Origin of the sequence: Sphingobium sp. DEHP117 (assembly GCF_030867385.1) — a bacterium.
Lineage (GTDB): Bacteria > Pseudomonadota > Alphaproteobacteria > Sphingomonadales > Sphingomonadaceae > Sphingobium.
The window spans coordinates 899,765-956,059 of record NZ_JAPFBJ010000001.1; the positions used below are offsets into that span (position 1 = coordinate 899,765).

General features: G+C 63.4%; 55 protein-coding genes (2 of these 55 only partly in view). 28 read left to right on the forward strand and 27 right to left on the reverse strand.

The genetic code is table 11. From position 1 onward, the window contains the following. The 4 genes from bioB to alr form a co-directional block, all read left to right on the forward strand. Nucleotides 1-261 carry the 3' end of a biotin synthase BioB gene (gene bioB / locus OOT33_RS04470; RefSeq protein ID WP_307749297.1) on the forward strand. 684 nt of this gene lie to the left of the window's left edge, so 261 of the gene's 945 nt are visible here — the last part of the coding sequence; its start codon lies off the left edge, out of view; it ends in the stop codon at nt 259-261. A 465-nt stretch (nt 262-726) separates the two neighbouring features. Next, nucleotides 727-2,712: an acetyl-CoA carboxylase biotin carboxylase subunit gene (locus tag OOT33_RS04475; RefSeq protein WP_307748807.1), complete on the forward strand. Its 1,986-nt coding sequence runs from the start codon at nt 727-729 to the stop codon at nt 2,710-2,712. Between the two features lie 79 nt (nt 2,713-2,791). Then, entirely contained in the window at nt 2,792-4,387 is a 1,596-nt protein-coding gene (locus tag OOT33_RS04480) for an MFS transporter (RefSeq protein WP_307748808.1), read from the forward strand. A gap of 22 nt (nt 4,388-4,409) precedes the next feature. Continuing rightward, on the forward strand, nt 4,410-5,459 hold the full coding sequence (gene alr, locus OOT33_RS04485; RefSeq protein ID WP_307748809.1) for an alanine racemase: 1,050 nt from the start codon (nt 4,410-4,412) through the stop codon (nt 5,457-5,459). A gap of 55 nt (nt 5,460-5,514) precedes the next feature. Here alr and OOT33_RS04490 read toward each other — a convergent pair whose 3' ends face one another. Continuing rightward, the gene (locus OOT33_RS04490; protein WP_307748810.1) at nt 5,515-6,687 is read right to left on the reverse strand and encodes an acetyl-CoA C-acyltransferase; all 1,173 of its coding nucleotides are present in this window, start codon (nt 6,685-6,687) and stop codon (nt 5,515-5,517) included. A gap of 44 nt (nt 6,688-6,731) precedes the next feature. Then, a complete protein-coding gene (locus tag OOT33_RS04495; RefSeq protein WP_307748811.1) occupies nt 6,732-7,700 on the reverse strand; it encodes an alpha/beta fold hydrolase in 969 nt (322 codons plus the stop codon). 127 nt (nt 7,701-7,827) lie between these two features. Here OOT33_RS04495 and phaR point away from each other — a divergent pair, with 127 nt between their 5' ends. From phaR to rnr, 4 genes are all read left to right on the forward strand, one after another. Next, nucleotides 7,828-8,382, forward strand: coding sequence for a polyhydroxyalkanoate synthesis repressor PhaR (gene phaR, locus OOT33_RS04500; RefSeq protein ID WP_307748812.1), 555 nt, complete (start codon nt 7,828-7,830; stop codon nt 8,380-8,382). A gap of 94 nt (nt 8,383-8,476) precedes the next feature. Next, entirely contained in the window at nt 8,477-10,003 is a 1,527-nt protein-coding gene (gene proS, locus OOT33_RS04505; protein WP_307748813.1) for a proline--tRNA ligase, read from the forward strand. 203 nt (nt 10,004-10,206) lie between these two features. Further along, nucleotides 10,207-10,737: a hypothetical protein gene (locus OOT33_RS04510; protein WP_307748814.1), complete on the forward strand. Its 531-nt coding sequence runs from the start codon at nt 10,207-10,209 to the stop codon at nt 10,735-10,737. 212 nt (nt 10,738-10,949) lie between these two features. Next, complete coding sequence (rnr, locus tag OOT33_RS04515; RefSeq protein ID WP_307748815.1) at nt 10,950-13,280, forward strand: ribonuclease R; 2,331 nt, start codon at nt 10,950-10,952, stop codon at nt 13,278-13,280. Between the two features lie 15 nt (nt 13,281-13,295). On the opposite strand, the gene OOT33_RS04520 is transcribed toward rnr, so the two are convergent. Further along, nucleotides 13,296-14,264, reverse strand: coding sequence for a calcium:proton antiporter (locus OOT33_RS04520; protein WP_373690493.1), 969 nt, complete (start codon nt 14,262-14,264; stop codon nt 13,296-13,298). An 80-nt stretch (nt 14,265-14,344) separates the two neighbouring features. Between OOT33_RS04520 and OOT33_RS04525 the strand changes: the two genes are divergently transcribed. Next, complete coding sequence (locus OOT33_RS04525; protein ID WP_307749325.1) at nt 14,345-14,485, forward strand: hypothetical protein; 141 nt, start codon at nt 14,345-14,347, stop codon at nt 14,483-14,485. Nucleotides 14,486-14,723: 238 nt separating this feature from the next. On the opposite strand, the gene OOT33_RS04530 is transcribed toward OOT33_RS04525, so the two are convergent. Then, a complete protein-coding gene (locus tag OOT33_RS04530) occupies nt 14,724-15,179 on the reverse strand; it encodes a universal stress protein (protein ID WP_307748816.1) in 456 nt (151 codons plus the stop codon). Nucleotides 15,180-15,316: 137 nt separating this feature from the next. Here OOT33_RS04530 and OOT33_RS04535 point away from each other — a divergent pair, with 137 nt between their 5' ends. The 5 genes from OOT33_RS04535 to OOT33_RS04555 all read left to right on the forward strand — a co-directional run bounded on the left by OOT33_RS04535 (nt 15,317) and on the right by OOT33_RS04555 (nt 20,045). Beyond that, entirely contained in the window at nt 15,317-16,654 is a 1,338-nt protein-coding gene (locus OOT33_RS04535) for a pyruvate dehydrogenase complex dihydrolipoamide acetyltransferase (protein ID WP_307748817.1), read from the forward strand. Nucleotides 16,655-16,677: 23 nt separating this feature from the next. Further along, nucleotides 16,678-17,028 (forward strand): hotdog domain-containing protein, encoded by a 351-nt coding sequence (locus OOT33_RS04540; protein ID WP_307748818.1) that lies wholly within the window; start codon nt 16,678-16,680, stop codon nt 17,026-17,028. Between the two features lie 34 nt (nt 17,029-17,062). Further along, complete coding sequence (gene lpdA / locus OOT33_RS04545; protein WP_307748819.1) at nt 17,063-18,478, forward strand: dihydrolipoyl dehydrogenase; 1,416 nt, start codon at nt 17,063-17,065, stop codon at nt 18,476-18,478. 27 nt (nt 18,479-18,505) lie between these two features. Then, nucleotides 18,506-19,345: a PhzF family phenazine biosynthesis isomerase gene (locus OOT33_RS04550; protein WP_307748820.1), complete on the forward strand. Its 840-nt coding sequence runs from the start codon at nt 18,506-18,508 to the stop codon at nt 19,343-19,345. A gap of 97 nt (nt 19,346-19,442) precedes the next feature. Continuing rightward, nucleotides 19,443-20,045 (forward strand): phosphatase PAP2 family protein, encoded by a 603-nt coding sequence (locus tag OOT33_RS04555; protein ID WP_307748821.1) that lies wholly within the window; start codon nt 19,443-19,445, stop codon nt 20,043-20,045. Between the two features lie 57 nt (nt 20,046-20,102). Here OOT33_RS04555 and OOT33_RS04560 read toward each other — a convergent pair whose 3' ends face one another. Further along, nucleotides 20,103-20,309 (reverse strand): hypothetical protein, encoded by a 207-nt coding sequence (locus OOT33_RS04560; protein ID WP_307748822.1) that lies wholly within the window; start codon nt 20,307-20,309, stop codon nt 20,103-20,105. A 276-nt stretch (nt 20,310-20,585) separates the two neighbouring features. Between OOT33_RS04560 and ettA the strand changes: the two genes are divergently transcribed. After that, on the forward strand, nt 20,586-22,268 hold the full coding sequence (gene ettA, locus OOT33_RS04565; RefSeq protein WP_307748823.1) for an energy-dependent translational throttle protein EttA: 1,683 nt from the start codon (nt 20,586-20,588) through the stop codon (nt 22,266-22,268). A 25-nt stretch (nt 22,269-22,293) separates the two neighbouring features. Here the strand turns inward: ettA and OOT33_RS04570 are convergent, their stop codons facing one another. After that, a complete protein-coding gene (locus tag OOT33_RS04570; RefSeq protein WP_307748824.1) occupies nt 22,294-24,108 on the reverse strand; it encodes an ABC transporter transmembrane domain-containing protein in 1,815 nt (604 codons plus the stop codon). 173 nt (nt 24,109-24,281) lie between these two features. Between OOT33_RS04570 and OOT33_RS04575 the strand changes: the two genes are divergently transcribed. Both OOT33_RS04575 and OOT33_RS04580 read left to right on the forward strand, forming a co-directional pair. Continuing rightward, the gene (locus OOT33_RS04575) at nt 24,282-25,505 is read left to right on the forward strand and encodes a polyhydroxyalkanoate depolymerase (RefSeq protein ID WP_307748825.1); all 1,224 of its coding nucleotides are present in this window, start codon (nt 24,282-24,284) and stop codon (nt 25,503-25,505) included. A gap of 30 nt (nt 25,506-25,535) precedes the next feature. Beyond that, the gene (locus tag OOT33_RS04580; RefSeq protein WP_307749299.1) at nt 25,536-26,528 is read left to right on the forward strand and encodes an enolase C-terminal domain-like protein; all 993 of its coding nucleotides are present in this window, start codon (nt 25,536-25,538) and stop codon (nt 26,526-26,528) included. Here OOT33_RS04580 and OOT33_RS04585 read toward each other — a convergent pair whose 3' ends face one another. The 9 genes from OOT33_RS04585 to OOT33_RS04625 all read right to left on the reverse strand — a co-directional run bounded on the left by OOT33_RS04585 (nt 26,529) and on the right by OOT33_RS04625 (nt 34,199). After that, nucleotides 26,529-27,623: a mechanosensitive ion channel domain-containing protein gene (locus OOT33_RS04585; RefSeq protein ID WP_307748826.1), complete on the reverse strand. Its 1,095-nt coding sequence runs from the start codon at nt 27,621-27,623 to the stop codon at nt 26,529-26,531. A 122-nt stretch (nt 27,624-27,745) separates the two neighbouring features. Beyond that, complete coding sequence (locus tag OOT33_RS04590; protein WP_307748827.1) at nt 27,746-28,999, reverse strand: MFS transporter; 1,254 nt, start codon at nt 28,997-28,999, stop codon at nt 27,746-27,748. 4 nt (nt 29,000-29,003) lie between these two features. Further along, entirely contained in the window at nt 29,004-29,810 is an 807-nt protein-coding gene (locus tag OOT33_RS04595) for a TrmH family RNA methyltransferase (protein WP_307748828.1), read from the reverse strand. A gap of 6 nt (nt 29,811-29,816) precedes the next feature. Continuing rightward, the gene (locus tag OOT33_RS04600) at nt 29,817-30,092 is read right to left on the reverse strand and encodes an HPr family phosphocarrier protein (RefSeq protein ID WP_307748829.1); all 276 of its coding nucleotides are present in this window, start codon (nt 30,090-30,092) and stop codon (nt 29,817-29,819) included. Next, complete coding sequence (locus tag OOT33_RS04605) at nt 30,089-30,496, reverse strand: PTS sugar transporter subunit IIA (RefSeq protein ID WP_307748830.1); 408 nt, start codon at nt 30,494-30,496, stop codon at nt 30,089-30,091. The genes OOT33_RS04600 and OOT33_RS04605 overlap by 4 nt, the downstream gene beginning before the upstream one ends. Further along, complete coding sequence (gene rapZ, locus OOT33_RS04610; protein WP_307748831.1) at nt 30,493-31,443, reverse strand: RNase adapter RapZ; 951 nt, start codon at nt 31,441-31,443, stop codon at nt 30,493-30,495. The genes OOT33_RS04605 and rapZ overlap by 4 nt, the downstream gene beginning before the upstream one ends. Continuing rightward, entirely contained in the window at nt 31,440-31,910 is a 471-nt protein-coding gene (locus OOT33_RS04615) for an HPr kinase/phosphatase C-terminal domain-containing protein (protein WP_307748832.1), read from the reverse strand. Before OOT33_RS04615 ends, rapZ begins: the two co-directional genes overlap by 4 nt. Next, nucleotides 31,907-33,505, reverse strand: a complete 1,599-nt coding sequence (locus OOT33_RS04620; RefSeq protein ID WP_373690494.1) for an ATP-binding protein — start codon at nt 33,503-33,505, stop codon at nt 31,907-31,909. Before OOT33_RS04620 ends, OOT33_RS04615 begins: the two co-directional genes overlap by 4 nt. Beyond that, complete coding sequence (locus OOT33_RS04625) at nt 33,474-34,199, reverse strand: response regulator (protein WP_307749300.1); 726 nt, start codon at nt 34,197-34,199, stop codon at nt 33,474-33,476. Before OOT33_RS04625 ends, OOT33_RS04620 begins: the two co-directional genes overlap by 32 nt. Before the next feature lie 273 nt (nt 34,200-34,472). Between OOT33_RS04625 and OOT33_RS04630 the strand changes: the two genes are divergently transcribed. Continuing rightward, nucleotides 34,473-36,086: a phosphoenolpyruvate carboxykinase gene (locus OOT33_RS04630; RefSeq protein ID WP_307748834.1), complete on the forward strand. Its 1,614-nt coding sequence runs from the start codon at nt 34,473-34,475 to the stop codon at nt 36,084-36,086. A gap of 132 nt (nt 36,087-36,218) precedes the next feature. Beyond that, nucleotides 36,219-36,533 carry a hypothetical protein gene (locus tag OOT33_RS04635; RefSeq protein ID WP_307748835.1) on the forward strand — a complete coding sequence of 105 codons (315 nt, stop codon included), beginning with the start codon at nt 36,219-36,221 and terminating at the stop codon, nt 36,531-36,533. A 2-nt stretch (nt 36,534-36,535) separates the two neighbouring features. Here OOT33_RS04635 and OOT33_RS04640 read toward each other — a convergent pair whose 3' ends face one another. Genes OOT33_RS04640 through OOT33_RS04650 form a run of 3 tightly spaced genes read right to left on the reverse strand, consistent with a single transcriptional unit; the run spans nt 36,536 to nt 38,505 of the window. Next, on the reverse strand, nt 36,536-37,030 hold the full coding sequence (locus OOT33_RS04640; RefSeq protein WP_307748836.1) for an asparaginase domain-containing protein: 495 nt from the start codon (nt 37,028-37,030) through the stop codon (nt 36,536-36,538). Between the two features lie 20 nt (nt 37,031-37,050). Beyond that, a complete protein-coding gene (locus tag OOT33_RS04645; RefSeq protein ID WP_307748837.1) occupies nt 37,051-37,506 on the reverse strand; it encodes an NfeD family protein in 456 nt (151 codons plus the stop codon). Nucleotides 37,507-37,509: 3 nt separating this feature from the next. Then, nucleotides 37,510-38,505 (reverse strand): SPFH domain-containing protein, encoded by a 996-nt coding sequence (locus OOT33_RS04650; RefSeq protein ID WP_373690495.1) that lies wholly within the window; start codon nt 38,503-38,505, stop codon nt 37,510-37,512. Nucleotides 38,506-38,593: 88 nt separating this feature from the next. Here OOT33_RS04650 and OOT33_RS04655 point away from each other — a divergent pair, with 88 nt between their 5' ends. The 4 genes from OOT33_RS04655 to OOT33_RS04670 all read left to right on the forward strand — a co-directional run bounded on the left by OOT33_RS04655 (nt 38,594) and on the right by OOT33_RS04670 (nt 42,769). Next, complete coding sequence (locus tag OOT33_RS04655; protein ID WP_307748839.1) at nt 38,594-39,403, forward strand: aldolase/citrate lyase family protein; 810 nt, start codon at nt 38,594-38,596, stop codon at nt 39,401-39,403. Between the two features lie 91 nt (nt 39,404-39,494). Further along, a complete protein-coding gene (gene guaB / locus OOT33_RS04660) occupies nt 39,495-40,952 on the forward strand; it encodes an IMP dehydrogenase (protein WP_307748840.1) in 1,458 nt (485 codons plus the stop codon). 9 nt (nt 40,953-40,961) lie between these two features. Further along, nucleotides 40,962-42,146 (forward strand): SAM-dependent methyltransferase, encoded by a 1,185-nt coding sequence (locus tag OOT33_RS04665; protein WP_307748841.1) that lies wholly within the window; start codon nt 40,962-40,964, stop codon nt 42,144-42,146. A 71-nt stretch (nt 42,147-42,217) separates the two neighbouring features. Beyond that, on the forward strand, nt 42,218-42,769 hold the full coding sequence (locus tag OOT33_RS04670; protein ID WP_307748842.1) for a hypothetical protein: 552 nt from the start codon (nt 42,218-42,220) through the stop codon (nt 42,767-42,769). Here OOT33_RS04670 and rsmA read toward each other — a convergent pair. The 4 genes from rsmA to OOT33_RS04690 form a co-directional block, all read right to left on the reverse strand. Continuing rightward, entirely contained in the window at nt 42,758-43,573 is an 816-nt protein-coding gene (rsmA, locus tag OOT33_RS04675; protein ID WP_307748843.1) for a 16S rRNA (adenine(1518)-N(6)/adenine(1519)-N(6))-dimethyltransferase RsmA, read from the reverse strand. The two genes, OOT33_RS04670 and rsmA, sit on opposite strands and share 12 nt — an antisense overlap. After that, nucleotides 43,566-44,597: a 4-hydroxythreonine-4-phosphate dehydrogenase PdxA gene (pdxA, locus tag OOT33_RS04680; RefSeq protein WP_307748844.1), complete on the reverse strand. Its 1,032-nt coding sequence runs from the start codon at nt 44,595-44,597 to the stop codon at nt 43,566-43,568. The genes rsmA and pdxA overlap by 8 nt, the downstream gene beginning before the upstream one ends. Before the next feature lie 3 nt (nt 44,598-44,600). Continuing rightward, the gene (locus OOT33_RS04685) at nt 44,601-45,959 is read right to left on the reverse strand and encodes a peptidylprolyl isomerase (protein WP_307748845.1); all 1,359 of its coding nucleotides are present in this window, start codon (nt 45,957-45,959) and stop codon (nt 44,601-44,603) included. A gap of 98 nt (nt 45,960-46,057) precedes the next feature. After that, nucleotides 46,058-48,319: an LPS assembly protein LptD gene (locus OOT33_RS04690; protein WP_307748846.1), complete on the reverse strand. Its 2,262-nt coding sequence runs from the start codon at nt 48,317-48,319 to the stop codon at nt 46,058-46,060. Between the two features lie 157 nt (nt 48,320-48,476). Here OOT33_RS04690 and OOT33_RS04695 point away from each other — a divergent pair, with 157 nt between their 5' ends. The 3 genes from OOT33_RS04695 to ndk all read left to right on the forward strand — a co-directional run bounded on the left by OOT33_RS04695 (nt 48,477) and on the right by ndk (nt 50,882). Further along, complete coding sequence (locus OOT33_RS04695) at nt 48,477-49,931, forward strand: leucyl aminopeptidase (protein ID WP_307748847.1); 1,455 nt, start codon at nt 48,477-48,479, stop codon at nt 49,929-49,931. Then, nucleotides 49,932-50,375: a DNA polymerase III subunit chi gene (locus tag OOT33_RS04700; RefSeq protein ID WP_307748848.1), complete on the forward strand. Its 444-nt coding sequence runs from the start codon at nt 49,932-49,934 to the stop codon at nt 50,373-50,375. A gap of 84 nt (nt 50,376-50,459) precedes the next feature. After that, nucleotides 50,460-50,882, forward strand: coding sequence for a nucleoside-diphosphate kinase (ndk, locus tag OOT33_RS04705; protein ID WP_129404913.1), 423 nt, complete (start codon nt 50,460-50,462; stop codon nt 50,880-50,882). Between the two features lie 30 nt (nt 50,883-50,912). On the opposite strand, the gene OOT33_RS04710 is transcribed toward ndk, so the two are convergent. The 3 genes from OOT33_RS04710 to OOT33_RS04720 form a co-directional block, all read right to left on the reverse strand. Then, a complete protein-coding gene (locus OOT33_RS04710) occupies nt 50,913-51,854 on the reverse strand; it encodes an IS110 family transposase (RefSeq protein ID WP_307748849.1) in 942 nt (313 codons plus the stop codon). A 352-nt stretch (nt 51,855-52,206) separates the two neighbouring features. Then, complete coding sequence (locus tag OOT33_RS04715) at nt 52,207-53,091, reverse strand: alpha/beta fold hydrolase (protein ID WP_307748850.1); 885 nt, start codon at nt 53,089-53,091, stop codon at nt 52,207-52,209. A 48-nt stretch (nt 53,092-53,139) separates the two neighbouring features. Then, nucleotides 53,140-53,787, reverse strand: a complete 648-nt coding sequence (locus tag OOT33_RS04720; protein WP_373690496.1) for a carbonic anhydrase — start codon at nt 53,785-53,787, stop codon at nt 53,140-53,142. Nucleotides 53,788-53,846: 59 nt separating this feature from the next. On the opposite strand from OOT33_RS04720, the gene lipA reads away from it, so the two are divergent. Both lipA and OOT33_RS04730 read left to right on the forward strand, forming a co-directional pair. Beyond that, complete coding sequence (gene lipA / locus OOT33_RS04725; RefSeq protein WP_307748851.1) at nt 53,847-54,782, forward strand: lipoyl synthase; 936 nt, start codon at nt 53,847-53,849, stop codon at nt 54,780-54,782. A 4-nt stretch (nt 54,783-54,786) separates the two neighbouring features. Further along, a complete protein-coding gene (locus OOT33_RS04730) occupies nt 54,787-55,254 on the forward strand; it encodes an SRPBCC family protein (RefSeq protein WP_307748852.1) in 468 nt (155 codons plus the stop codon). On the opposite strand, the gene OOT33_RS04735 is transcribed toward OOT33_RS04730, so the two are convergent. Together OOT33_RS04735 and OOT33_RS04740 are read right to left on the reverse strand one after the other, a co-directional pair. Next, nucleotides 55,209-55,718, reverse strand: a complete 510-nt coding sequence (locus tag OOT33_RS04735; protein ID WP_307748853.1) for a nicotinamide-nucleotide amidohydrolase family protein — start codon at nt 55,716-55,718, stop codon at nt 55,209-55,211. The two genes, OOT33_RS04730 and OOT33_RS04735, sit on opposite strands and share 46 nt — an antisense overlap. 7 nt (nt 55,719-55,725) lie before the next feature. Next, on the reverse strand, nt 55,726-56,295 hold the 3' end of the coding sequence (locus OOT33_RS04740) for a bifunctional 2-C-methyl-D-erythritol 4-phosphate cytidylyltransferase/2-C-methyl-D-erythritol 2,4-cyclodiphosphate synthase (protein ID WP_307748854.1). Its footprint extends 603 nt past the window's final position; 570 of the gene's 1,173 nt are visible here — the last part of the coding sequence; the start codon falls outside the window, past its right edge; its stop codon occupies nt 55,726-55,728.

A 56,295-nucleotide genomic window follows, 5' to 3' on the forward strand; every position in this document is an offset into this window, starting at 1 on the left:
ATCGAGTTCGTGCGCACGGTCGCGGTGGCGCGGATCACCATGCCCGCATCCATGGTACGCCTATCTGCGGGGCGCGAGAGCATGTCCGAGAGCTGTCAGGCGCTGTGCTTCATGGCGGGCGCGAACAGTATCTTCACCGGTGACAAACTCCTCACCGCACCCAACAGCGGCGACGACAAGGATGCCGCGATGCTCGGCAAACTCGGCATCCGCGCGATGCCGGCCGCCCCGCATGGGCATCTGGAAGAGGCGGCGGAGTGATCCACGCGCTCCCTTCCGTCACCCCGGACTTGATCCGGGGTCCAGCTTTCTTGCGCGGTGAGAAAGCAGCGGGATGCCGGGTCAAGCCCGGCATGACGAGATTGGACGGAGCTCGTCATGCTGAACTCGTTTCAGCATCCATCCCGCCTACGGGAGCGATGGCGTGTTGGGAGGAATGGACCCTGAAACAAGTTCAGGGTGACGACGTTGCTTTGGAGGCGGCGGAGTGATCCGGAAAGGTACTATATCTGTCGCGCTTATAACCGCTTGGCTCGCCTATGGCTCGGTAATGCTGAGCTTAGCGGATCAGGAAGCTATGCATTGCCATCAATTTGGTGAGCGGGCTGCAAGTTGTGCCCGCCCTTTTATTTATTTTTTCAGTGCGGTTTCAATTGCGTTTTTAGCTTCAACAGTCGTGCTGGCCGTCATGGCATGGCGCGCATCTTCAAGGTCGGATAACACCTAATGCCAATATCCAAAATCCTGATCGCCAATCGTGGCGAAATCGCCTGCCGGGTCATGCGCACGGCGAAGAAGATGGGCATCGCCACGGTGGCGGTCTATTCCGATGCCGATGCGCGCGCGCCGCATGTGTTGATGGCGGATGAGGCGGTGCATATCGGCCCGCCGCCCGCCGCGCAGTCCTATCTGATTGCGGACAAGATCATCGCTGCCTGCAAGCAGACTGGCGCGGATGCGGTGCACCCTGGCTATGGCTTCCTCTCGGAGCGCGAGAGCTTCCGCAAGGCGCTCGATGAGGCTGGCATCATCTTCGTCGGCCCGCCCGCCAACGCCATCGCGGCGATGGGTGACAAGATCGAGTCGAAAAAGCTCGCCAAGGAGGCTGGCGTCAATGTCGTCCCCGGCTATGTCGGCGTGATCGAGGACACCGAGCATGCCGTGAAGATCTCGAACGAGATCGGCTATCCGGTGATGATGAAGGCATCGGCCGGCGGCGGCGGCAAGGGCATGCGCCTTGCCTATTCCGAGCAGGACGTGCGCGAGGGCTTCGAGGCGACCAAGCGCGAGGGGCTTGCCTCTTTCGGCGATGACCGCGTCTTCATCGAGAAGTTTATCGAAAGCCCGCGCCACATCGAAATTCAGGTTCTGGGCGATCAGCACGGCAATATCGTCTATCTGAACGAGCGCGAATGCTCGATCCAGCGCCGCCACCAGAAGGTGGTGGAAGAAGCGCCGTCGCCGTTCGTAAGCCCTGAAATGCGCAAGAAAATGGGCGAGCAGTGCGTCGCCCTCGCGCGCGCGGTGGGCTATTTCAGCGCGGGCACGGTCGAGCTGATCGTGTCGGGCGCGGACAAGACCGGCGACGGCTTCTACTTCCTGGAGATGAACACCCGCCTTCAGGTGGAGCATCCTGTTACCGAGCAGATCACTGGCGTTGACCTCGTCGAGCAGATGATCCGCGTCGCCAATGGCGAAAAGCTTTCCTTCACGCAGGATGACGTCAAGATCAACGGCTGGTCGATCGAGAACCGCGTCTATGCGGAAGATCCCTATCGCGGTTTCCTGCCCTCGACCGGCCGCCTTATCCGCTACAACCCGCCGGAAGTGGGAGACGGCGTGCGTGTGGATGATGGCGTGGCCGAGGGTGGCGAGGTCAGCATGTTCTATGACCCGATGATCGCCAAGCTCATCACCTACGCCCCTACGCGCCTTGAAGCGATCGACAAGCAGATCGCGGCGCTCGACAGCTTCGAGATCGAGGGGCTGGGCCACAATATCGATTTCGTTTCCGCGATCATGCAGCATGAGCGGTTCCGCTCGGGCAACATCACCACCGGTTTCATCGCCGAGGAATATCCCGATGGCTTCCACGGCGCGCCCGCGTCCGAAGAGCTGCTGCGCCGCCTTGCTGCCATCTCTGCGTTTGCGGCCATGGCGCAGTCAGACCGCGCGCGCCGGATCGACGGACAACTGGGCAAGCGCCTGCGTCCGCCGTCCGACTGGGCGGTGCGCATCGGCGGCGCGGATCATATCGTCTCGATCAACGGCGACGATGTGCTGGTGGACAATGCTCCGCTCGACATGAGCCTTGAATATACGCCAGGCGACCGCATCATCGACGCCGAGTTCGGCGAAGAGGCACTGTCCGTCCGTATCGCGCCTACGCGCACCGGCTTCAAACTGACGACTCGCGGCGCGAGCCATGTCGCGCGCGTGCTGCCCGCCCATGTCGCGCCCTACGCCGCGCATATGATCGAGAAGCTGCCGCCCGATCTCTCCAAATATCTCATTTGCCCGATGCCGGGCCTGCTCGTCTCGCTCAATGTGGGCGAAGGAGACAAGGTCGAGGCGGGGCAACCGCTCGCGGTGATCGAGGCGATGAAGATGGAGAATATCCTGCGGGCCGAGAAGGCCGGCGTCGTCAAGGCGGTCAACGCCAGGGCGGGAGAGAGCCTGGCGGTAGACAGCATCATCCTTGAGCTTGAATAAATCCCCTATGTACAGTTGCGCGGATCATTATTCGCGCTAATGCTCCTCACCTATAATCAAGTGGGTGAGGGGCAGGGGCGTGGCAGGCAAGGAAGTCAGCAAGTCCGATATAAGGCTGGTCATCGGCGCATCTTCGGCCGGAACCGTGTTCGAGTGGTATGACTTCTTCATCTATGCGACCCTGGCCTCGTTCATCGGCAAGGCCTTTTTCCCGTCGGGCAGCGAGACGCTCGAAACCCTGCTTGTCTGGGCGGGCTTTGCGGTAGGCTTCGGCTTCCGCCCGCTCGGCGCGATCCTGTTCGGCTATCTGGGCGACAGGCTGGGGCGGAAATACACGTTCCTGGTTACAGTCACGCTGATGGGCATCGCCACGGCAGGCGTGGGCCTTATCCCTTCGGCAGACAATATCGGCTATGCTGCCCCCGTTCTCGTGCTGCTGCTCCGCATCTGCCAGGGGCTGGCGCTGGGCGGCGAATATGGTGGGGCAGCCGTCTATGTGTCGGAACACGCGCCACCTGACAAACGTGGCTTCTACACCAGCTTCATCCAGGCGAGCGTCGTAGGTGGCTTCGTCCTGAGTCTCGTCGTCGTGCTGGCATGCAAGGCAGTTATCCCGGCCGACGCATGGGCGACCTGGGGCTGGCGCGTGCCGTTCCTCCTCTCGCTGCTGTTGCTGGCGCTGTCACTCTGGATGCGGCTCAAGCTCTCGGAAAGCCCGGTGTTCAAGGCGATGAAGGAGGAGGGCGAACTGGCCGGAAACCCCTTTGTCGAAAGCTTCACCTATCCCGGCAACAAGAAGCGCATCTTCGTCGCGCTGTTCGGCATCGCGGCGGGGCTCACGGTGATCTGGTACACCGCCTTTTTCTCGGGCTTGACCCTCCTCAAGGGCTCCATGCAGGTCGAAGAGACCTGGGCCGAAATCACGGTTGGCATCGCTGCAGCACTCGGGATGGGGTTCTTCATCCTGTTCGGGCATATTTCGGACAAGGTGGGCCGGAAAAACCCGATCATCGTCGGTTATGTGCTCACGCTGCTTTTGCTCTTTCCGTTGATGACGTTCATGGGGCACACCGCCAATCCCGGCCGCGCTGCTGCAGAGGAGGCCGCGCCCGTTGTGGTGGTGGCGAACGAGTGCGAGTTCGATCCGTTCAGCGCCAAACAAACGACGCCATGCGGTCAGGCGCTGGCAGAGCTGACACGGCTTGGCGTGCAGTATCAGCGAGAGCGGATCGGTGGCTATGGCGATACATATCTGCCCGCCTCGCTTCGGATTGGAGTGCGGGAAACAGCCATCGGCGATCCCGCGGCCATCAAGCCTGCGCTGGAAGCAGCTGGCTACGACTTTTCCAAACAGCGTCCGCCACTCTCCTCAGCGCTTGTGATCATCGCATGCCTGCTCGGCCTGTCCGCGCTTTCGGGTATGACTTACGGGCCTGTGGCAGCGCTGCTGGCGGAGATGTTTCCGCCAAAAGTGCGCTATAGCTCCATGTCGATCCCCTATCACATCGGGACCGGCTATTTTGGGGGATTTCTCCCGCTGGTCAGTGTGTATATTGCAGCGCGGTCAGGCAATGTTTATGCGGGGTTATGGTATACGTTCGCGGTCGTGCTGATGGCCCTGCTGGTATGCCTATGGGGGTTGAAGGAAACCAAGGGGGGCGTGTGGGCAAACTAGGGGTTGTGGGGCTTTTGTCGCGATGAGCATGGACTATCAGTCGCCACTGCGACTTCGGCTGGACCAGCAAGCGCTGCTTTCCAATTATCGCTGGCTCAAGGAGCGCAGCGGGAGCGCGGCCTGCGGCGCGGCCATCAAGGCCAATGGCTACGGCCTCGGCGCCGAAGGGGTGCTGAAGCATCTCTCCGATGAAGGCTGCCGCGATTTCTTCGTCGCGACGTGGGAAGAAGCCCAGCATGTCGAACCGCTGATGGGCGAAGGCCTGTCGCTGAGCGTGTTTCACGGTGTGCGGCCCGAGGATATGGAGATCGCACTCTCCTCGCGCGCGCGGCCCGTGCTCAACAGCCCCGTGCAGATCGCGCGCTGGAAGGAGGCGAACGGCGGCCCCTGCGATGTGATGATCGACACCGGCATGAACCGCCTGGGCCTTTCGCTCGACGGGCTGGACATGAGCCTGTTCGATGGGCTTGAGATCGACACTCTGATGAGCCATCTGGTGAGCGCCGAGGACGATCATCATCTGAATGACATCCAGCTGATGCTGTTCCGTGACATCGCCGGCAAGGTGAAAGCCCGGCGATACAGCCTGGCCAACAGCGCGGGCATCTGCCGTGGCGAAGATTTCGCGTTTGACCTCACCCGCCCAGGCATCGCGCTCTACGGTGGCACTCCCACGCTGGACGCGGAGTTGAATATCCAGCCGGTCGTGACTCCTCAGGCCGAAATCCTCCAGCGCCGCACCGTTCGCGGTGGCGAGTCGGTGGGCTATGGCGCGGAGTTCATCGCCGACCGCACAATGGAGACAGCCACGATCAACATCGGCTATGCCGATGGTTTCGCGCGCATCTTCTCAGGCTCCGGCGCGGCGCTGAAGGATGGCGCGCGCCTCCCGGTGATCGGGCGCGTGTCGATGGACCTCGTGACGATCGACGTCAACGAGTGCCCCCAGCTTCAGGAGGGGGACTGGGTCGATATTGATTATGACCTTGGCTACACCGCGCTGGTATCGGGCCTGTCGCAGTACGAGCTGCTGACGCGGCTGGGGCATCGCTTCGAGCGCTACTGGGTGTAACGAAAAGGGCCGCCGGTTTTACCCGACGGCCCGCTTCTCTTTTAAGCTGGCTCGTTTAACGCTCGATGCACATGGCGATGCCCATGCCACCGCCGATGCAGAGCGTGGCTAGGCCCTTCTTCGCGTCACGGCGCGCCATTTCATAGAGCAACGTCGTCAGCACGCGCGCGCCCGAGGCGCCGATCGGGTGGCCGATGGCGATGGCCCCGCCGTTGACGTTGACCTTGCCTGCGTCCCAGCCCAGTTCCTTGCCCACCGCCAGCGCCTGCGCCGCAAAAGCCTCGTTCGCCTCGATCAGATCGAGGTCGGCGATATTCCAGCCCGCCTTTTCCATCGCCTTGCGGCTGGCCGGTGCCGGGCCGATGCCCATGATTGACGGGTCCACGCCGCAGGTCGCCCAGCTTGCGATGCGGCCCAACACTGTCGCGTTGCGCTTGGCCGCTTCCTCCTCGGTCATCAGGATCAGCGCCGCCGCGCCGTCGTTGATCCCGCTGGCGTTGCCGGCGGTGACGGTGCCGTCTTTCTTGAACGCGGGCTTCAAGCCCTGCATCGCCTCCAGCGTCGCGCCAGCGCGGATATATTCGTCCTGATCGACGACGACATCGCCCTTGCGACCCTTGATCGTCACCGGCGTGATCTCGTCGGCAAAGCGGCCGGCGGCCCGGGCGGCCTCTGCCTTGTTCTGGCTGGCGACCGCGAACGCATCCTGTTCGTCACGCGTGATCTGGTATTGCTCGGCCAGGTTCTCCGCCGTGATGCCCATGTGATAGCCGTTGAACGCGTCGGTCAGGCCGTCAAAAACCATCGTGTCGACCAGCGAGGCGTTGCCCATCTTGAACCCACCGCGCAGATTTTGCGCATGGGTAGACATCGACATGTTTTCCTGCCCGCCTGCCAGCATGATGCGCGCGTCGCCAGTCTGGATCGCCTGCGCCGCCAGCGCGACTGACCGCAGGCCCGAGCCGCAGACCTGATTGATGGTAAAGGCGGTGCGATCCTTCGGGATACCGGCATTGACCGCCGCCTGACGCGTCGGATTCTGGCCCTGCCCGGCGGTCAGTACCTGGCCGAAGATTACCTCATCAATCTCTTCTGCGGAAAGGCCAGCCTGCGCGAGCGCCGCCTCGATGGCGATGCGGCCCAGCTCATGGGCGGGTGTGTTGGAATAGGCGCCGAGGAAACTTCCCACGGCGGTGCGCTTTGCAGCGGTGATGACGATGTTGCTCATGGTTGCTCCGTGCAGGATCATTTATGGTGCGTGGCGGCATTAGCTCATCCCCCGTTTTCGTACAACCAATCCGAAAGTCTTACCCAGATTTTTTGCGGTGCGCCACGGCTGACGATCATGCCGACATGACCGAGCGCGGAGTCATGCTGTTCGCGCAGCCTCGGCGCGGCGGCGGCGGGGACGATCCGGTCGGTCGTAGAGCGGATCGAAAGGCTGGGGCAGGGGAGCGATCCGGGGTCGACCGTGAGTCCACCCACGGTCCAGCCGCCAGCGCCTGTCCGGTCCGCCGCATACAAATCCTCGAACAGCTCGCGTGCGGCAGCATAAGTGAGCGGCGGTCCGTCATTCGCCCAGTCCTCGACCGCCAGAAAGGCGGTATGCGCATCGCTCCCCGGCTCCATGTCGGCAAAGGCCGCATATTTTCGCACGGTGCGGCCTGGGTCGAGCGCCCAAAAGCCCGATTGCAGCACCTCCATGGGTACATAGCCCAGCCGGTCGCACAGGGGTTTGGCTTCCGCCCACAAGCGGGCGATCAAGGCACTGTGCTCGTCCGGGTAGGCCGAAAAGACCCAGGGCGACGCAATGGTTGCGACAGCCCGCGCCTCTCTGTGCGCTGCCGCTGCCAGCGCCATCGTGCCTCCCAGGCAATAGCCCACCAGGATCACCGGCCGGTCTATATGCTCAAGCAGCGGAAGCAACCGGTCCGTTATGTGGCCGCCAAGGTCAAGATCGCGGTCGTCAGGAGCGGGCGCTCCCCAGTCCACCAGCCAGGGATCGTGGCCGCGTTCCGCCAGATAGCGCATGAGCGACGTTTGCTCACCGAGGTTCAGCACGTCGGCAGGATTGATCAGCGACGGAATGAGCACCGTGGCTGCCTGCGCCTTTTTTTGTGCGCAATATGGGTGCAACAGGCGCGCCGCGTTGCACTGCGCAGAAGCGACCTGTGCAGTGGCGCCATCCGGCCGAGCCGCATGCTGGTAAGCACGAAGGCCCTCCAGCGCTTTTCGTCTCAAAACGGGATCATTTTCGGTTTCGCGCCACAAATGAGCCAGAAAAAGCGGTAAAGGGCGCGGGCCATGTTGCGGCGCAAGAAAATATGGTGCATCTTGGGTTGGGGGAAGCAAAGGAGCGGGTCTCGTCATGGCACAGAAAAAGGGCGTGGATGCATCTTCACCGATCATCATCAAGAAATACGCGAACAGACGACTCTATAATACCGAAACCTCGAGTTATATCACGCTGGAATTGCTCTCGCAGATGACGCGCGAGGGGCGTGAATTCGTGGTGGTAGACGCCAAGACCGATGAAGACATCACCCACAACGTGCTCACCCAGATCATTATGGAAGAGGAAAGCCGCGGCAAGAACATGCTGCCGGTCAACTTCCTGCGCCAGCTGATCTCGATGTACGGCGATTCGATGCAGTCGCTGGTGCCGCAATATCTCGAATCCTCGATGGAAGCGTTCCGCAAGAACCAGGAGCAGTTCCAGCAGGCGATGCAGGGCGCGTTTTCGTCCGGCCCGTTTGCCGAGATCGCCAAGCGCAACATGGAGATGTTCGAGGCCGCAGCACAGGCCTTCACCCCGCAAGCCGGGGCAGCGCCCGGCAAGAAGGATGACGGCGACAAGGACGACGAGATCGCGCAACTCAAGGCGCAGCTCGCGGCGCTGAACGCCAAGATCGACAAGCTATAGGGCGGCGGCTGCACGGCAGCCTCTCGACAGTGCTGGCAGCCTCGCCTAATGGCGGGGCTGTATTCGTTTTCGCTCCATTCAGCAGGATCATTTCGTGAAGCACGCACTCCCCGTCACCCGCGAACAGGATTTCGCAGCCTGGTATCAGGCGGTCATTTCCGAGGCCGATCTGGCCGAGGAGTCGGGGGTGCGCGGCTGCATGGTCATCCGCCCCTGGGGCTATGGCATCTGGGAGCGCATCCAGAAGCTGATGGATGCGCGCATCAAGGCGGCGGGCGTAGAGAATTGCTATTTCCCGCTTTTCATCCCGCTGTCCTTCTTCGAGAAGGAGGCCGATCATGTCGATGGCTTCGCCAAGGAAATGGCGGTCGTCACCCATCACCGCCTGATCGGCGACGGCAAGGGCAAGCTGATCCCCGATCCGGATTCGAAGCTTGAGGAGCCGCTGGTCGTGCGGCCCACCTCCGAAACCGTGATCGGCCAGGCCATGAGCCGCTGGGTGCAGAGCTGGCGTGACCTGCCCTTGATGGTCAACCAGTGGGCCAATGTGGTGCGCTGGGAGATGCGCACGCGCATGTTCTTGCGCACCTCGGAATTCCTGTGGCAGGAGGGGCACACCGCCCACGCCACGCGCGACGACGCGATGCGCGAGACTATGCGCGCGCTCGAAATGTATCGCGATTTTGCCGAAACCGCGCTCGCTATGCCTGTGGTTGCTGGCGAAAAGCCGGAGAATGAGCGCTTCCCCGGCGCAGTCGCGACTTACAGCATCGAGGCGATGATGCAGGATGGCAAGGCGCTTCAGGCGGGGACCTCGCACTATCTCGGCACCGGCTTTGCCGAGGCGGCGGGCATCAAATATCAGGATCAGGAGGGCGGCCAGCAGCTTGCCCACACCACCAGCTGGGGCGTCTCCACCCGCATGATCGGCGGCGTCATCATGGTGCACGGCGATGATGATGGCCTGCGCTGCCCGCCGCAGATCGCGCCGCACCAGGTCGTGATCGTGCCGATGCTGCGCGACAATGACGAGGATGGCGCGATTATCTCCTATTGCGAGGAGCTGGCGCAGGCCTTGGCCGCAATCGACGTATTCCGTGAGCCGCTGCGCGTGCTGTTCGATAAAAAGCCCGCCAAGGCCGCCAACAAGCGCTGGGGCTGGGTCAAGAAAGGCGCACCGATCATCATCGAGGTCGGCGGGCGAGATGTCGCGGGCGGCAATGTCTCCGTGCTCCGCCGCGATCGGCTGTATAACGACGCGGGCAAGCTAGACAGCGTGATTGGATCGCGCGACGCGTTCGTCAGCGGTGCTGCCGCGATGTTGCAGGATATCCAGGCTAGCCTGCATGCCGAGGCCAAGGCGCGGCTCGAAGCCAATATCCGCCGCGATGTGACGGACAGGGATGCGCTCGCTGCCGCATTCACCGGCGACAAGCCCGGCTGGGTCGAAATCCAATGGGCCAAGCCGACCGGCGAATCGCTGGACAAGGTGGTCGAATGGCTCAAGGGCCACAAGCTGACGTTGCGCAACGCGCCTATAGACGCCGCTCCGGCATCAGGAACCTGTCTTTTCACAGACTTACCGGCGGTAGAGCGCGTTCTCGTCGGCCGTAGCTATTAATAGCCGCCCAGCATGGCATGATCCCGCATTCTGGATCGTCGGCTACGACTCGGGCTTCGATGCAGCGAACGGCTAGGTAAAATTAGCGTTACTTTATAACCGGTTGCGGGGAAAAACGGCTCAAAATCGCGGCTTTTATCGGTTTTTTAGCTAAATTCCTCGTATTTTGCCCCCCACAAAAAAATTCAGTGGGGTGCTTGAACATGGACGCGGATGACGATGGGAATGCAAAAATGCTCGCTTCACTCAAGCAACGATGGGAGCAGGGGCTGATCAGCGGCGAAGAATATTTCATAGAGAAGACACGGTTGGTGGCGGTCGCCGCGCCCGTCGCAGGAGTTGTCGGGGCCGATCTGGCTGCTCAGACTTCGGTCATATCGGTCGGTGTCAAATTCGCTGCGCTGTCGCTGGTCGGCAGCGCAGCCATCGGGGTGTCTGCCCTTGGGTGGTATGTTCTTCGCGCCAAGCAACCAGCCCAGTCGGCTGTAAGCACAGAAGTCTCGTCGTCACGAGAAATCGATGCTGCTGGTTCAGACGAGCAGCAGCAGAACGTGCCACCGCCCATCCCGCTGGGGCATATCGTGACGCAGGGCGAAGCCGCCGGTGCACTTCCGCCGAGCACAGCAATAGACCCCCCCTGCAATCAGGCGGAGACCGGCACCTCGGTGGTACACCGGCCTGACGCGGGATCTCAAGTCGTCGGCAACAAGGGCAATCATACTCAAAAGTGCTGAGTCAACTAGGGGCTGTGGGGATTCAGTCCACATAGGCCTGTCCTGAGCTTGTCGAACGGTGGGAAGCCGTTTTTGGCAACAACGATGCGACACCAAAAGATAAAGCGCGCACCTTGCGTCAGATTAACGCAGCGCGGTCTTACGCTCACGCCGTGGGGTGATAAGCAGCGGGTTTCGCTGGCTTCCTAGGTCTCGCCGGGCTAGCGAGTGTCATGGCCAAACCACATCGTCCCGCAGGGATGCCCACGCGGCAACAGATCCTCGAATATATCGAAGCTAGCGGGCAACCGGCGGGCAAGCGCGAGATTGCCAAGGCATTCGGCCTGCATGGGCAGGACAAGATCCTGCTAAAGGCGCTGCTCAAAGACATGGCGGACGAGGGCCTGATCGACATCGGGCCGGGCAGGGCGTTTCACAAGATGGGCGGGGTACCGCGCGTCACCGTCTTGCGCGTCGTCGAGGTGGACAGCAATCAGGCAATTGCGATCCCGGAGCGTTGGGAGGCGGAAGGCATCCCCCCGCCCAAATTGCGCGTTATCGAGCGCGGGCGCAAATCCGGCGCGCTTGGGGTCGGAGACCGCTTCCTCGCGCGCACGGAGGATGCCGGCAAGGGCCTTGTCGCCCACCCGATGAAGAAGCTCAGCAAGGCCGAGGAGCAGCTGTTGGGCGTGGTCGAGCGCGGCGAGAACGACCGCTTCTGGCTCAAGCCTGTCGACAAGCGCATCCGCCACGCGACGCTCATTTCCGACCTGGGCGGTGCGGCGCCGGGCGACCTTGTGCTGTGCGAGGCAAGCGGGCGACCACCAAAGGTCACGGCGCGGGTGGCGATGGTTTTGGGCGATCCGTTTGCCCCCAAGAGCTTCAGCCTGATCGCCATCCACAAGTTTGGCATCCCGCATGTCTTTTCTGAAGGCGTTGAGCAGGAGGCCAACACCGTCTCGGCGCTGCCGCTCCATGCCGACAAGCGGGAAGACCTGCGTCACCTGCCGATCGTGGCCATCGACCCTGTCGACGCGCGGGATTTCGACGACGCCGTATGGGCCGCGCCGGATGAAGACCCCGCCAATGCGGGCGGCTTCCGCGTCATCGTCGCGATTGCCGATGTGAGCTTTTATGTCCGCCCGGCAAGCGCGCTCGACCGCGAGGCAAGAAAGCGCGGCAACAGCGTCTATTTCCCCGATCTCGTCGTGCCGATGCTCCCCCACGCGCTCTCGTCCGACATGTGCTCACTCAAAGCGGGGCAGGACCGGGCGGCGATGGCCTGCCACATGACCTTCGACGCCAAGGGGGCGATGAAAAGCTGGCGCTTTTCCCGCGCAATCATTCGTGTCGCGGCGAACATCCCCTATGAGGATGCGCAGGCCGCGATCGATCAAAACAAGCCCCTTTCCTTCAGGGGAGGGGTTGGGGAGGGGGAGGGCCTGCTCGAAACCGCCCTCAAACCATTGTGGGCATGCTGGCAAGTCCTCGCAAAGGCTCGTAACAAGCGCGGCCCGCTGGAGCTGGACCTGCCAGAGCGGCGGGTTGTTCTGGACGATGCCGGTCGGATCATGAGCGTCGCCGTGCGCGAGCGCCTCGATGCGCATATGCTGATCGAGGACTATATGATCGCCGCCAATGTCGCGGCGGCCAAGGCGCTCGAAAGCCGCAAGGCCCCGGTGATGTACCGGGTGCACGAGCCGCCAAGCCGGGAAAAGCTGGTGGCGCTCAAGGAATATCTCGCCACCTACGACATCGGCTTTGCGCTGGGGCAGGTGATCACGCCGACGATCTTCAACCGTCTCATCGAGCGGCTGGAGGATCATGAAGCGCGCCCCATCATCATGGAACAGATTTTGCGCAGCCAGACACAGGCCTATTACAGCCCGCAGAATGCCGGGCACTTCGGTCTTGCTCTCGGCAGCTATGCGCATTTCACCTCGCCGATCCGCCGCTATTCCGACCTATTGGTCCACCGCGCTCTGGTCGGCGCGTTTGACCTCGAAATGCCGGCACCAAAGGGGGGCAACCTCCCGCCGCTCACCAGCCTGAGCCAGGAGGATTACACCCACATGGCCCGCGTCGGTGACCTCATTAGCCAGGCCGAGCGCCGGGCGATGGAGGCCGAGCGCGAAACGGTCGATCGCTATGTCGCGGCCTATCTTGCGGAGCATGTGGGCGAAGTGATGAAAACGCGGATCACCGGCGTGCAGAGCTTCGGCTTTTTCGCATCCGTGCAAGGCCTGGGCGGCGATGGGCTGGTGCCGGTATCGATGCTGGGCGCCGAATATTTCACCTATGACGAAGCGCACCGCGCGCTCATCGGCGAACAGACCGGCACGCGCTATCATGTCGGGCAGGAGATCGAACTCCGCCTCGTCGAGGCAGACCCGGTCGGCGGCTCCCTGCGCTTCGAGCTGCCCGACGGGCCGAGCTTCGCCATGAGCGGAGCCCCGGGCGGGCGCAATGGCGCAAAGCGCCCGCCACGCCCGCTTCGCCGCCAGGGCCGCCCCGCCAACATCCGCCACACCAGCCGCAAGCGCGGGCCGGTGAAGCGGCGGTAACGGTCAAGCCTGCCGTTAAGGCACGATGGTGGTGAACAGATAGACACCGAAAATGACGAGGTGGACCACGCCCTGCAGCACCGTGGTGCGCCCGATGCCGAGCGAGAGCGTCGACACCAGCAGCGTCAGCGCAAGCAGCACGACTCCCTTGTCCGTCAGACCGAGGCTCAGCGGCATTTCCGAATAAATAGACAGCGCCGCTACCGCCGGAATAGTAAGGCCAATCGTCGCCAACGCCGATCCGAGCGCGAGGTTGAGGCTGGTCTGCAGCCGGTTTGCGAGGGCGGCGCGGGTGGCGGCCACACTCTCGGGCAGCAACACAAGAGCCGCGATCATCACGCCCACTGTGGCGTGCGGCGCGCCCCAGCCCTCTATCGCGATCTCCAGCGGCTGAGAAAGGATCTTGGCCAGCATGACCACAGCGCCGAGTGCGGCCAGCAGGAGCAGAAACGGCCACGCCAGTTGTCCCCTCCTGCCCGATCCGGCGCGGCCGGCAAGATCTTCGGCCGCAGCAGCCTCGGGTGTGAGGAAATATTCGCGGTGCCGCACCGTCTGGACCATCACGAACGTTCCATAGAGGATGAGGGAGACCACCGCGACGAACGCAAGCTGAGCTTCGGAATAGACCGGCCCCGCCTCGCTGACAGTAAAGTTGGGCAGAACGAGGCTTAAGACGGTGAGCGCGCAGAGCGTCGCGAGTGCCGCGCTGACCCCGGCCTGTTGGAAGGTCTGCTCGTGGTGGCGCAGCCCGCCGATGAGCAGACAGATGCCGACCAGCCCGTTGAGGATGATCATCACCGCCGCGATCACGGTGTCTCGCGCGAGCGTCGCCGCGCCGTCGGGCGCACCAGACATCAGCGAGAGGATAAGCCCGACTTCGATCACCGTCACCGCCAGGGCGAGCACCAGCGTGCCGAACGGTTCGCCAAGCTTGTGCGCGATCACTTCGGCATGATGGACGGCAGCGATGACACTGAACGCCAAGGCAGCTCCTACGAGCAGGAGCGGCACGATGGCCAGTCCGTCCACAAGCAGGACGACCCACGCGCCAAGGGGAGCAAGCCATGACCAGTGGCGAAAATAAGGCCGAAAAACATGCTTCATCCGGGCAACTTAGAGTATCGCGCCAAAAAGTGGGAACCGGTTTTTGGCAAAAAAGCGATGCGCAACAAAAAGATAGAGCGCGCGTCTTGCGTCAGATTTAACGCAGCGCGCTCTAGGGGCCGTGGGGATTCAGTTCAGATGGAGCCGGGGCCGCAGGCGACCGCAGGGCAAAAGGGGGATTTGCGAGCATCGGAGCGCAGCGTACTTAAAGGTACGTGAGCACCGAAGCGCAGAAAATAGCGCTTTGTAGGCCTATATGGACTGAATCCCCACAGCCCCTAGAAGGGCATGCCTTCGGGTCGACCTCCGTTGGCCGCATAGTCTTGGCCTTGATGGGGATCAGCTCAGCCGCTCCAGCTCTTCCGGGCTCAATCCGCCGGGGACGATCATGATCGGGCAGGGCATTTTGCCCGCCTCGGCGCCTGTGAAGTGCGCAACGAGCGGACCGGGGGTGCCGTTTGCCGCCGCCGCGAGCACAAGAGCGGCAATCGTGGCGTCTTCCTTGAGGATCGCGCGGATGATCGGGATGGGTTCGCCGCTGCGTACTGTGATCGTCGGCCTGATGCCGGATTCCTGCATCAGCGTGCCCGCAAGCGCCATCACCAACTGCTCGGCCCGCTCACGCGCCTCTTCGTCCATCATCTCCTGCACGCCGCCCCATTGCACGAAATCGGCCGGCGGCGTCACGGCGACGATATGCACGCCGCCGCCGGTCTTCGCGGCGCGGCGGGCGGCGAAGTGGATCGCCTTCTCAGCCTCAGCGCTTTCGTCCATAATAACCAGATAGGTTCTCATTCGCACATCTCTCCTATAAAAATGTGCCAAATTCGCATGTTTTAGTCTTTTCGTGGCAATTCGGATTGACCCCGGCGTAAAATGGAACAATCACACGGCATTCATAAAACCTCGTTCGAGAATTGGCACCATAGCTTATGTCCATCGAAATCAAAATGCCCGCGCTTTCACCTACCATGGAGCAAGGCACGCTCGCCAAATGGCTGGTGAAGGAAGGGGACAGTGTGCAGTCCGGCGACCTGCTGGCCGAAATCGAGACCGACAAGGCAACGATGGAGTTCGAGGCGGTGGACGAGGGGGTGATCGGCAAGATTCTCGTGCCGGAGGGCAGCGAGGGTGTAAAGGTCGGCACGGTCATCGCGACGATGGCAGGCGAGGGGGCCGAGGCGCCTTCCGCTCCAGCGGCCGCGCCTGCCGCTTCCGCACCTGAGTCGGCGCCCGCTGCTCCTCCGCCGGCTGTGGCTGCGGCTGCATCGGCCCCGCCGCAGCCCGTGGCAACCGCTGCCGCCGCCGAGCAAGGCGCGCGCGTTGTCGCATCCCCCGTCGCTCGCCGTATCGCAAAGGCAAGCGGCGTCGATCTGGCGGAGCTTGCCGGTTCCGGTCCGCGCGGTCGCATCGTCAAGGCTGATGTCGAGGCGCTCGCGGGTGGCGCATCGCGCCCAGCACCAGCGCCAGAACCCGCAGCCCGGCCTGCACAGTCGCCCGCCGCCGCACCGGCACCGGCTCCGGCACCGGCTCCGGCCGCCACCCGGCCCTCGGCCCCCGTCGCCGCGCAGGACTTCGGCATCCCGCACGAGGTTGCCAAGCTCTCCACCATGCGCAAGACGATCGCGCGCCGCCTCACGGAATCCAAGCAGAACGTGCCCCACATCTACCTCACGGTCGATGTCCGCCTCGATGCTCTGCTCAAGTTGCGCACAGAGCTGAACGCCTCGCTGGAAGGCCGTGGCGTCAAGCTCTCTGTCAACGACATGCTGATCAAGGCGCTGGCGCTTTCGCTGATCCAGGTGCCCGAATGCAATGTGCAGTTCGCGGGTGACCAGATGCTCAAGTTCAGCCGTGCGGACATCTCCGTCGCGGTGTCGATCCCGTCCGGCCTGATCACGCCTATCGTTACCGATGCAGGATCAAAGAGCATCTCGGCGATCTCGACCGAGATGGCGGATCTCGCCAGCCGTGCCAAGGCAGGCAAGCTGCTACCGCCGGAATATCAGGGCGGCACGGCCTCGCTCTCCAACATGGGGATGATGGGCATCAAGCAGTTCGAGGCGGTGATCAACCCGCCGCAGGCGATGATCATGGCGATCGGTGCTGGCGAGAAACGGCCGTTCGTGGTCGATGACGCGCTCGCAATCGCCACGGTGATGAGCGCCACAGGCAGCTTTGATCACCGCGCCATCGATGGCGCAGACGGCGCCCGCCTGATGAGCGTGTTCCGCGAACTGGTCGAGAAGCCGCTGGGCCTGCTTGCGTGACAGTGCCGCCCGAAGGCCAACCCATGATCCGCGTTACCGCGATGCCGACTGACATCAACCCCTATGGCGGGGTGTTCGGCGGATGGATCATGAGCCAGATGGCGCTGGGCGCGGCCTCGCTGGCCTCGCGACACAGCAAGGGGAGGGCAATCCTCGTTGCCGCGAGTGATTTCCAGTTTCCTGCCGGGATGCTGGTGGGCGAGGAACTTTCCGTCTATGCAACGCTCGAGCGCCAGGGCCGCACCTCGATGACCATCGCGGCCGAAGGCTGGCGGCGTGAGCGTGATGGCGATGAAAGCTCGCGCGCCGCCTCCGGGTGCTTTACATTTGTCGCAGTAGACGAGACCAACACGCCGCGCGCAATCGCGCCTTGAACCTCCGCAGATATTTTCCAGGGAAGCAGTGATAATGGCAGACAGTTACGACCTTATCGTTCTTGGCTCCGGCCCCGGCGGCTATGTCGCGGCGATCCGCGCTGCGCAGCTGGGCCTCAAGGTCGGCATTGTCGAGCGCGAAAATCTCGGCGGCATCTGCCTCAATTGGGGCTGTATACCTACCAAGGCGCTGCTGCGCTCGGCCGAGATATTCCACTATATGCAGCACGCCTCGGCCTATGGCCTGGCGGCGGAGAAAATCAGCGCCGATCTCGATGCGGTGGTCAAGCGTTCGCGCGGGGTGGCGAAGCAGCTCAATCAGGGCGTCACTCACCTGATGAAGAAGAACAAGATCACGGTCCACATGGGCGAGGGCAAGCTGATTGCCAAGGGCAAGCTGGCCGTAAGCAAGGATGGCAAGACCGAGGAACTGAGCGCGAAGCACATCATCATCGCCACCGGCGCGCGCGCGCGTGATCTCCCGGCCGCGCGGGCTGACGGCAAGCGGATCTGGACCTATCGCCACGCAATGACCCCGCCCGAGATGCCCACAAAGCTGCTCGTCATCGGCTCTGGCGCGATCGGTATCGAATTTGCGAGTTTTTACAACGACATGGGTGCCGAGGTGACCGTCGTGGAGATGATGGACCGCATCGTGCCGGTCGAGGATGCAGACGTCTCCGCCTTTCTCGAAAAGGCGCTGACCAAGCAGGGCATCAAAATCATGACCGGCGCAAAGGTGCAGGAGGTCAGGAATGGCGAAACGGACGTTCAGGTCAAGCTTCAGGACAAGGGCGGCGCAGTAACTGATGGCGTGTTCAGCCACGTCATCGTTGCGATCGGCATCGTGCCCAATGTCGAGAATATCGGTCTTGAGGATGTCGGCGTCGAACCGGACAAACGGTTTCACATCAAGACTGACGGCCTGTGCCGCACCAATGTTGACGGGATTTGGGCGATAGGCGACGTCACCGGACCGCCCTGGCTGGCGCACAAGGCAAGCCACGAGGGCGTGATCGCGGCTGAAGCGATCGCGCAGGCGCTGGGCAATAAGGATGTGCACCCACACGAGATGGATGTGCGCAACATCCCGGGCTGCACCTATTGCCACCCGCAGATCGCCTCGGTCGGCCTCACGGAAGCGAGCGCGAAAGAGGCTGGCTACAAGGTCAAGGTTGGCACCTTCCCCTTTATCGGCAACGGCAAGGCGATTGCGCTGGGCGAGGCGGAAGGCTTCGTCAAGACGGTGTTCGACGAGGCCACCGGCGAGTTGCTCGGTGCCCACATGATCGGCGCCGAAGTGACGGAGTTGATCCAGGGCTATGTCGTCGGCAAGACGCTGGAGACGACCGAGGCGGAACTGATGACTACCGTGTTCCCGCACCCGACCTTGAGCGAAATGATGCACGAAAGCGTGCTCTCCGCTTATGGGCGGGCGCTGCATATGTAGGCAGTCACCGGCTGCGAAAGGTTGCCCATGTCGGACTATCGGCTCGTGGACGTATTCGGCTCGGGGCCATTTACGGGCAACCCTGTCGCGGTCGTGACGGGAAAGGACGACCTCGATACCGACACGATGCTGCGTATCACGCAGTGGTTCAACCTTTCGGAGACGACGTTTCTCCTCCCCGCCACCGATAGCGCGGCGGACTATCGCGTCCGGATATTCACGCCTGACCGGGAGCTGCCCTTCGCTGGGCATCCGACTTTGGGCACCTGCCATGCCTGGCTCGAACAGGGTGGCCAGCCGAAAAATCCGGATCATATCGTCCAGCAATGCCCGGCCGGGCTGATCAATCTTCGCCGTGTCGATGGGCGGCTGGCTTTTTCTGGCCCGCCGCTGGTCCGATCGGGCGGTGTTGATGCACAGACGGCAGAGCGCATCGCTGCCTTTTTGCGGATTGACCGGGAACGTTTCGTAGACATCGCATGGGTGGATAACGGCCCCGGCTGGATCGGCGTCATGCTGGGTTCGGCCGAAGAGGTCTTGGCGCTTGACCCGCTTCGCAGCTATCCCGAGCGGATCGAGGTTGGCGTCATCGGCCCCCATCAGGGCGGCGGCCCCGTAGACTATGAAATTCGCACCTTTTTCACGAACCACACCCTGACGATCATTGAAGATCCCATCACCGGCAGCTTCAACGCCTCGGTGGCCGAGTGGCTCTACGGCAGCGGGCGGGTCGACCGCGCCTATGTTGCGGCTCAGGGCACGAAGCTGGGCCGGAGCGGCCGTGTCTATGTCGATCGCGACGACGCAGGCGCCATCTGGATCGCGGGCGACACGCAGACGCTGGTTCGCGGAACGCCCACTTTTTGAACGAACAGCGCTCCGGGGCGATTTTGATACCGGATTACGCAATGCTTCTCTAAGCTCCCGGCGGCGTAACGATGTAGCCAAGCGGGAGGATCGCAGCATGCCGAAACGGGATATCTTGGTCGGTTTGGCACTGTTGCTGTTTGTGCTCGCTGCGGGGATTCTTCAGGCGCGCGGCTGGTTCGATGGGTTTGATCTTGCGCTTACCGGGCATATCGCCGGATGGCGCGAGGGCGGGGGGGCTGGCTTGACGCCCTTCCTGTTAATGCTCAGCAACCTGACGGATTCCGTAGGGCGCCTGATCATGCTGGCTCTGCTCGCGGCGCTCTTCCTGTGGCGAGGAGCGTTCCGCCATTGGCTCTGGCTGGCGTCTGTATCTGTCGCCGCCATGCTCCTCAATTCGGCGCTCAAGCGGCTGTTTCAGGCGGAGCGGCCAGACGTCATGACCCATCTCGATCATACGCTGAGCTACAGCTTTCCGAGCGGCCATGCCTGCGGAAACATGGTGTTCTTCGGCGCTCTCGCGATGGCGTCCGGTTCGCGGATCAGATGGGCGGCGGCTCTGCCGGTCATCCTGCTGATCGGCGTGTCACGCGTGTGGCTCGGCGTTCACTGGCCGAGCGATGTTATCTGCGGCTGGATCGAAGGCGCGGCGATCCTTCTCATCAGCCGCCACTGGCTCCCGCCCGCGCGCAGGCAATAAAAAAGGCGGGAGGCACCAGGGCCGTCCCGCCTGATTTTGTACGCCGAAGCGCGCAGATTACTGCGCGGCGTTCTCGGCGGCGTTGCCAGCGGCGTTCGCGGCGTTGTCGGCAGCGTTCGAAACGTTGGCAGCAGCATTCTCAACAGCGTTGGCGGCGTTGTCGACAACGTTCGCCGCGTTGTTGGTGGCTTCCTCAGGCTTCGAACCGCAAGCAGCGAGCGCCAGCAGGCCGGCCGAGGCGAAAACAACAGCGATCTTCTTCATCTTGTTAGGCTCCCAATAGCATGTCTCGCTCATGTAAACCTTAACAGTTTCACACCTGCGAGCGCACCGAATTAACGCATCGAGTCAACAAATCAACTCTTTTTTGCCCCCGAGCGTCCTGTTGAGAATCGCGCGACGAACGATTCTCTACTACATAGCTTTTATTTTTGTGCAAGTGCGATGTGGCACCGAATGCTCAACCCATTTGCCATTGCGCGGCGGCTGCGCTAACGCGCGGCCAACATTCTCAACCAGTCCAAGCGGAGCCAACCGATCATGAGCGGTGCGCAATATGCCTTTGTCATGAAGGGCATGACCAAATCCTTCCCCGGCGCGCAAAAGCCGGTGCTGAGCAACATCAATCTGCAATTCTACTTCGGCGCGAAGATCGGCATCGTCGGTCCCAACGGCGTTGGTAAATCGACACTGATGAAGATCATGGCGGGGATCGACACGGATTTTACCGGCGAGGCATGGCCGGGTGAGAACATCACCGTCGGCTATCTGGCGCAGGAGCCTGAGCTGGATCCGAGCAAGACCGTGCTCGAAAACGTGAAGGACGGCGCGCGCGACATCGCCGACAAGCTCGACCGCTTCAACGAGATCAGCATGATCATGGCCGATCCGCCCGAGGATGCCGATTTCGATGCGCTGATGACCGAAATGGGCGAGTTGCAGGAGCATATCGACGCGGTGGATGGCTGGACGCTGGACAATCAGCTCGAAATCGCGATGGAAGCGCTGCGCTGCCCACCGGGCGACTGGAGCGTGGAGAGCCTCTCGGGCGGCGAGAAGCGCCGCATCGCGCTCACCCGCCTGCTGATCCAGAAGCCGTCGATCCTGCTGCTCGACGAGCCGACCAACCATCTCGATGCGGAAAGCGTGGAGTGGCTCGAAAACCACCTGAAGGAATATCCCGGCGCGGTGCTGATGATCACCCACGACCGCTATTTCCTCGATAATGTCGTGGGCTGGATCCTGGAGCTCGATCGCGGAAAATATTACCCCTACGAGGGCAATTACTCCACCTATCTCGAAAAGAAGGCGAAGCGCCTGGAGCAGGAGGAGCGCGAGGAATCCGGCCGCCAGAAGGCAATCAAGGAAGAGCTGGAGTGGATCCGGCAGGGTCCCAAGGGCCGCCAGACCAAGTCCAAGGCGCGTATCGCGAAGTTCGAGCAGCTCGTTGCCGCGCAGGAGAACCGCACGCCCGGCAAGGCCCAGATCGTCATCCAGGTGCCAGAGCGCCTTGGCGGCAAGGTCATCGAGGTCAAGAACATCTCCAAGGCCTATGGCGACAAGCTGCTATTCGAGAACCTCAGCTTCACCCTGCCACCCGGTGGTATCGTCGGCGTGATCGGTCCCAACGGTGCGGGCAAGTCAACGCTCTTCAAGATCCTCACCGGCAAGGAACAGCCGGACACGGGCAGTATCGAGATCGGCTCGACCGTGCATCTCGGCTATGTAGACCAGAGCCGCGATCACCTCGATGGCTCGAAGAACGTGTGGGAAGAGATTTCCGACGGGCTGGACTATATGAAGGTGAACGGCCACGATACGAGCACGCGGGCCTATGTCGGTGCGTTCAATTTCAAGGGCCAGGATCAGCAGAAGAACGTCGGCAAGCTCTCCGGCGGTGAGCGCAACCGCGTCCACATGGCAAAGATGCTGAAGACCGGCGGCAACGTGCTGTTGCTCGACGAACCGACCAACGATCTCGACGTGGAAACGCTGGGCGCGCTGGAGGATGCGATCGAGAATTTCGCGGGTTGCGCCGTGGTCATCAGCCACGATCGCTTCTTCCTCGATCGCCTCGCCACCCACATCCTCGCCTTCGAGGGCAACAGCCATGTCGAATGGTTCGAGGGCAACTTCGAAGCCTATGAGGAAGACAAGCGCCGCCGCCTCGGCGATGCTGCGGACCGGCCGACCAGCCTCGCCTACAAGAAGCTGACGCGATAACTGCGCGGGCCGCTGCGCCTGCCGCTCAGGCGGCGGGCGCGGCGTCCGGCGCAGGGCTGTCCGTCAGCTGCACCGAGGCAAGCCTCGCATAGAGGCCGCCCTGCTGCATCAGCGCGTCGTGGCTGCCCAGTTCCGCGATCCGCCCCTGATCCATCACGACGATGCGGTCTGCCGAGCGCACGGTCGAGAGCCGGTGCGCGATGACGATGGTCGTGCGCCCTTGCATCAGCCGCTCGATCGCCTGCTGCACCAGATGCTCGGAGCGGGAATCGAGCGCGGAAGTCGCCTCGTCCAGCAGCAGGACCGGCGCGTTTCTCAGCATCGCGCGAGCAATGGCGATGCGTTGGCGCTGCCCGCCCGAAAGGCGCGCACCATTTTCGCCGAGATAGGTATCCAGCCCCTGCGGCAGCTCGCGCAGAAACTCCTCCGCGTTCGCCGCTCGCGCTGCCTGCCAGATTTCGTCGTCGGTTGCGTCCCAGCGGCCATAGCGCAGATTGTCGCGCGCAGAGGCGGCAAAGATGATCGTCTCCTGCGGCACCAGCGCCATCAGACCGCGCAGATCGCTTAGCGCGGCCTCGGTGAGCGGGACGCCGTTGAGGCTGATCGTGCCGGACTCGAGATCGTAGAATCGCAGCAAAAGCTGCAGAACCGTGCTCTTTCCGGCGCCCGAGGGCCCAACGAGCGCCAGCGTCTCGCCCGGCTGCACGTCGAGCGTAAAATCCTCCAGCGCCAGCCTGTCCGGCCTGGTGGGATAGCGGAAGCGCACATGATCGAAGCGGATACGCACGCCGCCCTCGTTGGAGGGGATAGCCCGGGCGCTGGCTGGAGTGGCGAGTGCCGGCTCGGTCGCCAGCAGCTCGCCCAGCCGCCCCGCCGCGCCCGCGCCGCGCAGCAAATCGCCCCAGCTTTCGGAAAGCGATCCAAATGCGCCCGCCACCAGCCCGCCGGTAATGACGAAGGCGGCAATGCTGCCGCCCGTCATGCGCCCGGCCGCCACATCCAGCGCACCCTGCCACATCACCGCGACGATCGACCCGAAGATCAGGAAAAACGCCACAGCTGTGATGAGCGCGCGCATGCGGATGCGTTTGCGGGCGATGCCCAGCGTACGAGCAACCTGCGCGCCGAAGCGGTCAGCTTCGCGCTCCTCCTGCCCGAAAGCCTGCACGATGCGCATCGCGCCCAGTATCTCTGCGGTCATGCTGCCCACGCTGGCGACGCCGTCCTGGCTGTCGCGAGACAGGCGGCGCAGGCGGCGTCCCATGGTCAGGATAGGCAGCACCACGACAGGTATGCCGATGAGCAGATAGGCCGTCAGCTTGGGCGCGATCGTGAAGAGATAGATCATGCCGCCCAGTCCGGTCACCATATTGCGCAGCGCGACTGAGATGGTCGATCCGACGATCAGCTCAATCACGGCAGCATCCGCCGTCATGCGCGCTGCGATCTCGGAAGGGCGGTTTTCCTCGAAGAATGCTGGAGGCTGGCGCAGCAGATGACGCTGCACCGCAACGCGGATGTCCGCCACCACACGCTCACCCAGGATCGAAAAAAAGTAAAACCGCGCCGCACTCGCCAAGGCCATCACGAGAACGATGAGCAAGAGGTACTCGAACCAGCGGCCGATGTCATGCGCGCTGCCCGCTGCGAAACCCTTGTCGATCACCAGCCGAAAGCCGCTCGGGATCGCCAGCGTTGCCGCCGAAGCCAGGATAAGGGATACGCTCGCAGCCGCCAGCTTGGCCGGATAACGCCGCAGCAGCGTCAGTATCCAGCGCAGGTTCCCCAGCGAGCCGCGCGGTGCGTCAGGATCGAGCCGGGCGTCGGGTTTTCTTGCCATGCGAGGGCGCTTAGCAGCGGCGCAGACCATTCTCAATCAGACTTTGGGCGACAGCTGCCTCGAAATGGTGATGAGACGGTAAACGAAAACATTTGCCTATTGTGCAGCGCGATAATAACCTGAAAATCATTTCGGCTTATGCTGCCGAACGTGTCGCCCTGAGGGTCAAAAACATGTTGTACAGTGCCTACGAGTTTCACCGCAATCTGCTCGCCGGCGTCAGCGCCATCGCCAATGCCGGGGCGGAGATGCTGAACCACCCCGCCAACCCGCTCGCCTATTTCGGCGGCGGTCCGATTCTCGCCTCTGCGCTTGAGGTCTTCGCCCATGCCTCGGCGCCGCGCGGAAAGCCCGCCTTTGGCCTCGATCATACCGTGATCAATGGCAAAAAGCACACCGTCAATGAAGTGATCGAAGCGCGCAAGGGTTTCGGTCAGCTCAAACATTTCATTGTCGAAGGTGCGCCGAAGGACCAGCCCAAGCTTCTGATCGTCGCGCCGATGTCCGGCCACTATGCCACGCTGCTGCGCGGCACGGTGGAGCGGATGCTGCCCGGCCACGACGTCTGGATCACGGACTGGCGCGACGCCCGTAACGTGCCCCTGTCTGACGGCAATTTCGATCTTGATGACTATATCGACTATCTGATTGATTGGCTCGCGCATATCGGGCCGGGCGCGCATATGCTCGCCGTGTGCCAGCCTTCGGTGCCGAGCTACGCCGCCGTCTGCCTGATGTCCGCCGCCAAGGATCCCAACCGCCCGCGCAGCCTTACGATGATGGGCGGGCCGATCGACACCCGCGAAGCGCCCACCGTCGTCAACACGCTGGCGACAGAGCGGCCGATCAGCTGGTTTGAGCAGAATGTGGTGGCAACCGTGCCGTTCCCCTACGCCGGGGCGGGGCGGCGCGTTTATCCCGGCTTCATGCAGCTTGCCGGGTTCATGTCGATGAACCTCGGCAATCACATGATGAGCCACTGGGAAATGTTCAAGCATTTGGTCGAAGGCGACGACGAGAGCGCCGACATGACCAAGGGCTTCTACGACGAGTATCGCTCCGTCTGTGACATGACGGCGGAGTTTTACCTTCAGACCGTGCAGGAAGTCTTCCAGAAACACAGCCTGCCCAAGGGCGAGTTCGTGCATCGCGGCAAGCGGATCGACACCGGCGCGATCGAGGACGTTGCGATCCTCACTATCGAGGGCGAGCGCGACGATATCTCCGGCCTCGGCCAGACCAAGGCGGCATTGAAGATATCGACCGGCCTGCCTGAAACCATGAAGAAATATTACATGGCGAAAGGCGTCGGGCATTACGGCATCTTCAACGGCAACAAGTGGCGCAACAAGATAGCGCCTGTGGTCGAGGAATGGATTGCCACGCATAACGGCTGATTTACGGGCTTGGCCGCAGTGAGCAGCGCGATCGTCCGGCTCGATAGCGTGGCCGTCGAACGCTGGCCGGTTGCCGGTGCGTTCACGATCAGCCGGGGCGCCAAGACCCATGTGGATGTGGTAGTCTGCACGGTATTGGGCGATCGCCATGCCGGGCGGGGCGAGGCGACGCCGATCTATTATCATGGCGAGGATGCGGAAGGCTGCGCTGAGGCAATCCGCGCCTATGCGGAAAGCGCTGGGGCAGGAGGGCTTTCACGCGCGCGGGTGAATGCCGAGATGCCGCGCGGCGCGGCCCGCAACGCGCTCGATTGCGCCTTGTGGGACTGGGAGGCGAAGCAGCGAGGCGCGCCTGTGTGGCAGCTCGCGGGCCTTCCCGAACCTTCCCCGCTGCCCACGGCCTTCACGATCAGCATATCGGAGCCTGCGCGGATGGAGGCTGACGCCCGCGCTGCGGTCGCGCGCGGGTTCACGCTGCTCAAATGCAAACTCGGTGGGGAGGGAGACACGGCGCGGATCGCGGCGGTGCGTGAAGGTGCGCCCGATGCGCGGCTGATCGTCGACGCCAATGAAAGCTGGAACGGCCACGATATCGCCGCAGAGGCCAAGGCGCTCGCCACGCTTGGCGTCGAACTGATCGAGCAGCCGATCCGCCATGGTGAGGAGGCGCAACTCGCCGGCCTGCGCTCACCCGCACCTTTCTGCGCGGATGAAAGCTGTCAGGACCGGGCGGACATGCCGCGCCTTGCCGATTTTCCGGTCATCAACATCAAGCTCGACAAGGCGGGAGGTCTCACAGAGGGCATCGCGCTGGCCAACCTCGCGCAGCAGCAGGGCAAGCGCCTGATGCTGGGCTGCATGCTCTCCACCTCGCTCGGCATTGCACCCGCCTTTCTTCTGGGCAGCCGCGCGGAATGGGTGGATCTGGATGGCGCATTGCTGTTGGCGCGGGACAGGGAAGGGGGCCTCATCGTGCGAGACGGCCTGCTCCATCCCGGCGCGCTGTGGGGGCTTGGGCGCTGATTATTCCTTGGGCTGGGCGTAAGGCCAGACCAACGTGCCGTCCGGGGCTGCGGTAAACGTCGTCTGCGTCGGATAGGCAAACTCCAGCCCTTCCGCCGCGAACTTGCGCAAAATCGCCATTCCCACCCTGTGGCGCACGGCATCCGCCTCGGTGATGTCATGCCCGTGGACGAAGAAATGCGCCTCGAAATCGAGGCTGCTCGCCCCGAAAGCGATGAAGCTCGCGCGCTGAAATTCCGCCCCCGCCTCCTCGATCGCACCGGCGAGAATCTCCGGCACGCGCTCCGCCTTTTCGGGCGGTGTCTGATAGACGAGGCCGATCGCCATCTTGTATCGCCGCCGCGCGATGTCGCTGAAGTTGGTGATCTCCTGCTCCAGCAGCTTCGCGTTCGCGATGATTTTTTGCTCGCCATCGACCGAGCGCAACCGCGTGCTCTTGAGGCCGATATGCTCCACCGTCGCCGTGGTGGTGCCGAACTGGATGGTGTCGCCCTTGCGAAACGGCTTGTCGAAGATGATCGAGAGCGCCGAGAACAGGTCGGAGAAAATGCCCTGCGCGGCGAGGCCTATGGCGATGCCGCCAATGCCAAGCCCCGCCACCAGCCCGGTGACGTTGACGCCAAGATTGTCGAGCACCATGATCGTCGCGATGGCGAACAGCGCAAAAGTGATGAGCACGCGGATCAGCCCCATCGCGTTCGCCAGCGTCTCGCCGCGTCCGTCGCCTTCGGCTCTGCGCTCGATCAGGCTGAGAATGAACTCCCGAGCCCAGATTGCGCCCTGAAACACCGCTGCAATCGTGAAGAGAAACCGGATGGTCGCGGAAATCATCTCCGGCGGGTAGGCATAACCCATCACCAGCCGGGCGGCAGTCATCATCATGAAAAAATGCGTGGTGCGCGAGAGGGTTCGCACCAGGATCAGGCCGAAATCCAATTGATCGTGCTCTGCCCTGCGGCGGCGCGCAAGTGTCCGGCGCGCGAATGCCATGACCAGATACAGGGCCAGCCCCGCCAGCATTGCCAGCAGGATCGGCAGTATGTGGCTGGACAACCACTGCTGTGAGAGCCTCACCATGTGGTGCAGCTCGGCCATCTGGATATCGAACGCGCCCGGGGTTGCGAGCAGTTTCGGGGGAGGAGGAGTGGGCATCGGGCTGGGGAATGAAGCTCTATCGTTGAGGGCGGCCTTTACCGTCGCGCCTTCGCCTCAACTCGTCAAGCCCGCGCGCGGTTCCGCGTCAACAGCGCCAGCAGGCTCAGCGCTGCGGCTGCCGACATATAAAGCCCCGCCGCGCTCGTGCCCCAGCGCGCCACCAGAGCCGTGGCAACAATCGGCGCCAGCGCCCCACCGAAGATCCCGCCCATGTTGAACGCGAACGATATGCCGGAATAGCGCAGCCGCACCGGGAAGAGCGACGGCAGAAACGCACCCAGCGGCCCATAGACGAAGCCCATTGCGAACAGGCCGCTCGACAATGCCAGCAATATGGCACTGTCACTCGCCAATCCCAACAGCGGCCCAAAGGCGATGCCCATCGGCACGCTCATCATGCATCCGGCGATCAGCACCCCGCGCGGGCTGCGCGTGTCGGACCACCAGCCGGAAAGAATGATGCTCAATGCCATGAACAGGATGGCGACCAGTTGAAGCACAAGGAAATGCTCGCGCGTGATCCCCAGCGTCGCCGTGCCATAGCCCAGGGCAAAGGCGGTGGTGATATAGAAGATCGCGAAGCAGGCAACGGCGGCGAAAGTACCTGCCAACAGTGCGCCCGGATGCTCGCGGATCACGGCGATCGCGGGCGCTTTTGCTGCCTCCTGCCGCTCCAGCATCGTCGCGAATTCCGGCGTTTCCGTGATCTTGAGGCGGATCCACAGGCCTAGGATCACAAGGATCGCGCTGGCCAAAAACGGAATGCGCCAGCCCCAGCTCATGAACTGCGCGTCGTCGAGATACTGCCCCAGCAACAGGAACAGTCCGTTGGCGAACAGAAAACCCACCGGAGCGCCCAACTGCGGCACCATGCCAAAGCGTGCGCGCCAGCCCGGCGGGGCGTTCTCCGTCGCCAGCAGCGCCGCGCCGCCCCATTCGCCGCCCAGGCCAAAGCCTTGCCCGAACCGCATCAGGCACAGCAGCAGCGGCGCCCAGAAGCCGATTGCCTGATACGTCGGCAGGAAAGCAATTGCGAGCGTCGATCCGCCCATCAGCATCAACGAAACGACGAGCGTCGATTTCCGCCCGATCCGGTCGCCATAATGACCGAATACTGCGGCTCCGAGTGGCCGCGCGAAAAAGGCGACGGCAAAGCTGGCATAGGATGCCAACAGCTGCGTTGCAGGCGATGTCGAGGGGAAGAACAGCGGCCCGAACACCAATGACGCCGCCGTCGCATAGATATAGAAATCGTAGAACTCGACTGCGGTGCCGACAAGGCTTGCGGTCAACACCCGCCTGTGCGTCCACATCATGCCCTTATCCCCTCCGCCGCATCTGGTTGCGCACCTCATAGGCCATCACTGCCGCCGCCACCGCCGCGTTGAGGCTGTCCGCCTTGCCCAGCATCGGAATCTTGACGAGCGTATCGCAAGCCGCCTCATAGTCATCCGGAAGCCCGCGCGCCTCGTTGCCGATGAGCAGGAAGGTTGGTGCGGTATAAATGGGTTGCTGATAATCCTGATCGGTCTGCAAACTCGTGCCCACCAGCGCACCGGGGCCGGAGCGCAGCCAGCCGATGAACTCTTCCCACCGGCACTGGACGATGACTTGCGTGAACAGCGCGCCCATGCTCGCCCGCACCGCCTCGACCGAGAAGGGATCGACGCAATCGTCGACCAATATCAGCCCGCCCGCGCCGACAGCGTCGCCCGTGCGCAAAATCGTACCCAGATTGCCCGGATCGCGCAGCGACTGCGCCACCAGCCAGATGTCCGCCGATGCGCGGTCTACCGCCGTCAAAGGCGTCAACCGGTCGGCATAGACGCCCACCAAGGTTTGCGCATTGTCCTTGCCGGACATTTTGGAGAGGATGTCCCCACTGGTGGCGATCACCTCGCCGCCCGCATCGTCCACCGCATCCATCAGCGCGGAGGCCAGCGGATGCGGTGCGGCCTCGGCAGCGTAGAACAGCATCTCGGGCAGCGCGCCCGCCTCGCGCGCCTCGGTCATGATGCGCAGGCCTTCCGCCAGGAACAGCCCCTCGCGCTTGCGATGCTTCTTCTCGCGCAGCGAGCGCACGCGCTTCACCAGCGGGTTCGAAAAACCGGTGATCTCACGGCGCACGGCGGCTCAGTCCTCGCCGAACTTGCCCTCGACCAGCGCGACGAGCTGCTCCAGCGCCTGGTGGTTGTCGTCTCCACTCGCGGAAATGGTGATCGAGTCGCCCATGGCGGCACCCAGCATCATCAACCCCATGATCGACGTGCCGGTAACGCTCGATCCATCCTTGGAAACGGTGATCTGTGCGGGCAGGGCGCTCGCCATCGTCACGAACTTGGCGCTTGCCCGCGCGTGAAGCCCGCGCCGGTTGGTAATCTGCACCTCGCGGCTCACCGCATCACTCATTTCCCGCTTCCCCCCAAGAGTTCGGAGGCGACGCTGATATATTTTTGTCCCGCCTCGCGTGCTGCGGCCACGGCGGCCGTCACTTTCATCGATTTGCGCGCGCTCTCGAGGCGGATCAGCATGGGCAGGTTGACCCCGGCGATCACCTCGACCTCGCCCGCCTTGAGTAACGATATGGCGAGGTTGGAAGGCGTGCCCCCGAACAGATCCGTCAGCAGGATCACGCCCGCGCCGTTGTTGACCTTCTCAACAGCCGCCGCGATGTCCGCGCGCCGTGTTTCCATGTCGTCATCCGGGCCGATGCAGATCGTCTCGATCGCCTGCTGAGGGCCAACCACATGTTCCATGGCCACGCGAAACTCGTTCGCCAGCTTGCCGTGCGTTACCAGAACCAAGCCAATCATGCTGAATGTTCGCCCCGAAAACCGTGTTCTTGGGCCCCGCCCGCCTGTTCTGTGGCATGGTGCGGCGCCGATTCCATGTTGCGGTGCAGGACCGTGGGCGAAAATCCCGCATTGCGCAAGTATCTGCCGACGCGCTCGGCGACATGTACCGATCTGTGACGCCCCCCGGTGCAGCCGAACGCCACCGTAACATAGGATTTTCCCTGCTCCTGATAACGGGGCACCAGCGTGCCGAGCAGCTTCTCGATCTGAGACACCGCATCCTCATAGGCGGGATCCTGCTCGATATAGGCCGCTACCTCCTCCGACTGGCCCGTGAGCGGGCGCAGTATCGGGTCCCAGTGCGGATTGCGCAGGAAGCGCATGTCGAACATCAGGTCGGCGTTGCGCGGCACCCCGCGCGAAAAGCCGAAGGAGACGATGGTCAGCACCGTGCGTTCATTGGGATCGCGGCTATAGCGGGTGCGGATCTCCTGCTGCAGATCGTTGACGAACATCGCCGTGGTGTCGATCACCTGGGTCGCCCAGCGGCGCAGCGGCTCGGTCAATTCGCGTTCACGCGCGATCCCGTCCGCCGCCGGTCGGTCCTCGGTCAGCGGATGCCGCCGCCGCGTCTCGGCATAGCGGCGTTCCAGCTCCGCTCCGGAGCAATCGAGATAGAGCGTTTCGATGTCCCAGCTCTCATGATCGCGCAGGGCCTTGATCCGCTGCACCAGCGCGGCGGCGTTGAAGCCCCGGGTGCGGCTGTCGATACCGATGGCGAGCGGGCGGCCGCGGTGTTTGACGTCCGCCGCAGGCGGCGCGTCCATCAGGCGGTCCAGCAACATGAGGGGCAGGTTGTCCACCACTTCCCAACCCAGATCCTCCAGCGTCCTGAGCGCCGTCGATTTGCCGGCACCAGACATGCCGGACACCAGCATTATCGACTTGTCACGGCCTTCGGTCATCGCATCGGCTCCCACCCGACAGTCTGGCGGCTAATATGCCGCAACGCCAGTTCAATCTTGAGCGGCGCACTGGCCTCGAAGGGGTTCAGCGTAAGCATCGGCACAGCCAGCCCGCAATATGTGCAGGTGGGAAGGGGGTCGGGGTAGCGTTCCGGCGCGGTTTTGTCCGCCTGCACGACCAGCGCTACCCGCGCGCGCGCCACATGCGGCATCGACACCAGCCCCAGCCCGCGCACCTCCATCAGCCCGGCTGTCCGCTCTGGCGCGCTGCCGATCACGGTATCCTGTTCCCGGGCCAGATGGGTATAATCATCGGCCAGCAACACCGCCCCCCGGTCGATCACTCGCAACGCCAGGTCCGATTTTCCCGCCCCGCTCGTGCCCCGGATGAGCACGGCGCGGCCGTCGATCACGACAGAGGTGCCATGCACCGAGCCCGAAAAATTCGGATCGGCCTCTGCGCTCATTCCGAGGCAATACCCGGATCATTGAGATGTGCCAGCGGGAGATAGACATCGAACCGCGCGCCCTGCGCCGCGTCATCGCGGTCGGCGATGACGATGCGGCCCTGATGCCCCTCGACAATGCTGCGCGCGATGGCGAGGCCCAGGCCGCTATGCTTGCCGAAGCCCTCGTTCTCGGGCCGCACGCTGTGAAACCGGCGGAACACCGTTTCGCGCTCGGACTCCGGCACGCCCGGGCCTTCATCCTCGACGCTGAGCAGCACCTCGTCGTTCATCACCGTCGCCGTCACCTGCACCAGCCCGCCGGGCGGGGAAAAGGAGATGGCGTTGTCGAGCAGATTGTCGATCACCAGCACAAGTCGTGCTTCCTCGCCCATCACCACCGCGACATCACGCCGGGGCCGGGCGAAGGCAAGGCGGACGCCGCGCTCTATTCCCCGTGCCTCGCGCGCAAGCAGCATCTGCTCGATCAGCTGGCCCAGATCGACCGGCTCGAAGCGGGTGTGCGAAAGCTGCGCATCGATGCGCGAAGCCTCGGCAATGTCCGTCACCAGCCGGTCGAGCCGCTGCACATCGTCCTGCGCGATGGCGAGCAGCTGCGCCTGCAACTCCGGCTTTCGGACTGTCTGCAAACCATCGAGCGCGGACCGCAGCGAGGCGATGGGGTTCTTCAGCTCATGGCTGACATCGGCGGCAAAGCTGTCGGTCGCGTCAATGCGATGGCGCAACGCTTCCGTCATGTCCGCTACCGCGCGGGCGAGCGCGCCGATCTCGTCTCGCCGCGAGGGCAGACGCGGCACCGCCACCTGGCGCGCGCGCCCCAGCCGCACACGCGCCGTCGCCCGCGCCAGCCGACGCAGCGGCAGCACGATAGTCCGCGCCAGAAACAGGGATAGCCAGATCGAGCTGAGCAGCGCCATGGTGAGCACCAGCGTCAGGCGCATGCGTTCCGCCCGCACCGCGCGGGTGATGTCGCGCGCGTTGGTAATGGCGAGCAGGGAATCGCCGTTCTTGAGGCGGATCGCTGCTGTGATCATCGGCGTGCGGTCCGGCGCGAAGCGGGCAGTAGAGATCGCCCGCCCCGCGTTCGCCGCCGCAATCAGTTCGGGCCAGCCTGTCGCCACGTCGACACGCGGTTCGCTGAAGGGGGGAAGGGGGTCAGCGCCCACCACACCATCGACCATCTCATCGAGAAATCGCGCTACATGGCGCTTGAGCGGCTCCTCCTGCGGGTCGACAAACGTATACCCCGCGCCCCCTGCGGCGGCGCTGTCGAACTTCAATCGACCATCCGGCGCATAGAGCCGAACCCGCTCGCCGTTGCTCAGGGAAAATGCCCGCAGCATCTCGTTCAATGATGACGGGCTCACATAGCCCGCGGCATCGCGTATCATCTCCATGCGCCGCGTCGATTGCACAAGTCGCTCGTCGATCACACGGGCGCGATAGCTGTCGATATAGAAAAACCCGCCCGCCAGCAGGGCGAGCGCAATGACGTTCACCGCGAGTATACGCCATGTCAGGCTGAACCCGCCCCGCCACGAGCCTGCGAGATAGGGAAGACGCCTATCCATCCGAGAAACGGTATCCGGCACCATAGAGCGTGTCGATGGCGTTGAATTCGGGGTCCACCTCGCGGAACTTGCGGCGCAGGCGCTTGATGTGGCTGTCGATCGTGCGGTCGTCGACATAGACATCGTCCTGATAGGCGACATCCATCAGCTGGTTGCGGGTTTTCACCACGCCGGGCCGCGCGGCAAGCGCCTCAAGGATCATGAACTCGGTAACCGTCAGCGTCACCGGCTGCCCGCTCCAGGTCACGAGATGCCGGTCCGGGTCCATGGCGAGGCGCCCGCGCAGCATAGGCTCGGCGGGGGTCTGTGCCTCGCCATATTCACTGACGGCCGCTCTGGCCATCTCTGTCCGGCGCAATATCGCCCTGATCCGCGCGATCAGCAGCCGCTGCGAGAATGGCTTGGCGATATAGTCGTCCGCGCCCATGGCAAGGCCCAGCGCCTCGTCAAGCTCATCCGTCTTGGAGGTGAGGAAGATGAACGGCATCGCGCTCTTTTCGCGCAGGCGGCGGAGCAGCTCCAGACCGTCGAGTCGGGGCATCTTGATGTCGCACACCGCAATATCGGCCGGGTTCTCCGCCAGCGCCTTCAGCGCCGCCTCGGGATCCGTATAAAGCCGTGTGACGAAGCCCTCGCCCTGCAATGCTATCGCCAGCGAGGCGATGATGTTGCGGTCATCGTCGATCAGGGCGACGGTGGGGGCGGCGGCATCGGTCATGCGCGGCACGATTATCGCAATGCGCGCGCAGCGGCAACGCCTGGCCTGCCAAAAGGCACGCCAGACCCTTTCCGTTCGCCTGCAGACTCCCTCACAAGCCCTATTAACCACCAGTTTCGTTGACGTAGGCGCCGCTACGGACTATGCGCCCAAGAGTCGGATATGCAGAACCGTGCCGAGCGCGATCGACGTCGCGTGGATGATGTGGCGCTGGCCGACGGCATAGCATGCTCCATTTCGGGAGCTGTGACATAACCTCATAGGGAGAAGCGCGTGCAGGCGTATTCCTCAACTTCCCTGGCTGATCAGGGTTTTGAAACATCCGCAACCATCCACTGGAATCTGGGCACCAGTCCGCTCGTCGAGCAAGCGGTCAAGCGCGGCGAGGGCCAGCTGACCAAGGATGGCGCACTCTTGGTTGATACCGGCAAGTTCACCGGCCGCAGCGTCAAGGACAAATATGTGGTGCGCGATGCCGCCACCGAAAACACGATCAACTGGGGCGCCATCAACCAGCCGATGTCCGGCGAGCACTGGGCGAACCTCAAGGCCGATTTCATGGCCAGGCTGAAGGATCAGAACGAGCTTTTCGTCGCCGACCTGTTTGGCGGCAGCCAGCCTGAGTATCGCGTCAACGTGCGCGTCATCACGCAGATGGCCTGGCACAGCCTGTTCATCCGCACACTGCTGGTGCGCCCCACCGCCAGCGAACTCGCCGCCTTCGCGCCCGAATACACCATCATCAACCTGCCAAGCTTCAAGGCCGATCCGGCCCGTCACGGCTGTCGCAGCGACACGGTGATCGCGGTGAACTTCAGCGAAAAGCTGATTCTCATCGGCAACACCGAATATTCCGGCGAGATGAAGAAAGGCGTGTTCGGCCTGCTGAACTACCTGCTCCCGGCGCAGGGCGTGATGCCGATGCACTGCTCCGCCAACATCGGCGCGGACGGCAAGAGCGCTATCTTCTTCGGCCTGTCAGGCACCGGCAAGACCACTCTCTCGGCAGACGCCAGCCGCACGCTGATCGGCGATGACGAGCATGGATGGTCGGACCAGGCCGTGTTCAACTTCGAGGGCGGTTGCTATGCGAAGATGATCAACCTCTCGGCCGAGGGCGAGCCGGAAATCTACGCCACCACCAAGATGTTCGGCACGATCCTCGAGAACGTCGCGATGGACGCGGACACCCGCGAGCTTGATTTCACCGACGCGAGCAAGACCGAGAACACCCGTGGCGCCTACCCGATCGAGTTCATCCCCAACACCAGCGAGAAGAACCTCGGCCCGCCGCCGTCCAACATCATCTTCCTGACGGCGGACGCCTTTGGCGTCCTCCCCCCGATCGCGCGGCTGACGCCCGATCAGGCGATGTATCACTTCCTTTCGGGCTACACCGCCAAGGTTGCGGGCACCGAAATCGGCGTGACCGAGCCGCAGGCGACGTTCAGCACCTGCTTCGGCGCCGCCTTCATGCCGCGCCACCCCAGCGTCTATGGCAACCTGCTGAAAAAGCGGATTGCGGACGGCGGCGCGCAGTGCTGGCTGGTCAATACCGGCTGGTCGGGTGGCCGAGCAACCGATCCCGGCATCAAGCGCATGCCGATCAAGGTCACGCGCGCGCTGCTCAATGCGGCGCTCGATGGCAGCCTCAATGCCGTCGAGTTCCGCGTCGATCCCAATTTCGGGTTCGAGGTGCCGGTTGCGGTGGCCGGTGTCGATACCCAGATTCTCGATCCGCGCGCGACCTGGACCGATAAGGAAGCCTATGACGAAACCGCTGCCAAGCTTGTGCAGCAGTTCGTCGACAATTTTGCGCAGTTCGCCGATCATGTCGATGCCTCCGTGCGCGAAGCCGCGCCGGGCATGGCGATCGCCGCCGAATAAGCGCTTATCTATCAACGCGAAGGGGCGCGAAGGCACTGGCTTTCGCGCCCTTTTGCTATGGCGCCTGCTTCCATCGCCTGCGCCACGACATTGTGCTATATGCGATCCCTTCAGACGGGAAAGGGGTAAGCCATGTTCGACAAGCTGCTGGAAAACCTGAACATTGACGACCTTGCAGGCAAGCTCGGGCTGCCGGCAGACCAGATTCAGTCGGTCGCACAGTCGCTCAGCGCCAATCTCAGTGGCGGGGGTGATACCATGGCCGCACTGATGCAGGCGGCAGAGCAGCATGGTCTGCCTGTCGACAAGATTCAGGAGATGCTGGGCGGCCTTGGCGGCGGCGGCGCGGAAGATCTGCTCGGAAAGGTAAGCGGCATGCTGGGCGGTGAAGCTGGCGGGCTTGGCGGCCTGGCCGATGCTGCCAAGGGCTTCTTCGGTAAAGACTGAATTTAAGCCGACGGCTCCAAAGAAACGAATCTGCCGTTCGCGCGGTCCTTCGTCACCGCGAAGGCGTCGAATACGGTCCCGTTCATGGTGATATAGACGCCCGACGGCGCAATCTGCGCAGTGGCCAGCGCCATGCCGAGATTGAACGGTGCATCGCTCTCGGCGAAGCGGGCAGGGCTCAGCGCGCCGACCAGCACGATGGTCTTGCCCTCTATTCCCCGCAACGCCGCTGCCGTTTCTGTCATCGTGTCGGTGCCATGGGTGATGACGATGCCTCTGCTGTCCGACGCCGTCACTGCCGCCCTTATCCGCGCCCGATCGTTGTCGGTCAGCTCTAGGCTGTCCTTTTGAAACAGGGTTTCGACTTTGTGGGCCAGCGTGACCCTGCCAACCTCGAGTAGCTTGGGCACGATGGTTTGCGTGAACTGATATTCGCTCAGCGCATCGAAATAGGCTTTGTCGATGGTTCCGCCGGTAGTGAAAATCTGGATCGTCATGCGACCGATCATATACAAGATCAGGCTGTAGGCCAATCGACAGTCAATCGCGGGCCATTCACCGCGACGATGGTCAGCCGCGTACCCACGACCGCATCCGGCCCAGCCGCGCTCCATGTCCCGTCATCCACGCGCACCCGGCCCTCGCCGTTGACGATCGGCTCCACCACCGTCACCGTTCGGCCGATCAGCCGCGCCGCGCGGTCATTGAGCAGCGGGTCCTGCGTCTCGTCCGCATGTCCGGCATACCAGCGGCGACCCAGCGCTACGCACGCGAGGCTCAGGCCTGCAAAGATAACGAACTGCACCGCCGGGGGGATCGTCACGATCATCGCCAAAACGCCGGTGATCGCCGCTGCTCCCGCCACAAAGATCAGGAACACGCCCGGTGTGATGATCTCGGCGATCGCCAGCAATACCGCCAGTGCCAGCCACCACCAGGGGTTGTGCACCAGTTGATCGATCAGCCCGTCCATCGTCTATTGCCCTTCGAACGGGCCACGGCGGGTGGGCGGCACGGATGATTTCGGTGCGGCCGGTCTGCCGTCTCCAGCCGTCGTAGACCCGGCGAGCGCCTCTTTCGCCAGCTCGCCGATGCCGCCGAGCGTGCCGATAAGCTGCGTCGCCTCCACCGGAAACAGGATGGTCTTGGCATTGGGCGATGTCGCGAAACCACTTATCGCCTCGACATATTTCTGCGCGATGAAATAGTTGATCGCCTGCGCGTTGCCGCCCGCGATCGCGTCAGACACCATCTGCGTCGCCTTGGCTTCCGCCTCGGCCTCGCGCTCGCGCGCCTCGGCATCACGGAAAGCCGCCTCGCGCCGGCCTTCGGCTTCGAGGATCTGCGCCTGCTTCCGGCCTTCGGCGATGTTGATCTCGTTCTGGCGCTGGCCTTCGGATTCCAGAATCGAGGCGCGCTTCTCGCGTTCCGCCTTCATCTGCCGGGTCATCGCATTGACGATGTCGGCGGGCGGGCGGATATCCTTCAGCTCGACGCGTGTGATCTTCACGCCCCAGGCTTCGGTCGCATGGTCGACAACCGCGAGCAGCCGCGCGTTGATCTCGTCGCGCTTGGACAGTGTCTCGTCGAGGTCCATCGACCCCATGACCGTGCGCAGGTTGGTGGTGGCAAGCTGCATGATGGCGACATAAAGCTCGCTCACCTCATAGGCGGCCTTGGCGGCGTCCAGCACCTGAAAGAACACGACGCCGTCCACGGCGACCATCGCATTGTCCTTGGTGATGATTTCCTGGCCCGGAATATCGACCACCTGCTCCATCATGTTGATCTTGCGACCGACGCTATAGAAGAACGCGGGATAAAAGTTGAAACCGGGCTTGGCGACTTCGGTGAAACGTCCGAAGCGTTCGATGGTATATTCATACCCCTGGCGAACGATTTTCACGCTGGAAGCCAGGTATATCAGCACCAGGAAAACCAGCATCAATGCTACTGTCGGGCCCACTGGCATTCTCCCCACGTTCAAAAAACTACTTTCACTATGCCGGTAAATGGGGAAGGGGGGAAGTTAATTCACGTCAGCAAGTAAGGCCGTTCCGATGCACCTTCATCACGCCCGCTCTCTGTTGTTCCTGCCCGCCTCGAATGTCCGCGCCATCGACAAGGCGCGTGGCCTGCCATGCGACATGGTGATCCTGGATCTTGAGGATGCGGTTGCCGAGGAGAATAAGCCCGCGGCCCGCGCCGCGCTCGCCCCGGCGCTGGGGCAAGGGTTTGGCGGCAGGCTGGTCGCCGTGCGCGTCAACGCGGTAGATAGCCCGCATCACAGCGCAGACATTGCCGCGCTGGCTGGCCTGACCCCCGGTTTCGTTGTGTTGCCCAAGGTGGAGGCGGCTGCCCAGGCAGCGCAGGTCCATCGCGCAACCGGGCGTCCCGTGATCGCCATGATCGAGTCTCCGCGCGGGGTCGTTGAAGCGCAGGCCATCGCCGCCGAGGTGGGCGTCGCCGCGCTGTTCATGGGTAACAACGACCTGCGCCATGACCTGCGGATACCGCTCGATGCAGACCGCTCCGGCCTGATGCTCGGCCTCCAGTCCGTCATCCTCGCCGCGCGCCTTAGCGACAAGGCTGTGTTCGATGGCGTGTACAACAAGCTCGATGACGCGCCCGGCTTCACTGCGGAATGCCACGAAGGCAGGGCGCTGGGGTTCGATGGCAAGACGCTGATCCACCCCAACCAGATCGAGCCTGCCAACACGATCTTCGGCCCGTCTGAGCGCGAACTGGCGGATGCCCGCGCGCTCATCGCCGCCCATACGGGCGGGGCGGAGCGGCATCAGGGCGCGATGATCGAGGATATGCACGTAGCCCAGGCGCGCAGCCTGCTGGAGCGCGCAGGCCAGGCCTGAATTTTCTTTTCGTCGCACTACTAGCCCTCTCTTGCCGAAATGGTTACATGGGCGGCCACACAACCGACCCAGACCAGAAAGTGGCATTTCCATGGATATTCGCCTCGGCCTCACCTTCGATGACGTGCTGCTTCAGCCGGGCGAGTCGGATGTGCTGCCGAGCCAGGCGGACACCGGCACCAATGTGACCAAGGCTATCCGCCTCAACATCCCGATCCTCTCCTCCGCGATGGATACGGTGACCGAGGCGGACATGGCGATCGTGATGGCGCAGCTGGGCGGCATAGGCGTGCTCCATCGCAACCTCTCGGTGGAGGAACAGGCGGCGGCAGTACGCGCGGTCAAGCGGTTCGAGAGCGGCATGGTGGTGAACCCCATCACGATCACGCCGGATGCCACGCTCGCCACCGCGCAGGAGCTGATGGCGCGTCACCGGATCAGCGGCATTCCCGTCGTCGAGGAAAGTGGGAAACTCGTCGGCATCCTCACCCACCGGGACGTGCGCTTTGCCGAAAACCCGATGCAGCCCGTTGCCGAGCTGATGACGCGGGACAATCTCGCCACCGTGCGCGCCGGCGTGAATCAGGAGGAAGCGCGGCGGCTGCTGCACCAGCGGCGGATCGAGAAGCTGCTGGTGGTGGACGACGCCTATCGCTGCGTTGGCCTCATCACCGTCAAGGACATCGAGAAGGCGGTCACCTACCCGCAAGCGACGAAGGACGCCGCCGGGCGGTTGCGCGTGGCGGCGGCGACGACCGTGGGTGACAAGGGGCTGGAGCGGACCGAAGCGCTGATCGATGCCGAGTGCGATCTGATCGTCATCGACACGGCGCATGGCCACAGCAAGATGGTGTCCGCCGCTGTTTCCGCCGTCAAGAAGCTATCCAATCATGTTCAGGTCGTCGCGGGCAATGTCGCCACGGCCGAGGCCGCCCGCGCCCTCATTGATGCCGGCGCGGACTGTGTCAAGGTTGGCATCGGGCCGGGGTCGATCTGCACCACGCGCGTGGTCGCGGGCGTCGGTGTGCCTCAGCTCACCGCCGTGATGGACGCCGCCGAGGAAGCCGCCAAGTCCGGCGTGCCGGTGATCGCGGACGGCGGCCTGAGAACCTCGGGTGATGTCGCCAAGGCGCTGGCGGCGGGCGCAGGCGCGGTGATGATCGGCTCGCTGCTCGCGGGGACCGAAGAGGCACCGGGAGAAACCTTCCTTTATCAAGGTCGTGCGTATAAAAGTTACCGTGGAATGGGAAGTGTCGGCGCGATGGCGCGGGGCAGCGCAGACCGCTATTTCCAGCAGGACATCAAGGATCAGATGAAGCTGGTTCCGGAAGGGATCGAAGGGCAGGTGCCGTTCAAGGGGCCAGCGCGTGACGTGATCCACCAGCTCGTCGGCGGCGTGAAGGCGGCCATGGGCTATACCGGCAGCCGCACGATCCCCGATCTGCAAAGCCGCGCCCGCTTCGTGCAGATCACCAACGCGGGGCTGAACGAAAGCCATGTCCACGACGTGACCATCACGCGGGAAGCGCCCAATTATCCAACGCGCTGATCTGAACAAATGACGCCCCAGGCGCGCGTCCAGGCGGCTATAGAGCTGTTGGATGCCATCATCGTCGCCGCGCGCGTGGGCGGGGCGGCGGCAGACACGCTGATCGCCCGCTATTTCAAGGAGCGCCGCTATGCCGGGTCGAAAGACCGGCGCGCGGTGCGCGATCTCGTCTATGCAACCATCCGCCTGTGTGCCGAGGTGCCCGCCACCGGTCGGGCAGCCGCGCTCACGCTCGCCGAACATCAGCCTGACCTCGCCGCTCTGTTTGACGGCTCTGCCCACGCGCCTGCGCCGATCAGCGCTGACGAAGAGCGCGCATCCTCAGGCGCAGTGCCGTCATGGCTGCTGCTACCTCTTGCGGATCCCGTTCAGGATGCCGCCGAGCAGGCCGCCTTGCTGGAGCGCGCGCCGCTCGATCTGCGCGTCAACACGCTGAAGGCCCATCCGGAGCAGCTGCGCGGCCTCTTGCCCGATGCCGAACCGATAGCGGGCCTCCCCAATGCGCTTCGCCTGCATGACAACACCAATGTCGAGCAATCGCCCGCCTACACCGATGGCCTGATCGAGATACAGGACGCGGGCAGCCAGATCATCGTGCAAGCCTGCGCCGCAGCCCCCGGCATGACCGTGATAGACCTGTGCGCTGGGGCGGGCGGCAAGACGTTGGCCCTCGCCGCCGATATGGCCGGGCAGGGCAGGCTGATCGCGGCGGACGTGAACCGTGATCGCCTTTCCCGCCTGCCTGATCGCGCGGCGCGGGCTGGGGCGGGGTTTATCGAGACGCTGCTGCTTGATGCGGGCAGGGAAGCCGCCGCGCTTGCTCCTCATGAGCAGAGCGCCGATGTCGTGCTCGTCGATGCGCCCTGTTCCGGCACGGGCACCTGGCGGCGCAATCCCGAGGCGCGCTGGCGGCTCACCGAGGATCGCCTGGGCCGCCTCGTCAACGAGCAATCCCGCATCCTCGATCTTGCCGTGCCGCTCGTCCGCCCCGGCGGGCGGCTCGTTTACGCCGTCTGCGCGCTCACTTCTGCGGAGGGTACGGGGCAGGTCGATGCCTTTCTTGCCCGCCATTCGGGCTGGCGCGCGCTCGACCCCGGCATCGAATACGGCCGCAAATATGGTGAAGGCCGCTTGCTAACGCCCGCGCATGATGGCACGGATGGATTCTTCATCGCCGCGCTGGTGAGGATATGAGGCGAAGTCCGGGCAACACTTCCGACATACCCCGACTCAAGGCCAGGCCGCGCGGCCTTTGGGAGACGATCATGCGTTTCACTCCGCCAACCGTTGCGCTCGCCAGCCTCGCCCTCGTCGTTTCTAGCGTCGGCGTGACCAAGAGGCCGGACAACCAGATCGATCCCGTCTCGCTGATGTGGCAGGCTCAGGGCGATGCGGCGCGCGCATCAGGCAATCTCGAAGCCGCCAACGATGCTTATGAGAGCGCGCTCGCAGCCGATCCGCGCAACCGCGCGGTGTTCGTGGCATTGGGTGATGTCGCGCGCGGGCAGGGGCTTCAGGGCAAGGCCGTGCGTTTCTACAATGCGGCGCTCAGCCTTGAGCCGACCGACATGGCCGCGCTCGATGGCACCGTACGGGCGCTGGCGGAGCGCGGCGCGATTGCCAACGCCAGGGAAAACCTCTCGCGCATGCAGACGCTGTGCCGGGGCAGCTGCCCGCAGATCACGGACCTGAGCGCCCTGATCGAAAAACAGGCGATAGTTCACAGCGCGCAGAAGGCGAAGGATCTCGCCGCCGTGACAGGCTTGCCGACGACGCCCGCCGCACCGCCTGCGGTCCCTGCGCCTTCAGCCCAGTAAGCGCGCAATCGCGACATAGTCGGCCACGCTGAGCGTTTCCGCCCGGCGCTGCGGGTCTATGCCGAGGTCCTCCAGCGCGTCGAGCGCACCCGGCACCGCTTTCAAACTCTGCCTCAGCATCTTGCGTCGCTGGCCGAACGCGGCGGCGGTGATCCGCTCCAGCGTAGCCAGCCGCACCCCCTCGGGAGCATCCCCCGGCGTGATGTGCACCACGGCCGACATCACCTTGGGCGGCGGAGTAAAGGCGCTGCGGTGCACCTTCATCGCGATCTTCGCGTGGCTGCGCCACTGGCTCAGCACGGCAAGGCGGCCATAGGCGTCGCTCCCCACTGGCGCTACGATCCGCTCCGCCACCTCCTGCTGAAACATCAAGGTCAGCGAAGCCCACCACGGCTTCCATTCGGCGGAGAGCCAGCCAACGAGCAGATGCGTGCCGACATTATAGGGCAGGTTGGCGAGGATATGTGCGCCGTCCCCGGCAGCCAGGCGGGCGTCCACCTTCATGGCGTCGCCCTCGATGATCGTCAGCTGCCCCGGGAATGCCGATCCCAGCTCCTCAAGCGCGGGAATGCAGCGCCGGTCCATCTCTACCGCCGTCACGCGTGCTCCCGCCTTAAGCGCCGCGCGGGTAAGGCCGCCGGGGCCGGGGCCGACCTCGAACACGCTTGCCCCTGCCAGGTCGCCCGGTATCGTGGCGATCCGGCCAAGCAACTGCTCGTCCAGCAGGAAATTCTGCCCCAGCGCCTTGCTCGCGCGCAGGCCATGCCGGGCAATCACATCGCGCAGCGGCGGCAGGTCAGCCACAGGCGCTTTCGTTGAGCGTCAGTCTGGCTCGCGCGGCTTTCTCAGCCATGCGGATCGCGGCGATCATCGCGCCGGGGCTGGCGATGTTCCGCCCGGCGATGCCGAACGCCGTGCCATGATCGGGTGAGGTCCGCACGATCGGCAGCCCCAGGGTCATGTTCACGCCCTCGTCGAAGTGCAGGGTCTTCAGCGGGATCAGCGCCTGATCATGATACATGCAGAGCGCCGCGTCATAGGTTTCGCGCATGCTCTCGTGAAACAGCGCGTCGGGCGCATAAGGGCCGCTGATGTCCAGTCCTTCGGCGCGCAGCGACTCGATGGCGGGAAGGATGATGTCGATCTCTTCCCGCCCCAGATTGCCGCTCTCGCCCGCATGGGGGTTAAGCCCGGCCACCACAAGGCGCGGCTTTTCGATGCCGAAGTTGCGGCACAGGCCCCGGGCGGTGACGAGTGCGCGGGCGCGGATCAGGTCAATCGACAGCGCATCCGGCACATCGCGCAAGGGCAGGTGCACCGTGACCGGAATGACCCGCAGCGACGGCCCGGCGAGCATCATCACAGCATTCTCGCGCGATATGCCGCACCGCTCGGCAATGAATTCCGTCTGCCCGGGATGGGTGAAACCTATGCCATAAAGCTGGGTCTTGCCTACAGGGCCGGTTACGAGCGCGCTCGCCGCGCCCGATTTGACGAGACCGATACCCATTTCCAGCGCATGGAGCGCACAGCGCGCGCCGTCCGTTTCCGGCCTGCCGGGGACGATGTCCCCCGCGCATTCCATTTCCAGGCAGGGCAATGCCGAACCGAACACGGCTGCTGCCTCGTCCGGCGCGCCAATCCGCGCTATCGGTCCCCTCCATACCGTGCTGATCGCCCGGCTGTTGCCGATCGCGAAAAACGGACTCAGCCCCTGCGCCTCGCGCACGGCCCATGCCTTGCCGATAATCTCCGGCCCGATGCCCGCCGGATCACCGAGCGTCGCCGCCAGCGGGGGAAGGATGTCAGAGCTGGGTGTTAGCGCCATGACTCAGTTATAGTCGATTATCGCGTCCCGTCGCAAATCACGCAGATAGATGCGCGCGCGCTTGTTGACGCGCTCATCCTCGATCTGGGCCATGATCTGGTCAAAGGAGGGCGCGTTGGCATCCTGCGGATCGTCGCGCCCACACAGCACCAGCGCGCGCACGCCGCTATCGGCAGATCCGAAAGGCGGGGTCGCCTGGCCCACCTGCAGGTCGAGCATCAGCGGCTGCAACGGCGCAGGCAGATCGCGGATCTTCACATTGTCGTTGTCGATCACCTCGGCGCCCAGCTTCGCGGCTATGTCTGCCACGCTGCCACAGCCCTGCAGGCCCTTCATCTGCTCGCCAAAGCTTTTGACGATAACATTGGCCTTGGCCTCGGTCATACCTTTGGGGAAGGCGATCGAAATCTGCTTGAGGCTCAGGATCGCGTCACGCGGGTCGGCGGTCAGCACCTTGCGCTTGTCGCTCAGATACAGGATGGAATAGCCGCCGGGAATGGCGATCGGCCCGGCGATCTGGCCGACGCTTATTTCCGTAACCGCCTTCGCCAGAGCATCGGGCAGCTGGCCGGCGCGCACCCAGCCAAGATCGCCGCCGACAGCCGCGGTAGAGGCCTCTGAAAACTGGCGCGCATAGGCGGCGAAGGATCCACCCTGGCGGATCTGGTCGATGATGTTGCGGCCATTGGCGAACATCTGGTCCGCATTCTCCGGCGTGGCCGAAAGATAGATCTCGCCGACCCGATACTCGTCCGCGCCCTTGGAGGCATTGAGTTTGTCGATGACCGCCTTCACTTCTTCCTGGCTTACATTGACGAACGGCTGAACCTTGCGGCGAAGCAGGCGCTGCCAGGCGCTTTCGGCCTCGATCTGGCGGCTGATGCTGGCGGCCGAACTGCCCTTGGAGGTCAGATATTTCGCGAAATCCTTGGGCGACTGCCGGAAATTGGCCGCAACGCGGGCAAAGCTCTCTTCCAGCTCGGGCTTGGTGACGGTTATGTCGTTGGCTGCGGCTTCCTGAATCTGCAGCGTCTCGTCGATAAGGTTGCGCAGCACCTGCAGGCGCAGACGCGCCAGTTCCTCATCAGCGAGCTTGCCGCCATTCGCCAGCACGATCAGGGCCATGCGCTGGTCGACATCGGTCTTGGTGATGATCTGGCCGTTCACCACGGCAGTAGGCTTGTGGAGATTGGGATCGCGATCCTCGAAGATCCTCACATCCTCCGGAATCTTGATCGAATCGCCCGCATTCTGCGCGGAAACCGGCGCACCGGCCAAAACAGCAAACGCTGCAGCCAGTGTGAAACGAAACGAAGAAGCCTTTGCAGCGCGCCGGAATGCGGCGGTTTTTCTTGTGATCATCTGCGACACTACTCTTCCATGCAATCGTTACAGGCAGGGCTTGTATCGCCCAGATCATGAACACTGGCTGAGTGCCATCCGCCCCCGAGCCGCAACCTTTATATACCAAGACTGCGAAACGCCAGCCGAAGCTGAAAGTTGTTGTTCACGCGGGCGTCACCCGTCTGCTGATAGCTGCGCCGCCAGATGAACGATATGTTGAGGCAATCGTCTCGATAGTCGATGCCGAGGCGGTGGCGCACCGGTTCGAAGCCGTCGGAAGGAAAGCCGGGCACTTCGCGCTTGTCGGTCAGATCGATCACGGTCGATCCGAAGATTGACCAATAGCGCGCAATCGCAATGCGCGCACCCAGCCGCACTTCCTCATTGTCGGACAAATCCTCCAGCTGCCGCGTGACATTGCGGTTGAGCCTCAGATAATTGACGATCACATAGGTACGGCGCGATCCGATTGTCGCGTCCAGCTCGTTTCGGCGGATGGCGAGGCTGTTCTTGTCGAGCCGGAAGCGATGCGTGAGGCCCAGGAAATCTCTGTAGCGCACCGTCGTCCTGCCGACGAAATCGGATGCACGATCGCTCAGGCCTGTGCCGTCCGGCAACAGGGTGGGGCGGCGCGTGATGCGAAAGCTCTGGCCGAACACGCTGTCCAGCGTAAAGTGCTTCAGCGCCAGCCCATATTCCACACCCACGGTTACGCGGCTCGAATCCTCGAAACGGTCGTGGCCCGCAAAGCGGTTGAGCGCGAACAGGTTGCTGTCTTCCAGGTCGACACTGCGCGCGTCTTCGTTCGGCAGCCCGAGATTCGCGAGATGCGGCGCCGCCACCAATTGCACGCGCGGCACGATGCGTTGGGTGCCGCCCAGAAATTCTCCCACGAAAGGCCAGCGCGCATCCGCCGCCAGCGCGGCGATCCCGCGCATCTGCCAGCCGCCGTTGCCCGCATAGGCGGTGATTGGATTCTGAAGGTTGTCGCTGCTGTGATAGACATCGCCGCGCGCATAGGCGGTCAGCGACAGTTCCTGCCCCATCCCGGTCAAGCCGCGCCATTTCCATTGAGCTGACGCAAAAGCGCGCTGGGTATCCTGCCCGGTGCTGCGCGAGACGGCAAGGCTGTTGGCCTGAAGCTGAACCTGCCCACCCAATATCGGCCTCGGCAAACGCCAGCGCAGATCCATCACCGGGAGCGCGACAGGCTGCTGGCGCTGGCTATCGCCCAGGCGCATGGTCTGTACCGCCCAGCCGGAGAGCGAGAAATAGCTGTCGGCGTCGATCCGCTCGGCCTTTAGTGTGGAGCGCAGGCGGTCATCGCTGTTGATGCTATAGCGGCGCAGGAAGGTGCGGTCGCTCGCGCGGCGCAGGGAGCCGTAAAGCCGCCATTCCGGGCTGAAGCGGTATGCCCCGCTCGCCTCGATATAGCCGCGAAACTGGCGTCCTTGCGGGCGCTCTCCCACCGCACCGTCGCTCTGCACGCTGTTGGTGGCAAAACCCGAGATGGAATAGGCCCCACGGCCGATCCACGCGCGATAGTTGCCCTCCAGCATCGGCGCCTGCGCGGTGAAGAAGTGCGGCGTGATCGTCATGTCGCGGTTGCGCGCGATCCGCACATAATAAGGTTGAGCCAGCTCGAAGCCGTTGATGCCGTTGAGCCGGAAATCGGGCAGCAGAAAGCCCGAGCCGCCTGATCCGCCGACGGGGTGCGAAAAGCCGGGCCATACGCCGAGCGGGATGCCGAACATCTCGAGGCTGGCCGTCTTGTAATAGACCCGCTGCCGTTGCGGGTCATAGCGCACCTTCACGGCCTTCAGCTGCCAGCTCGGCTCCTTGGGGCAGCCGTCCGCTCCGTCGACCGAACAGGGCGAATACGCCGCCTGGTCGAGAAAATAGACGCCATTGCGCAGTTCGCCCCTTCGCGCCACGAGCCTGCCGCCCTGCGTCAGCACCATCAGCAGGTTTTTCGCAATGCCGTCCTTCAGCGTATCCGTCACTTCCAGCGTGTCGCCATAGGCAATGTTGCCCTCGACATCGGTGGTCGAGACATTGCCGCTGGCATCGACACGGCCCGTGGTGCGGTTCCACACCACCTTGTCCGCGCGCAGCCGGTTGCCCTCGCGCACAGCAACGACATTGCCGGTTGCGGTGACGATGTCTGTGTTCTGGTCATACTCGATGAGATCGGCCGAAAACGCGATCTCTTCGGAGGGATCGACTGCCGTCGCGGCGGGCGGGGCAGGAGGAACGGCTGGGTCCTGCGCCCAGGCGGTGCCTGCGGCCAGTGCCGCACCGCTGATGCCCATGCCGAGCAGCCAATGGATCGAATGGGGGAGGCGGCGCGTAGGGTGCATCGGGCTGCGAGTGCTCATGCGGCAAGAGGATTGATCAGGACCGCCTATTGCATCACAGGGCATCCCGCAATCCCCTGAACGCCGGTTGTCGATGCGCCACGCCGCTTTACCTCCAAGGGGCGGCTGGTGTAACGCCGGGTGCATAATCCGTCTGAGACGTCATGAAAGAGAGTAAATGGACATACGTTTTTCCTCCGCCCGTTCCGCCGAAGCCGACACGTTCGTCTATGCCGTCAAGACGGCCGGGCTGGAGCTGCTGCCCGCCGCCATGGCCGCCATGGCCGCCGCCGCCCCGCTGGCGCGTTTCGCGGGGGAATGCGGCGCGGCTGTGGAGAGCTTCCTGCAGGTTGACGGTCAGGCCCGGCGCGTCCTGCTGCTCGGCGTCGGTGGCGGCAGCGATGCCGATATGGAAAAGGCAGGCGCGGCGCTCACCGGCAAGCTGCTGACCTCGGGCGCGACGTTTGCCTCGGTCAGCTTCGAGGCGGCAGGGCCGGTGACGGCGGCAGGCGTCGCGCGCTTTGCCCTCGGCGCCGAGCTGCGCGGCTGGCGGATCGACAAATATCGCACCAAGCTGACGGACAAGCAGAAGCCAACGCTGACAACCGTCGAGCTGGTAAGCGGCGCAGACTGCGCAAGCGAATGGGCGCACCTCTCTGCCGTGGCCGAAGGTGTGCGCTTCACCCGTGAGCTGGTGGCGGAGCCGGCGAATATCCTTTATCCCGAAAGCTTCGTGGAGCGCTGCCGCGCGCTTGAAAGCGCCGGTGTGACGCTCACTGTGCTCGACGAAGCCGATATGGCAAAGCTCGGCATGGGCGCGCTGCTCGGCGTCGCGCAAGGTTCCGTGCGCACCCCCCGTCTGCTGGCGATGGAGTGGAACGGCACAGGCGATGCCGCCGCCACTCCGCTGGTGCTGGTCGGCAAGGGCGTGACCTTCGATACCGGCGGCATCTCGATCAAGCCGGCGGCCGGCATGGAAGACATGAAGTGGGACATGGGCGGCGCGGGTGCGGTCGCGGGCACGATGCGCGCACTCGCCGCGCGCAAGGCAAAGGCGCGGGTTGTCGGCATCTGCGGCCTCGTCGAGAACATGCCTGATGGCAATGCGCAGCGCCCCGGCGATGTCGTCACCTCGATGTCCGGCCAGACCATCGAGGTCATCAACACCGACGCCGAGGGGCGGCTCGTCCTCTGCGATGTCATCACCTGGGCGCAGCAGACCTACAAGCCGGAGGCGCTGATCGACCTTGCGACCCTTACCGGCGCGATGATCGTCTCGCTCGGCCACGAATATGCCGGCTTGTTCAGCAACGACGATGGCCTCGCTGACGATTTGGTGGCGGCGGGCAAGGCTTCCGGAGACCAGCTCTGGCGTTTTCCGCTCGGTGACGCTTATGACAAGCAGATTGACAGCCCGATCGCCGACATGAAGAACACCGGCGGACGTTTCGGCGGGTCCATCACAGCCGCGCAGTTCATCAAGCGCTTCGTCGACGAAGGCGTGAAATGGGCGCACCTCGACATTGCGGGCATGGTCTGGGCCGACAAGCCCGGCGCCACTTGGGACAAGGGCGCCACCGGCTATGGCGTGCGCCTGCTCGACCGGCTGGTGGCCGACAAGTTCGAGCAATAGGTGAGAGTGGACTTTTATCAGCTGAGCCGCGATCCGGTCGAGCAGGTCCTGCCCGCGATCGCGCAAAAGCTGATGGACGACGGCGCGCGCCTGCTGGTGGTGGATGGCCGCGAGGGTGCGTTTCCCCGCCTGTCCCGCGCATTGTGGGAGTGGAAGCCCGACAGCTTCCTTGCGCACGGGATCGATGGCGAGGGTGACGAGGCAATGCAGCCGATCCTGCTCTGCGCGCAGGCCACGGCGGCCCCCGCCAACGCCGCGCGGAACATTGCGCTGGCTGACGGCGTTTGGAGGGATGAGGCCTTGACGTTCGAGCGCGCCTTCTACTTCTTCGACGACGCCAGGATTGACGCTGCGCGCGATTGCTGGCGCAACCTCAAGGGAAGGGAAGGGGTGGAACCCCGTTTCTGGCGTCAGGAAGGCCGCAAATGGGTCGAGGGGCCGTAATGGGGCGGGTGATTAATCCGCTTGCCGCGCCGCACCATCGCGGCTAAAGCGCCCGCCATTCTAAACCACTGGAGCCTAGAAAAAATGGCCGTTACCCGTACTTTTTCGATTATCAAGCCCGATGCCACCCGCCGCAACCTCACCGGCGCGATCACCGCGAAGCTGGAGGAAGCGGGTCTGCGCGTCGTCGCGTCCAAGCGCATCCGTATGAGCCGCGAGCAGGCCGAGGGTTTCTACGCTGTCCACAAGGAGCGCCCCTTCTTTGCCGATCTGGTGGCGTTCATGATCTCCGGGCCGGTGGTGGTGCAGGTGCTTGAGGGCGAGAACGCCGTAAAGCGCAACCGCGACATCATGGGCGCGACCAACCCCGAGAATGCCGACGAAGGCACGATCCGCAAACTGTTCGCCGAATCGATCGAGGCAAACTCTGTCCACGGCTCGGACAGCGAAGAAAATGCCGCGACCGAGATCGCCTATTTCTTCAAGAAGGACGAGATCGTCGGCTGATTTGAAGCCGCATTAGAGTATCCGTGATGGTCAAGGGAGGGATTTGACCCATACGCGGTCTGCCTTGATGAGAGCGTTAGCGGTGACGATGAGTTTTCGCATGACGGTTGTGATGGCGACCTTTGCGGGTTTTCCGGCGGCGATGAGCTGTTTGTATTTGGCGCTGAGGTCTGGGTTGAAGCGGGCGGCGACGAGGGCCGGCATGTAGAGCGCCTGTCGGACGTTAGCGCGCCCTCCGCGGATGAAGCACTTGCCTTTCCATTGCCCTGACTGCCTTGCGACGGGGGCGAGGCCGGCGAGCGATGCGGCCTGCTTGTTTTCGAGGCTACCGAGCTCGGGCATGGTTGCGATGAGCTGCGCTGCAGTGAGGATACCGACGCCGCTGATGCTGGCGATGATTTCCTGCTTGCGGACGAGTTCCGGATCGGCCTGGATGATTTTCTGAGCCATGGCATCGATTGCATCGATATGGCGGGCAATCTGTTCGAGCCTTTGCTTGGCTTGACGCTTCAACAAGGGGAGGGTGAGGTTCTTTTCGCGGTTCTTGAGCGCGGTACGATCGCGCACCAAGCCATCACGGGCGTTCACAAGTTCGGCCAACTGGTTGAGGTTTTGTGCTCGTTCTGGGCGGGGAGCGGGCTTGAGTGCCTCGGCCATCAGCGCGAGCATGGCGGCGTCGATCGTGTCGGTCTTGGCAAGCGTACCTGTTGCCTGAGCAAATCGCCGCGCGCGTTCGGGGTTGATCCGCACGAGCGGACAGCCCACCAGAGCCTGTTCGAAGGCACGGTGGTAGACGCCGGTTGCCTCGTAAGCGATGCGTTCGACGTGCCACTGTGCGATCCATTTGATCAGTGCAGCATAGCCCTTCTTCGTATTGGCGAACTGCCGGCCAATTCCAGCCGGGCGGGCATGGCAATCAAGGCTCGCTTTGGAGATGTCGATGCCGATGTTTTGTGGTAGAACTGAGTTCATCTTTTCCGCTCCCATGCTTGTCATCCGGGCCGAAAGCCCCGGTATCCGTTCGGGCCTGATGGAAAAGAAAGGGGCGATCCAACTCTAACCCGGTCCTGCTGACCGGCATCGATGCGCGATCCGTCCCCTTCCGCCCGATCCGGGGTGGCCACCCCGGATCGGGCAAATCATTCTGGCCCAAACGGACCACAATGTCATAAGACAAGCATCGTGCCAAAAAGTGGGAACCGGTTTTTGGCAATAACGATGCGACAACAAAAAGATAGAGCGCGCGTCATGCGTCAGATTTAACGCAGCGCGCTCTAGGGGCAAGAGGGCCGTCCCGCCGGGGCGGCCCTTTCTCTTTGGGCGCTCAGTCGCCGCCCAGAAACGCCGTCACCTCGGCAAGAAAGTCATCGTGCCGGTCGTGGTGTACCCAGTGGCCCGCATTATCGTAGAGCGAAACGCGCGCGTTGCTGAAATGCGCGGCCCGCCCGTCGTCGGCCGGGTTGGAGGCCCAGCTCTGCTTGCCGTACACCAGCAACGTGGGGCAGGTAATGCGCTGCCAAATCTGCTCTTTGTCCTCCTGGCTGATGTCAACGGGCGGAAAGAAGCGCATATAATTGTCGAACTTCCAGCTATAGCTGCCATCCTCGTTTTGGCTCACGCCGTGCACGGTCAGATGCCTTGCGCGCTCGATGGTGAGATGCGGGTTCTCCTGCATCATGCGTTGCAACGCTTCCTCGATGCTGGGATAGCGGCGCGGCTGACGGCTGCTTATCGATCGCTGCTCTTCAATCCAGATGCGCAGACGCTCGTACGCCGGGGTCATCAAGCGCTGCGCAACCACCGCCGGTGCATCACCAAGCCCCTCTATCGAAACAAGCCTCCGCACATTTTCGGGGAAAAGCCCGGCATAGCGCAGCGCAATATTGCCGCCGAGCGAATGCGCGACGATGCTGAGCGGCGCCAGTTTCTGCTGATGGATGAGTTGGGCGAGGTCATAGACGAAACACTCCATCGCATAATAGCCGTCGAGCGAGTGGGCGCTGTCGCCATGCCCGCGCAGGTCGGGCGCGATGATATGCCATTTGTCGCACAGGCTTTGCGCGATCCAGTCCCAGTTGCGGCAATGATCCCGCCCGCCGTGCAGCAGCAACAGCGGCGGGGCTTCCGGATTGCCCCAGTCGACATAATGCAGCCGCAGCCGCTGCGAGATATAGGTGCGCGACGCGGGGCTTCGCAGGAAATCACTCATAGCTGCTCCTTGGCCGAGCTGTATCGCCTTGGCAAGCGCGCTCGGCCCTCACACGGGGGCAAACTCCCCGGTGTTGTCGTCCATCACATGAAGCAGGCCATCGGCGATGGCGAAATAGGCGCCGATCAGCTTCAGCCTGCCTGCCGCTTCGCCTGTTTGAACGAACGGGAAGGTGCGCAGGTTTGCGATACTCACCCTCACGCCTTCCTTCTCCATCGCCCGCAGCGCCTCGGGGCTGTGGTCATCCTCGCCATATTCGTTGCGCACCTTGTCCCGCGCGTCGTCGAGCAGGTCGATCCAGTGCGCCACGAAGCCGCCTTCTCCCGGCTTGGCATCACGCATCGCCTCGGTCAGCGCCGCCTGGCAGCCACCGCAGCGGCCGTGGCCCATGACCACGATCTCGCTCACCTTCAGCACCTGAACGGCAAACTCCAGCGCGGCGGAGACGCCATGCCGCCCCGGCGACGTCTCGAATGGCGGCACCAGCGCCGCGACATTGCGCACCACGAACACCTCGCCCGGGTTGGTATCGAAAATCTGGGAGGGGTCGACCCGGCTGTCCGAACAGGCGATGATCATGACCTTGGGGCTTTGCCCGTCACGCAGCTCGTCCCAGCGTTCGCGCTGCTGCGCCCAGCCTGTTTCGCGAAAGCGGCGGTATCCGTCGATCATGCTCGAAAAACTGGCCAAAATCATGTCCTCCTTTTTTGCGTTTCAGGGTGGCATGTGCAGGCGCCCGGCGCTATCTGGGCGATATGACGAAAAATGCAACCCCTCTGACGGATTCTGCGACAATTAGGGCGCGCAAGCCTGACTGGATCAGGGTGAAGGCGCCGACCAGCCCCGGCTATGCCGAAACGAAAAGGCTGATGCGCGAAAAGGGCTTGGCGACCGTGTGTGAGGAAGCTGCCTGCCCCAATATCGGCGAGTGCTGGACGAAGAAGCACGCCACGGTGATGATCCTGGGCGATGTCTGCACCCGCGCCTGCGCCTTCTGCAACGTCAAGACCGGCATGCCGCGCAAGGTTGACGTCAACGAACCGCAAAACCTCGCCGACGCCGCCGCCGAAATGGGGCTGGAGCATATCGTGATCACGTCCGTCGACCGCGATGATTTGCCTGATGGGGGCGCATCGCAGTTCGTCAAGGTGATAGAGGCGCTGCGCCGCACGACGCCGCAGACGACGATCGAAATCCTGACACCCGATTTCCGCAACAAGCATGAGGCCGCCGTTGAGGCGATCGTGCGCGCCCGGCCCGATGTCTATAACCACAATCTCGAAACCGTGCCGCGGCTCTATCCCACCATCCGCCCCGGCGCGCGCTATTATGCGTCGCTGCGTCTGCTGGAGAGCGTGAAGCGGCTCAACCCGTCGATCTTCACCAAGTCCGGCATCATGCTGGGGTTGGGGGAGGAGCGGCTGGAAGTACATCAGGTGATGGACGACATGCGCTCCGCCGACATCGATTTCCTCACCATGGGTCAATATCTCCAACCCACGCCGAAACACGCCAAGGTCATCGAGTTCGTGCCGCCTGCAGGTTTCAATGCCTATGCCGCAATCGCGCGCGCCAAGGGCTTCCTTCAGGTGGCCGCCAGCCCGCTGACGCGCTCCAGCTATCATGCCGGCAAGGATTTCGCGGAAATGCGCGCCGCGCGCGAAGCGCAACTGGCCCGCGCCAAGGGGTAACAGCGTGCCGCATCACAAGGAGACCCGGCATCTGCCCTACAGCCCCGAGCAGATGTTCGACATGGTGGCAGACGTTCAGGCCTATGAGGAGTTCCTGCCGTGGGTGACGGCCATCCGCGTGCGCTCCGACAGCGCGACCGAGATGGTGGCGGACATGATCGTCGGCTTCAAGGGCCTGCGGGAGAGCTTCACCTCACGCGTTCACAAGTTGCGCCCTGAGCGCGTGCATGTCGATTATCTCGAAGGCCCGCTAAAGCACCTCTCCAACGACTGGCGCTTTCGCAGCGATGGCGCGGGCGGCGTGTTTGTCGACTTCGAGGTCGACTTCGCGTTCAGGAACAAGCTGTTCGAGATGATGGCGGGGCAGGTGTTCGACAAGGCGCTGCGCAAGATGATCGGTGCGTTCGAGGCCCGAGCGGCAGAGCTTTATGCTTCGGGCAGCAACAGTTCCAGCGCGCATAACGCCGCTTGAAGGCGCACGCCCGAGCGGCCATTGTTTTCGAACAGCTTCATGTCGGCCACGACCTTGTCCGGGTTTCCGCCCCGTTCCGCGCGCGCGAACACCACGGTGCCGACCGGCTTCTGCTCGCTGCCGCCGCCTGGCCCGGCAATGCCCGTAATGGCAACGGCAACATGGGCATGCGAACGCAATAGCGCACCCTGTGCCATCGCCCAGGCCGTAGCGATCGAGACCGCACCGAATGTCTCCAGCACATCCTGTGAGACTTTCAGAAGTTCCTGCTTTATCTCATTGGAATAGGTAACAAACCCGGCCTCAAAAATCTCGGAACTGCCGGGAATTTCCGTAATAGCCGCTGCCACCAACCCCCCGGTGCAACTCTCTGCAAGCGCAATCGTCCGGCCCGCGCGGCGGTTCTCGTCGACGACGCGTTTTGCCAGCGCGACCAGATCGGGGTGGAGGATGGAGTCGGTCATCGTCTTCTTATAGCTCCGGCAACAGCAGTGTAGCAACGGCCTGCGCGGCAATGCCTTCCTTGCGTCCCGTGAAACCGAGGCGCTCGGTCGTTGTGGCCTTCACGGACACGCGGGCGAGGGGGAGGGCAAGCAAATCCGCCAGCCGGGCCCGCATGGCGTCCCGGTGCGGGCCGATTTTCGGCGCCTCGCAGATGATCGTGACGTCGACATGGGTGATCGCGCCGCCCCGCGCCTTAACCCTGTTGCGCGCAAACTCCAGAAAGCGGTGCGAAGCCGCGCCCTTCCATCGCGGGTCGGAAGGGGGGAAATGCTGGCCGATGTCACCCTCCGCCAGCGCGCCGAGTATCGCATCGACCAGCGCATGAATCGCAACATCGGCGTCGCTATGGCCGGAAAGCCCCGCCTCGTGCGCAATCTCGACGCCGCACAGCCACAAGGGCTTGCCCGGTACCAGCCGATGCACATCATAGCCGGTGCCGGTGCGGGGTACCATCCGCGCGCGCAACATCTCCTCGGCGCGGGCGAAATCCGCCGGATAGGTGAGCTTGTCGAGCATCGGGTCTCCCTCCACCAGCGC

Bases quoted from the DNA above. Each gene is read 5' to 3' on its own strand.
- OOT33_RS04620 (WP_373690494.1), bottom strand. From the start codon at position 33,505: ATGGTGCCGGATACCGTTTCTCGGATGGATAGGCGTCTTCCCTATCTC.
- OOT33_RS04650 (WP_373690495.1), bottom strand. From the start codon at position 38,505: ATGCCAGTGGGCCCGACAGTAGCATTGATGCTGGTTTTCCTGGTGCTG.
- OOT33_RS04655 (WP_307748839.1), top strand. From the start codon at position 38,594: ATGCACCTTCATCACGCCCGCTCTCTGTTGTTCCTGCCCGCCTCGAAT.
- guaB (WP_307748840.1), top strand. From the start codon at position 39,495: ATGGATATTCGCCTCGGCCTCACCTTCGATGACGTGCTGCTTCAGCCG.
- OOT33_RS04510 (WP_307748814.1), top strand. From the start codon at position 10,207: ATGGACGCGGATGACGATGGGAATGCAAAAATGCTCGCTTCACTCAAG.
- OOT33_RS04690 (WP_307748846.1), bottom strand. From the start codon at position 48,319: ATGAGCACTCGCAGCCCGATGCACCCTACGCGCCGCCTCCCCCATTCG.
- ndk (WP_129404913.1), top strand. From the start codon at position 50,460: ATGGCCGTTACCCGTACTTTTTCGATTATCAAGCCCGATGCCACCCGC.
- OOT33_RS04715 (WP_307748850.1), bottom strand. From the start codon at position 53,091: ATGAGTGATTTCCTGCGAAGCCCCGCGTCGCGCACCTATATCTCGCAG.
- OOT33_RS04710 (WP_307748849.1), bottom strand. From the start codon at position 51,854: ATGAACTCAGTTCTACCACAAAACATCGGCATCGACATCTCCAAAGCG.
- lipA (WP_307748851.1), top strand. From the start codon at position 53,847: ATGACGAAAAATGCAACCCCTCTGACGGATTCTGCGACAATTAGGGCG.
- OOT33_RS04735 (WP_307748853.1), bottom strand. From the start codon at position 55,718: ATGACCGACTCCATCCTCCACCCCGATCTGGTCGCGCTGGCAAAACGC.
- OOT33_RS04585 (WP_307748826.1), bottom strand. From the start codon at position 27,623: ATGGCCGAGCTGCACCACATGGTGAGGCTCTCACAGCAGTGGTTGTCC.
- rapZ (WP_307748831.1), bottom strand. From the start codon at position 31,443: ATGACCGAAGGCCGTGACAAGTCGATAATGCTGGTGTCCGGCATGTCT.
- OOT33_RS04535 (WP_307748817.1), top strand. From the start codon at position 15,317: ATGTCCATCGAAATCAAAATGCCCGCGCTTTCACCTACCATGGAGCAA.
- OOT33_RS04575 (WP_307748825.1), top strand. From the start codon at position 24,282: ATGTTGTACAGTGCCTACGAGTTTCACCGCAATCTGCTCGCCGGCGTC.
- rnr (WP_307748815.1), top strand. From the start codon at position 10,950: ATGGCCAAACCACATCGTCCCGCAGGGATGCCCACGCGGCAACAGATC.
- OOT33_RS04720 (WP_373690496.1), bottom strand. From the start codon at position 53,787: ATGATTTTGGCCAGTTTTTCGAGCATGATCGACGGATACCGCCGCTTT.
- OOT33_RS04695 (WP_307748847.1), top strand. From the start codon at position 48,477: ATGGACATACGTTTTTCCTCCGCCCGTTCCGCCGAAGCCGACACGTTC.
- alr (WP_307748809.1), top strand. From the start codon at position 4,410: ATGAGCATGGACTATCAGTCGCCACTGCGACTTCGGCTGGACCAGCAA.
- OOT33_RS04625 (WP_307749300.1), bottom strand. From the start codon at position 34,199: ATGACCGATGCCGCCGCCCCCACCGTCGCCCTGATCGACGATGACCGC.
- OOT33_RS04590 (WP_307748827.1), bottom strand. From the start codon at position 28,999: ATGATGTGGACGCACAGGCGGGTGTTGACCGCAAGCCTTGTCGGCACC.
- OOT33_RS04570 (WP_307748824.1), bottom strand. From the start codon at position 24,108: ATGGCAAGAAAACCCGACGCCCGGCTCGATCCTGACGCACCGCGCGGC.
- OOT33_RS04490 (WP_307748810.1), bottom strand. From the start codon at position 6,687: ATGAGCAACATCGTCATCACCGCTGCAAAGCGCACCGCCGTGGGAAGT.
- OOT33_RS04635 (WP_307748835.1), top strand. From the start codon at position 36,219: ATGTTCGACAAGCTGCTGGAAAACCTGAACATTGACGACCTTGCAGGC.
- lpdA (WP_307748819.1), top strand. From the start codon at position 17,063: ATGGCAGACAGTTACGACCTTATCGTTCTTGGCTCCGGCCCCGGCGGC.
- phaR (WP_307748812.1), top strand. From the start codon at position 7,828: ATGGCACAGAAAAAGGGCGTGGATGCATCTTCACCGATCATCATCAAG.
- OOT33_RS04550 (WP_307748820.1), top strand. From the start codon at position 18,506: ATGTCGGACTATCGGCTCGTGGACGTATTCGGCTCGGGGCCATTTACG.
- pdxA (WP_307748844.1), bottom strand. From the start codon at position 44,597: ATGGCGCTAACACCCAGCTCTGACATCCTTCCCCCGCTGGCGGCGACG.
- ettA (WP_307748823.1), top strand. From the start codon at position 20,586: ATGAGCGGTGCGCAATATGCCTTTGTCATGAAGGGCATGACCAAATCC.
- OOT33_RS04645 (WP_307748837.1), bottom strand. From the start codon at position 37,506: ATGGACGGGCTGATCGATCAACTGGTGCACAACCCCTGGTGGTGGCTG.
- OOT33_RS04600 (WP_307748829.1), bottom strand. From the start codon at position 30,092: ATGAGTGATGCGGTGAGCCGCGAGGTGCAGATTACCAACCGGCGCGGG.
- OOT33_RS04615 (WP_307748832.1), bottom strand. From the start codon at position 31,910: ATGAGCGCAGAGGCCGATCCGAATTTTTCGGGCTCGGTGCATGGCACC.
- OOT33_RS04605 (WP_307748830.1), bottom strand. From the start codon at position 30,496: ATGATTGGCTTGGTTCTGGTAACGCACGGCAAGCTGGCGAACGAGTTT.
- OOT33_RS04530 (WP_307748816.1), bottom strand. From the start codon at position 15,179: ATGAGAACCTATCTGGTTATTATGGACGAAAGCGCTGAGGCTGAGAAG.
- OOT33_RS04555 (WP_307748821.1), top strand. From the start codon at position 19,443: ATGCCGAAACGGGATATCTTGGTCGGTTTGGCACTGTTGCTGTTTGTG.
- OOT33_RS04685 (WP_307748845.1), bottom strand. From the start codon at position 45,959: ATGATCACAAGAAAAACCGCCGCATTCCGGCGCGCTGCAAAGGCTTCT.
- OOT33_RS04540 (WP_307748818.1), top strand. From the start codon at position 16,678: ATGATCCGCGTTACCGCGATGCCGACTGACATCAACCCCTATGGCGGG.
- OOT33_RS04670 (WP_307748842.1), top strand. From the start codon at position 42,218: ATGCGTTTCACTCCGCCAACCGTTGCGCTCGCCAGCCTCGCCCTCGTC.
- OOT33_RS04525 (WP_307749325.1), top strand. From the start codon at position 14,345: ATGACCAGTGGCGAAAATAAGGCCGAAAAACATGCTTCATCCGGGCAA.
- OOT33_RS04560 (WP_307748822.1), bottom strand. From the start codon at position 20,309: ATGAAGAAGATCGCTGTTGTTTTCGCCTCGGCCGGCCTGCTGGCGCTC.
- OOT33_RS04475 (WP_307748807.1), top strand. From the start codon at position 727: ATGCCAATATCCAAAATCCTGATCGCCAATCGTGGCGAAATCGCCTGC.
- OOT33_RS04640 (WP_307748836.1), bottom strand. From the start codon at position 37,030: ATGACGATCCAGATTTTCACTACCGGCGGAACCATCGACAAAGCCTAT.
- OOT33_RS04665 (WP_307748841.1), top strand. From the start codon at position 40,962: ATGACGCCCCAGGCGCGCGTCCAGGCGGCTATAGAGCTGTTGGATGCC.